Origin of the sequence: Pseudomonas sp. NBRC 100443 (assembly GCF_030268185.1) — a bacterium.
In the GTDB taxonomy this organism is placed as follows: Bacteria; Pseudomonadota; Gammaproteobacteria; order Pseudomonadales; family Pseudomonadaceae; genus Pseudomonas; species Pseudomonas citronellolis.
Genome location: NZ_BSQE01000022.1, coordinates 52,215 through 109,309, shown reverse-complemented (window position 1 = coordinate 109,309; position 57,095 = coordinate 52,215). Strand labels below are relative to the sequence as shown.

The window sequence follows — 57,095 nt, the reverse complement described above, 5'->3', positions numbered from 1 at the left end:
GCACCAGCGGCATGATGCAGCCCAAGCTCGCCGAGAAGATCGCCAAGCAGACCCGCGCCGAGTTCCCCGAAGGCATCGCCAGCTACGGCACCGACGCCCTGCGCTTCACCTTCTGCTCGCTGGCCTCCACCGGCCGCGACATCAAGTTCGACATGGGCCGCGTCGAGGGCTACCGCAACTTCTGCAACAAGCTGTGGAACGCCGCCAACTTCGTCATCGAGAACACCGATGGCCAGGACACCGGCGTGAACGGCGAGCCGGTCGAGCTGTCCGCGGTGGACCGCTGGATCATCTCCGCCCTGCAGCGCACCGAGCAGGAAGTCGCCCGCCAGCTCGACGCCTTCCGCTTCGACCTGGCCACCCAGGCCCTCTACGAGTTCGTCTGGGACGAGTACTGCGCCTGGTACCTGGAACTGGTCAAGCCGGTGCTGTGGGACGAGAATGCGCCCATCGAGCGCCAGCGCGGCACCCGCCGCACCCTGGTGCGCGTACTGGAAACCGCGCTGCGCCTGGCGCACCCGTTCATGCCCTTCATCACCGAGGAAATCTGGCAGCGCATCAAGGCCTCCGCCGGCAAGAGCGGCGAGACCCTGATGCTGCAACCCTGGCCGGTGGCCGACGAGGCGAAGATCGACGCCGCCGCCGAAGGCGACATCGAGTGGGTCAAGCAGCTGATGCTGGGCATCCGCCAGATCCGCGGCGAGATGAACATCTCCATGGCCAAGCGCATCGACCTGGTGCTGAACAACGCCTCCCCCGAAGACCACCGCCGCCTGGCCGACAACGAGCCGCTGCTGATGAAGCTGGCCAAGCTGGAGTCGGTGCGCGTGCTCGACGAAGGCGAGGAACCGCCGATGTCGGCCACCGCGCTGGTGGGCGAACTGCAAGTGCTGGTGCCCATGGCCGGGCTGATCGACAAGGCCGCCGAACTGGCGCGCCTGGACAAGGAAATCCAGCGTCTGGAAGGCGAGGTCAAGCGCGTGGGCGGCAAGCTGGCCAACGAAGGCTTCGTCGCCAAGGCCCCGGCCGAAGTGATCGAGAAGGAACGCGCCAAGCTCGCCGAAGCCGAGCAGGCGGTGACCAACCTGATCCAGCAGCGCGAGAAGATCGCCAGCCTGTAACAGGCGTCATCCACAAGGCCCGCGAATGCGGGCCTTGTGCTTTTCGCTTGTGCTACCTTCTGGCGTATCCCCGGAGCCCGGCCACCGCCATGAACCGCACCAACGCCCTGAACCTGCTGCAAAGCTGCAAGCCCGAGCTGGCCGAGCGCTTCGGCGTGGTCCGGCTCGCCCTGTTCGGCTCCACCGTGCGCGATGCCGCAGGCCCCGACAGCGACGTGGACATCCTGGTGGCCTTCGACGGCCCCGCCACCTCCGAGCGCTACTTCGGCGTGCAGTTCTACCTCGAGGACCTGCTGGGCAGCAGCGTCGACCTGGTCACCGAAAAGGCCCTGCGCCCCGAACTGCGGCCCTTCATCGAGGCGGAGGCGGTGAATGTCTGAGGCGTCCGGACGAGTCTGGCACTTCTATGTCGATGACATGATCACCTGCGCGGAGAAAGTCCTGAGCTATGTCCGCGATAGCCGGAGGCTCCGACGCGATTCGCGGATGAATCCGCTCCTACGCTGCCCCACCTGCGCCATTCCCCTGTAGGAGCGCGCCCTGCGCGCGAATCGCAGGCAGGGCCCGCTCCTACAGTTGTCGTGAGGCATGGAGTTTCCTCGTAGGAGCGGACCTTGTCCGCGATAGCCCAAGCTACTGGCGCAATTCGCGGATGAGATCTCCTACGCCGCCCCACCTGCGCCATTCCCCTGTAGGAGCGCGCCCTGCGCGCGATTCGCGGGCAGGGCCCGCTCCTACAGTTGTCGTGAGGCATGGAGTTTCCTCGTAGGAGCGGACCTTGTCCGCGATGAACCAAGCCACCGGCGCGATTCGCGGATGAGATCCTACGCTGCCCCACCTGCGCCATTCCCCTGTAGGAGCGCGCCCTGCGCGCGATTCGCGGGCAGGGCCCGCTCCTACAGGTACAGGAGAAATGCCGTCGTAGGATCTCATCCGCGATTGCGCCGGCAGGGCCGGCGTTCGGTCCATCGCGTGCGGAGCCCTACCATACCGGCGGGCCCGGCTTCTCGTACGAAGAGCCCCTGTCCCTCAGAACACCGTGCCAACCGGGTAGACGTAGGCATTCACGTCATAGAAGGGCGTGCGCTGGTAGAACCATTCCAGCCGCGCATGCGGGTCCTTGGCGAAGGCCTTGTCCTCCTTCAGCTTTTTCTCGAACTCGGCCTTCAGCTGCGGGTCCTCGGCGAGCATCTTGCGCGCCATCGGCTCCATCACGTACTCCTCCGGCTCTTCCGCGGACACCAGCGTCGAGTTGAAGAAGCCCCAGGACCAGAAGGAATCCGGGCTCTCGGCGGTCAGCAGGTTGATCGCCAGCACACCCAGCGGCTGGTCGGTGTCGATCACCACCGAGCCTGCCGGGAAGGTCTGCAGGCGCTGGAACGGCTTGCCGGTTCCGCTGACCAGCAGGTGCCCCTCGTAGCCGGGGATTTCGTTGGCCGCCGCGCGGTCCGGTTCGAAGCCGCCGGCCAGCTTGATGTCGTCCATGCGGTACAGGGTGACCTCGATGGCGGTCGGCTGCTCCAGGGTCTTCATGCGGATGCCGTGGGCCTTGAGCCGGGCGATGACCTCGCTCCACTGCACCGGCACCACGTACTGTTTCGGCCGCTTGACCACCAGGTCGGGCACCGAGTTGTCGCTGATCGGCACCTGCAAGGTCTTCGGCTTGTTGCTCCAGACGATGGTCTTGGCGCCAGTGATGGGCGATTGCTCGTAGCGGTAGTCGCCGACGACGAAGGGCGTGTGCTGCTCCTTGCCCGGCTTCCAGGTGAGGATCACCTCCTTCTGCGCCTCCAGGCGCTCGCGGTCCTTGGCGATGGCGGCCTTGAGCGAGTCGGCGTGGTCGCCGATCACCCGGAACATCGCCTTGAGCATCACGTAGTTGCCCAGCACCTGGGTTTCATACGGGTGCAGCGCGTGCTGCTCGATGAGGATCGAGGGCACGTTGCGGATGTCGCCGTACTGGTTGGAGAAGCGTGCCAGGTCCGTGCGATAGGGGTAGTAGCCCTTGGCCGGGTCCTGGTTGTCGTTGAGGCTGATGCACTCGTGCACCACGTGGCCGTCGCCCTCCAGCTCCTTGTACACCGGGCCGCGCATGACCTTGTCCATCCACTGGCTGGACGCCGGCGACCAGCCGTTGCCGTTGTGGCAGTAGGAGCTGTCGTAGGGGTACATGGCGCCGTCGGTGGAGTGGGTGTCGGCGAAGAAGCTCAGGTCGTACTGGTTGAACACCCAGGCGACGTTGCGGATTTCCGCGCTGTCGAGCTTGGTGAAGTCGCGGTTGAGGTTCAGGTTCAGGCCGTTGACGCGCCAGCCGGTGACCTCCGGGCCGTTCTGGTTGATGCGCCCGTAGGGGCTGCGGCGCAGGTCGCCGTCGACGTTCACGGTGGGGATGAAGAGGATGTTGACCTTCTCCAGCAGCCCGGCCAGTGGCTTGGCCCCGGCGGTCATGTCGCGCAGCAGCATGAACATGGCGTCCTTGCCGTTGGCCTCGCCGGGGTGGATCTCGGCCTCGACGAAGAGCGTCGGCTTGCCCGAGCCGTTCAGCCCGGCCGGCGATTTGTCGGCCTCGGTGGACGCGGTCACCAGCAGCATCGGCTCGCCGCTGGCGCTCTTTTCCGGCAGCTCGCTCAGCTGCAGCTTGCCGCCGGACGCATCGGCCAGCTTCTTCAGGTACTCGCGGGTCTGCTGGTAGTCGCTGGTCTGCCGGAAGCCGCTGGACTCGGCCAGGGTGATCAGCGGATCGTCGGGCTTGGCGAGGTAGCGGGTGCTGCTCAGCTTCTGCTCGAACATCGGCGGCAGGATGCGCTGCCTGGCCGCCGCCGGGTAGCTGCTATCGTCGACGTAGCCGGGTGCCTGGGGCAGCGCGGCCAGGGCCGGTAGGCTGCCGCTCAGCAGCAGTGCGGCGTACAGCGGGTGGAATCCTCGATGGCGCATGGTGGGCCTCCTTTCGCGGTGAGCCATGGCACCGGGAACCTTAGACCATGATCCGCGCGGCCGAAGGGGCCGGTTGTCGCAGGAGTCATTCCGGGGTGGAATGACTACCCGAAGAAAGCTCGCTTGGCGCGGCGCAGGCTTTGGGCCGAAGATCGACGCGCCAGCGCGGCCCGGAAAGCCGCCGTCCCGACTTCCACAGGAGCCCGCACCATGTCCGACCTCCCCGCCCGCAATGGCGGCCAGATCCTCGTCGACGCCCTGCTGCGCAACGCGGTGGACACCGTCTACTGCATCCCCGGCGAAAGCTACCTGCCGGTGCTCGACGCCCTGCACGACGCGCGTTCGATCCGCACCATCGTCACCCGCCACGAAGGCGCCGCCTCGAACATGGCCGACGCCTACGGCAAGCTCACCGGGCGCCCGGGCATCTGCTTCGTCACCCGCGGGCCGGGCGCCACCCACGCGGCCAACGGCGTGCACACGGCGAAACAGGACTCCACGCCGATGATCCTCTTCGTCGGCCAGGTGGAAAGCGCCTTCAAGGGCCGCGAGGCGTTCCAGGAGGTGGACTACCGGCAGATGTTCGGCGGCCTGGCCAAGTGGGCCACGGAGATCGACGACATCCAGCGTATTCCCGAGGTGGTCGCCCGGGCCTTCGCCGTGGCCCAGTCCGGCCGCCCCGGCCCGGTGGTGGTCGGCCTGCCGGAGGAAGTGCTGTTCGGCACCGCGCAGGTGGCGGACGCGCCCGCCCCGCGCATTGCGCAGGTCGCCCCGCCGCTGGCCGCGCTGGAGGAGCTGCGCAGCCTGCTCGCCCGCGCCCGCAAGCCGCTGCTGGTGATCGGCGGCACCGGCTGGGACGAGGCCGGGCGCCGCGCCCTGCAACGCTTCGCCCGGGCCAACGAACTGCCGGTGGCGGCCTCGTTCCGCCGCCAGGACCTGTACGACAACCGCGACGAGCAGTACGTCGGCCAGCTCGGCTTCGGCGCCTCGCCCAAGCTCGCTGCGCGGGTGCGGGAGGCCGACCTGCTGCTGGTGCTCGGCTCACGCCTGAGCGAGACGCCCAGCGCCGGCTACACCCTGGTGCGCAGCCCGAAACCCGAGCAGACGCTGATCCACGTCCACCCCGACGCCAGCGAGCTGGGCCGCGTCTACCAGGCCGACCTGCCGATCCAGGCCAGCCTGCCGGCCATGGCCGCCGCCCTCGACGCCCTGGCGCCCCTGGAAAACCGCCCCTGGGCCGAGTGGACCGCCGAGGCCCGCGCCGACTACCAGGCCTACTCCACCCCGCCGGCCAGCCCCGCCGAACTGCAGGGCGTGGACCTGGCCGCGGTGGTCGGCCACCTCGCCGAAACCCTTCCCGAAGACGCGGTGATCAGCAACGGCGCCGGCAACTACGCCGTTTGGGTGCACCGCTTCTACCGCTACCGCGCCGCCCGCAGCCAGCTGGCACCCACCAACGGCGCCATGGGCTACGGCTTCCCCGCCGCCATCGCCGCCAAGCTGCGCGAGCCGCAGCGCGAGGTGGTGTGCTTCGCCGGCGACGGCTGCTTCATGATGTACCCGCAGGAACTGGCCACCGCCGTGCAGTTCGGCGCCGCGCTGATCGTCATCGTGGTCAACAACGGCATGCTCGGCACCATCCGCATGCACCAGGAGCGCGAGTACCCCGGGCGCATCTCGGCCACCGGGCTGCACAACCCGGACTTCGTCGCCCTGGCCCGGGCCTTCGGCGCCCACGGCGAGTTGGTCGAGCGCACCGAGGACTTCGCCGCCGCCTTCCAGCGCGCCCAAGCCTGCGGCAAGCCGGCGCTGATCGAGCTGCGCACCGACCCACGGCAGATCACCCCGGTGGCGCGGCTTTCCTGAAAACTGCGGGAGGCTTCGCTAAGCTGCATCGGATCAAGGCATTGCGCCCGTCGCCCGGGCACAATGCCCGCCGATTCGCCGGCTAAGGAAGCGCATGAATCCGCAACTGCTCTGGGTCCTGTTCCTGCTCGCCACCGCGGTGGCGCTGTTCGTCGTCAACCGGCCGCGCATGGACGTGGTCGCCCTGCTGGCCATGGTCGCCCTGCCGCTGACCGGCGTGCTCAGCGTGCAGGAAGCCCTGGCCGGCTTCGCCGACCCCAGTGTGGTGCTGATCGCCGCGCTCTTCATCATCGGCGAGGGTCTGGTGCGCACCGGCGTGGCCTACCGCATCGGCGAATGGCTGACGCACAAGGCCGGCAGCGACGAGACGCGCCTGCTGGTGCTGCTGATGCTGGCGGTGGCCGGGCTGGGCTCGGTGATGAGTTCCACCGGCGTGGTGGCGATCTTCATCCCGGTGGTACTGAGCGTCGCCGGGCGCCTGAACGTCTCGCCGGCGCGGCTGATGATGCCGCTGAGCTTCGCCGGGCTGATCAGCGGCATGCTTACCCTGGTGGCCACGCCGCCGAACATGGTGGTGCACAGTGAACTGGTGCGCGAGGGCGAGCCGGGCTTCGGCTTCTTCAGCTTCACCCCCATCGGCCTGGTGATCCTGGTCCTGGGCGTGGCCTACATGCTGGTGGCCCGGCGCTGGCTCGGCGACAACCGCGACGGCCCCGGCAACGCCGCGCAGCGCCGCTCGCTGCGCGACCTGATCCGCGACTACCAGTTGGCCGGGCGCGAACGCCGGCTGCGCATCCGCCCCGACTCCACGCTGGCCGGCATGAGCCTCGGCGACGTCCAGCTGCGCACCGAGCGCGGCACCAACGTGATCGCCATCGAGCGCCTGGCGCGCTTCCGCCTGAAGATCCTCAGCCCCGGCGCCGACGTGGTGTTGCAGGTCGGCGACGTGCTGCTGGTGGACATCTACCAGCCGGGCATCGACCTGCTCGCCCTCTACCACGAATACGGCCTGGAGCCGCTGAGCCTGCACGGCGACTACTTCACCGAGCGCGCCCACGAGGTGGGCATGGCCGAGGTGACGCTGCCGCCGGAGTCCGCGCTGCTGGGCAAGAGCATCCTGCAGCTGGGCTTTCGCAGCCAGTACGGGCTCAACGTGGTGGGCCTGCGGCGCAACCGCGAAGCGGTGGTCGACGGCCTGCTGGACGCCAAGCTGAAGGTCGGCGATACCCTGCTGGTGGTGGGCGCCTGGAAGGACATCCGCCAGCTCCAGGGCCAGGGCCGCGACTTCCTGGTGCTGAGCCTGCCGGCGGAGGTGGACGAGGCCGCGCCGGCGGCCAGCCAGGCGCCCCACGCGCTGCTGAGCCTGGGGGTGATGGTGCTGCTGATGGTCAGCGGCCTGGTGCCCAACGTGCTGGCCGCGCTGATCGCCTGCCTGCTGATGGGCGCCTTCCGCTGCATCGACATGGACAGCGCCTACCGCGCCATCCACTGGCAGAGCCTGGTGCTGATCGTCGGCATGCTGCCCTTCGCCCTGGCCCTGCAGAAGACCGGCGGCATCGACCTGGCGGTGCAGGCCCTGGTGGCGGCCCTGGGCGGCGCCGGGCCCTACCTGATCCTCGCCAGCCTGTTCCTGCTCACCGCGCTGATCGGCCTGTTCATCTCCAACACCGCCACCGCCGTGCTCATGGCGCCGGTGGCCATCGCTACCGCCAGGGCCCTGGGCGCCCAGCCGGAACCCTTCGCCATGATAGTGGCGCTGGCCGCCTCGGCGGCCTTCATGACGCCCATCTCCTCGCCGGTGAACACCCTGGTGCTGGGCCCCGGGCACTACCGCTTCGGCGACTTCGTCAGGGTCGGCGTGCCCTTCACCCTGCTGGTGATGATCGTCAGCGTGTTGCTGGTACCCTGGCTGCTGCCGCTGTATTGACCGAACAAGGAAAGCCCATGGAAGTGAGCAAGACCAAGAGCAGTTTCTACCGCCGCCTGTACGTCGCCTGGCTGGTGCACAGCGGCCAGGCCAGCAGCGTGCCGGCGCTGATGGAAGCCACCGGCATGCCCCGGCGCACCGCCCAGGACACCCTGGCGGCGCTGGCCGACCTGGACATCGACTGCGTGTTCGAACAGCACGCCGGCGAGCGCAACAACGCCGGGCACTACCGCATCCGCGACTGGGGCGCCATCGATCCGCGCTGGATCGAGGCGAACCTGGGCAAGATCAAGGCGACTCTGGAATACCCCTGAATCCGCCTTGTAGCGGACCTTGTCCGCGATAACCGGACATATCGGCGCGGTTCGCGGATGAGATCTCCTACGCCGCCCCACCCACGCCATTCCCCTGTAGGAGCGCGCCCTGCGCGCGAATCGCGGGCAGGGCCCGCTCCTACAGGTTGCCGGGGAGCACGGCATTCCTCCCCCGTAGGAGCGGACCTTGTCCGCGATAGCCGGACGTCCCGGCGCGGTTCGCGGATGAGATCCGCTCCTACGAGAAGCAGAAGGCGCGCTTCTGTGGGAAAATCGCCCTCCGCTCCCCTGCCCTGCCGCCCGCCATGCCCAAGCCGCCGAAACGCCCCGCCAAGCCGCAACCGCTGCGCGATCCCGCCGCGAAGAAGCCCGACCTGCTGCACCCGCGCAACCGCCACCAGGGGCGCTACGACTTTCCCAGCCTGATCGCCGCCAGCCCCGAGTTGGGCGACTACGTGATCACCAACCCCTACGGCAAGCCCAGCATCGACTTCGCCGACCCGCAGGCGGTGCGGGTGTTCAACCGCGCGCTGCTCAAGGCGCAGTACGGCATCGGCCACTGGGAAATCCCCGCCGACTTCCTCTGCCCGCCGATCCCCGGCCGCGCCGACTATGTGCACTACCTGGCCGACCTGCTGGCCGAGGACAATAAAGGCTGCGTGCCGCGCGGGCCCGGCGTGCGGGTGCTGGACATCGGCGTCGGGGCCAACTGCATCTACCCGCTGATCGGCCACCGCGACTATGGCTGGCGCTTCCTCGGCGCCGACATCGAACCCGCCGCCCTGGCCTCGGCGCGCAACATAGTGCTGGGCAACCCGGGCCTGGCCGAGGCCATCGAGCTGCGCCAACAGAGCGAGCCGCAGCACATCTTCCACGACCTGCTGCACGCCGACGAACGCTTCCACGCCAGCCTGTGCAACCCGCCGTTCCACGCCTCCCCCGAAGAGGCCCGCGCCGGCAGCCGGCGCAAGTGGAAGAACCTCGGCAAGCTCGACCCCTCGCGCAAGCTGCCGCTGCTGAACTTCGGCGGGCAGAGCAACGAGCTGTGGTGCGAGGGCGGCGAGATCGCTTTCCTCAAGCGCATGGCCAGCGAAAGCCGCGAAGTGGCGCAGCAGGTGCAGTGGTTCAGCTCGCTGGTGTCCAAGGCCGGCAACCTCGACGACTTCCGCCGCGCCCTGAAGAAAGCCGGCGCGCTGCAGGTGCGCACCCTGGACATGGCCCAGGGGCAGAAGCAGAGCCGCTTCGTCGCCTGGACCTTCCACGACGCCGAGGCGCGCGCCGCCTGGTACCGCTGACTAGCGGATGAACTCGCGGCTGACGGCGCGGAAGGTCTCGCTGCCGGCGCGCTCCAGCCATTCGAAGGCGACCATCTCGCGGTTGACGATCACCGCGCCGGCCTGGCGCATGCGCTCCAGGGCCAGGACCTTGTCCTCCGGGCGCCGCGAGCCGACCGCCTCGGCCACCACATAGACCTCGCGGTCCTCGGCCAGCAGGCCGAGCACGCTCTGCAGCACGCAGACGTGGGCCTCGGTGCCGCACACCACGAACTGCCGGCGCTCGCCGCCGGGCAGTTGTAGCAGACCAGGGTCGGCCACCGCGGAGAAGGCGATCTTCTCCAGGATGGCCGCGGCCGGCAGGTGCTCGCGCAACTGCGCCAGGGTCGGGCCCAGGCCCTTGCTGTACTGCTCGGTGGCCAGCACCGGCACGCCCAGGCGCTGCGCCACGGCCAGCAGCCAGGCGCTGTGCTGCAGCAGCGCCTCGGCGTCGTGGATGGCGGGGAACAGGCGTTCCTGGATGTCGATGAGGAGGAGGGTCGAGGTGGGGGCGTGGAGCAGCATGGGGGAGTCTCCTGAGTGTGGTTCTTCTTTTTCGGCTTGCTGTGTGGGGGTGTCAACCGGGAAAGCAGGTCGACACAAATGCAGGGAAGAGAATGAGCAAAGGTGAAGCGCTGGAGCAACATCAAGTCCGCTCCCTCTCCCCAGCCCTCGGCTGCGCGCCCCGCCCTGAAGGGAGAGGGGGCTTGTCCGTGCCGAGAGAAGGCTTGGTTTCAGCCGGCAGCCTCTGTGCTAGCCGGCTGACTCCAAAACATCAGCGTCTGCCCAACGGTCCCCTCTCCCTTCAGGGAGAGGGTTAGGGAGAGGGCAAGCGGGGTCGCAGCACACACTGTCGCCCACCTCCACATCAAAGAAAAAGGCCCCTGCAAAAGGGGCCCTCCTCTCTTCAGCCATGCACCCTCAATGCCCCGTCACATCCCCGCGGCGGCTGGTCTCGAAGAGGAACCAGGTGCGCTGCTCGGTCTCGTCGATCCAGTTCTCGATGAGGCTGGCGGTGGCGATGTCGTGGTACTCGTCGCACAGATCGTGGACTTCGCGCATGTAGGCGGTCAGCGACTTGTTGTCTTCCTGCAGCTCGGCCAGCATGTCCAGCGGCTGGACGAACTCGGCGTCGTTGTCGGCGATGCGCTTCAGGCGGCCGATGTGGCCGATGGAGCGGATGGTGTTGCCGCCGATCTTGCGCACGCGCTCGGCGATCGGGTCGGTCATGGCGAAGATTTCGGTGGCCTGGTCGTCCAGCAGCAGGTGGTAGTCGCGGAAGTGCGGGCCGCTCACGTGCCAGTGGAAGTTCTTGGTCTTCAGGTACAGGGCGAAGACGTCGGCCAGCAGGCGGCTCAGGGCCGCGCTGAGGTCGCGGGTGGCGTCCCTGGACAGGTCCGACGGGGTGGCCAGGGCCGGGGCGCGGCGTGGCGCTGGCTTGGCCGCGGCGGCGGGCTTGGCGGCAGCTGCCGGTTTGGCGGCGGGTTTCTTCGCTGCCGGCTTCTTCGCCGCGGCAGGTTTCGCAGCAGCGGGTTTGGCAGCGGCCGGCTTGGCCGCAGCCGGCTTGCTGGCGACGGTCTTGGGTGCAGCGGGTTTCTTCGCAGTGGCTGCGGTTTTCTTCATCTCGATCACCTCAAGGGGTCTTGTGGATGCCGCCCCTGTGCGTGCCGAAACTGGCGGTCCGGGACGAGCCTGACGCACTCCCTGCGTTATTCCTCTCACAGCCAAGAGTGCGCTCTTGAGCCTACCTCGCCGCGCTTCGATTGCAAGTCGTCGCGCCGCCCAACGTGCGGCGCAATGACGCCGGGCAAGGCTCAGGATTGCACGGCGAAGCACGCATCGAGGCGGCTGTACCCCATACCGACACCTTTGTGCACCTTGAGTTGCACGGGAATGCGTTCCTTGAGCGCCTCGACGTGGCTGATCACGCCGATGCTCTTGCCGCTGGCGTTGAGGCTGTCGAGGGCGTCCAGCGCCACTTCCAGGGTCTCGCCGTCGAGGGTGCCGAAGCCTTCGTCGAGGAACAGCGAATCGATGCTGGTCTTGTGGCTGACCAGGTCGGACAGCGCCAGGGCCAGCGCCAGGCTGACCAGGAAGCTCTCGCCGCCGGAAAGGGTGCGGCAGTCGCGGGCGACGTCGCCCTGCCAGGTGTCCACCACCTCCAGTTCCAGCTCGCCGTCGCTGCGCCGCGCCAGTTGGTAGCGGCCGTGCAGGCGCTGCAGTTGCCGGTTGGCCAGGTGCACCAGGTGGTCGAGGGTCAGGCCCTGGGCAAAGCGCCGGTACTTGGCGCCATCGGCGGAACCGATCAGGCCGTTCAGGCGTTGCCAGAGATCGTGGTGCGCCTCCTGCGCGGCGATCTCGGCGAACAGCGCCTGCTGGCTGGCGCGGCGGGCGTCGTCGCCTTGCAGTTGCGCGCGCACTTCGCCCTGGCGCTGGCCCAGTTCGCGCAGCTGGGTGGCGAGGGCCTGCAACTGCCCGTCGAGGGCCGGTAGCTCCAGTTCGCCCAGCGGTTGCGCGCGCAGTTGGCGCTCGGCCTCCTCGGCGGCGACGCGCAACGCCACGGCTTCGGTCAGCGCGGTGTCCAGGCGCGTCTTGAGTTCGCCCAGGCGCTGGCGCTCGCCATCCTCCAGCAGCGCATCGAGGAAGGCCGCCAGGTCGGCGAACGGGCTTTCAGCTAACGCCTGCTGCCAGGCTCGCTCGCATTCAGCCAGAGTCGTGCGCGCCTGCTCCAGGTGCACGGCGAGGCTCTGCTCGCGACCGAGCAGCGCATCGGCCTGGCGCTGCGCCGCCTGCAGGGCCGCCTCCGCCGCTTGCAGGGCCTGTTGCGGCTGCGCCTCGGGCGCCGGCTCCGGCAATACCTGCTCGCCACTGGCGCTCCAGCGTTCGCGCCACTGCCCGGCCTGCGCTTCGGCTTCCTGCAACAGGCGCCCGGCTTCGCGCTCGGCCTCCTGCAGTTGCTGGTCCCGTTGCTGGGCCTGCTGCCAGGCGCGCCATTCGCCTTCGCGCTCGGCCAGCCAGGCTGCGCCTTGCTCAGGCAAGGCGGCGGCGAAACCGTCGAGGCTGGCCAGCAGCTCGGCGGCCTGGCGTTCGGCCTGGGTTTGCAGTTGCTCCAGGCGTTGCTGCTGTTCCGCCTGGCGCTGCTGTGCGTTGTCCAGGTCGCGACGCAGCAGGGCCTCCTGCTGCAGCGCGGCCGCATGGCTGCGCTCGGCGCTCTCGCGGGCGCTCGCGGCCTGCTGCAATTCGCCCTTGAACGCATCGAGCGCCGCCAGGCGCTCCTGCAGGTCGGCCAAGGCCTGCTCCTGGGCCTGGCGGATCGCGGCCAGGCCGGCGGCATCCTCGATGGCGAGGTGCTGTTCGGCCGACTGGCGCTGCCATTGGGCATCGAGCTGGTGCAGTTGTTCGCGCAGTTGCTCCAGCTGTTGCCGAGCCTGTGCCGCCTGGGCCGTCACGTCGGAGAGTTCGTCGCGCAGCGCCACGCCGTCGCTTTCCAGAGCGGCCAGGGCCGTGCGGCATTCGTCGAGGGCACGGCGCGTCTGCGATACGTCCAGCGCCTGGTAGCTGGCGATGGCCGGGTGCTCGTGGGAGCCGCACAAGGGGCAGGCTTCGCCGGGCTGCAGTTGTGCGCGGTAGGCCTCCAGGGCCTGGATGCGCTGCTCCTGCTCCAGCAGTTTTTCCTTGTCGGCGACCTGCTGCTTCAGCGCCTTGTAGCGCTCGCGCAGTTCGGCGATCGCGGTTTCCTTCTGCGCCTGGCGTTGCTGCAGCGAATCGAGCTGGGGTTGCAGGCGGGCAGCCTGCGCGCTGGCCTGCTCGCGGCTCTGCGCCAGCTGTTGCAGGCGGTCCAGTGCCCTGCCCTGCTGCTGCAGTTGCTGCCAGCGCTCACGCAGGGCGCTTTCGCCGGCGCCTTGCAGCAGGGCCTGCAAGCGCGCCTGCTGCTGCGCCTCGGCCTGGCGCGCCGCGTCCAGCGCCTGCCCGGCGTCGGCCAGGGCCTGGCCCTGGGCGGTGAGTTGGCAGTGCAAGGATTGGATGGCGGAGGCTTCCTGCTCTAGGCGCGCGCGGGCGCCCTGCAGTTCGCCGCCGAGCTGTTCGCGCTGGGCGAATTGCGCGCGCCAGCCACCCAGCAGTTCACCCAGGCGGGCACGTTGCGGGTGCGCGGCGAGCTGCGCCTGTACTTCGCGGCGCTGCGTTGCGAGTTCATCGATGGCGAGCTGGCGCTGCCCCGCCCACTGCGCGCTGTACTGGCTGGCCTGCCACAGGCTGCGCACGGCCTGCTCCGCGCAGTCCCGTTGCTGGCGTTGCAGGTCCGCCAGGCCGGTTTCGTCCCGTTCCAGCGCCTGGCGCGCCTGTTGCCAGGCTGCATGCAGGGGCTGCAGGCGCGCCGCCGGCTCGCTGGCGGCCAGGCGCTGCAGGTCGGGGGCCGCCTGGAGCAGGGCGTCGCGGGCCTGCTGCTCGCGCGCGACGGCCTGCTGGTGCTGTTGTTCGGCGCGAGAAAGGTCCTCGCGCCAGCGGCGCTGGGCCTGCAATTCGGCCTGACGCTGGAGCAGCGGGGCTTCCTCGGCCAGCAGGCGTTCGGCCTCGGCCCGCAGTTCGCCGCGCTGTTCCTCGCTGAGCAGCTCCATGCCTTCGGCACGGCTCTTCAGCAATTCCAGATCGTTCTGCGCCGCCTTGCTGCGCTCGTACACGCGCTGGGAAATCAGCCCGTAGATCTCGGTGCCGGTGAGTTCTTCCAGCAGGGCCGCGCGGTCGTTGGCGCTGGCTTCGAGGAAGGCGGCGAAACCACCCTGGGCCAGCAGCATGGACTTGGTGAAGCGGCCGAAGTCGAGGCCGGTGAGCTGCTCGATCCGGCTCAGCTTTTCGCTGACCTTCTCGGCAAGGATCTCGCCTTCGCCGCCCGCAACAGCAATGCGCGCCAGCTCGACCTTGGCATCCTGCAAGGCGCCGCTGACCTTGCCATGGGCCCGGCGCTGGCTCCAGAAAGCACGATAACGCTGGCCTTTCACTTCAAACTCGACCTCCGCCAGGCACTCGGCGGTATGCCGGGTCATGAGTTCGTTGCTGCCCTTGGACAGCGTTCCCATGCGCGGCGTGCGGTGGTACAGGGCCAGGCAGATGGCGTCCAGCAGGGTGGTCTTGCCGGCGCCGGTGGGCCCGGTGATGGCGAACAGGCCGTTGCCGGCGAAGGGCTCGGCGGCGAAGTCGATCTTCCACTCGCCCTTGAGCGAGTTGAGGTTCTTCAGGCGCAGGCTGAGGATGCGCATCAGGCTTGCTCCTCCTGCAGTTCGGCGACCACCTGGCGGTACAGCCCGGCCAGCTCCTGGCGCAGCGGCGGTTCCAACTGCTCGGCGTCCAGGCGTTGTTCGAAGACGTCCTCGGCGGAGAGCTCGTCGAGGGTCTCGCGCGCCTCGCCGAACAGCCCCACCTGCTGGCTACCACGTTCGCGGCGGGTGCGCAGCACTTCCACCGGCAACTCCTCGCAGAGCTTCTCCAGGCGCGCCTGCAGGTCGTTCAGGTAGTCGTCGCTGCGCACCAGCACTTCCACCCACACCGGGCGTTCCGGAGTGCCCAGGCTGGCGGCTTCGGCCAGCGCCGCGGGCAGGCTGTCGAGGTCGCCGGCCAGCGACTGCAAGGGTTGGAAGCAGGGCACGGCTAGCGGCGTCACCGCGCGCAGGCCGCTTTCGTCGAGGTCCACCAGCAAGACTTCCTTGGCCTGTCGCGCCTCGTCGAAGCTCAGGGCGATGGGCGAGCCGCAGTAGCGGATGTGCTCCAGGCCGCCGACCTTCTGCGGCCGGTGGATGTGCCCCAGGGCGATGTAGTCCGCCGCCGGGAAGGCGCTGGTGGGGAAGGCTTCCAGGCTGCCGACGTAGATTTCCCGCACCGACTCGCTGGCGCTGGCGCCGACCGTGGTCAGGTGCCCGGTGGCGACTATCGGCAGCTTGCCACCGAGTTCGGCACGCTTGGCCTCGGCCAGGGCGAACAGTGCCTGGTAATGCGCCTGGATGCCCTGCTGCAGGGCCAGCTGCTTGTCCTGGGCGCTCTGCCCGGCCTGGCTGGCCAGCAGGTCGCGCGGGCGCAGGAAGGGAATGGCGCAGAGCACCGCGCCCGGCGTGCCGTCGCGTTGCGGCAGCACCAGCAGTTGCCGGTCGAGGTCGGCGCCGGCGGCGGCGATCACCCGCGTGCCGAGCACCGCCAGCAACTCGCGGGACTCCTCCAACATCGCCACCGAGTCGTGGTTGCCGCCCAGCACCACCAGGCTGGCGCCGGTCTCGCGCAGTTCGACGATGAAGCGGTTGTACTGCTCGCGGGCGTAGCTGGGCGGCGCGCCGGTGTCGAACACGTCGCCGGCGATGATCACCGCGTCCACGTCGTGCTCGCGCACGCGCTCCACCAGCCAGCGGCAGAAGGCGCGGTGTTCGGCCTCGCGGCTCTTGCCCATGAAGTGCTGGCCGAGGTGCCAGTCGGAAGTGTGGAGGATGCGCATGCGCCTGCTGTCCCGCTGTCTGATCCAGCCGGCGATGATACCCGCTTCCGGGGTGCGCCCGCGCCAGGCTGGCTATCCTGAAGGAACGCCGGCCGGGAATCAGACCATGCAACGCCTGCTCAACATGCTCCGCGACCTCGCCATCCTGGTGCGCGCCAACCTGTGGATAGTGCCCGTGCTGGCTGCCCTGGTGGCCGCGGTCTTCTACTTCGTCGCGCCGCCGCCGCCGATGAGCGCGACCCTCGCCACCGGCGCCCCTGACGGCGGCTACGCGGCCTTCGGCGAAAAGCTGCGGGCCGAGCTGGCCGAACAGGGCTTCGAGCTGAAGCTGGTGCCCAGCGCCGGCTCGCGGCAGAACATGGACCTGCTGCTGGACGAGCACAGCGGCGTGGACATCGCCCTGGTGCAGAGCGGCCAGGAACGCCAGCTCGCCGCCGGGCAACGGCAGCGCCTGCAGACCCTCGGCGCCATGTTCCAGGAGCCGCTGTGGCTGTTTCAACGCCGCGACGTGCACATCGACCGCATCGCCGACCTGCTGCCCCTGCGCGTGGCCCTGGGCAGCCGCGGCAGCGGCACCGAGGCGATCACCGCGGCCATCCTCCAGGCCAACGGCATCGGCGACGAACAGCACCCCGCCGGCTGGCAGGCCAGCGGCGGCGACAGCGCCGCCGACGCGCTGCTGGCCGGCAGCCTGGACGCCGCCTTCTTCGTCGGCCCGGCGGACAACCCGCTGATCCAGCGCCTGGCCGCCAGCGAGCAACTGCTGCTGGCCGGCTTCCGCCGCGCCGACGCCTACGAGGCGCGCCTGCGCTTCCTCAAGCGCCTGGAGGTGGGCGAAGGCCTGCTGAACCTGGAACACAACGTGCCGCACCGCAACCTGACCACCCTGTCGCCGGTGGCCACCCTGGTGATCAACGAGCGTTTCCACCCGGCGCTGACGCCGCTGATCCTCCAGGCCGCGCGCCAGGCGATGCGCCAGGGCAGCCTGCTCGACGCCCCCGGCGCCTTCCCCGCCGCCGAGCCGCGCACCCTGCGCCTGAACGAGGACGCCGAGCGCTACTACAAGAGCGGCCTGCCGCTGCTGCAGCGCTTCCTGCCGTTCCGCATCGCCTCCCTGGCCGACCGCTACATCATCCTGCTGATCCCCTTCATCGCCATCCTCATCCCGCTGTTCAAGTCCATCGGCCCGCTGTACCGCTGGCGCATCCGCGCGCGCATCTACCGCTGGTACCGCTACCTGCGGGAAATCGACCGGCGCCTGGACGAGCACACCGGCAGCGCGGAACTCAGCCGCGAGGTCGAGCGCCTGGAGAGCCTGGAGGCCGAGCTGTCGCGGGTGGAGGTGCCGCTGTCGTACTACAACGAGCTGTACGAGCTGCACCTGCACCTGAACTACGTGATCCGCCGCCTGCGCCAGCTGCGCCGCAACCGCCGCGAACGCGACGGCGAGGCGCCGCTGGACAAGGCCGGGTGAGCGTGGCGCGTCGCGCTCGGGTAAACTGGCGGCTTTGCCACCATCGTCCAGAGCCGAGCCCGAGATGCCGATTCGTCACGCCATCGTCCACCTGATCGACAAGAAGCCCGACGGCAACCCCGCCACGCTGCACGCGCGCGACGCCGAACTGGGCGACTCCCAGGCCATCGAGAACCTCATGGCCGACCTCAACGAAAGCTACAACGCCAAGCCGAACAAGGCCTGGGGCCTGTTCCAGGAAGAGTCCGGCGCCTACCCGTTCAGCGGCTGGCTGGCCGAGTACCTGGACGGCGGCAAGGACTTCGTCGCCTTCAGCCGCCAGGCCGTGGAGCACCTGAAGAGCCTGATGGAGGAATCCAACCTCTCCACCGGCGGCCACGTGCTGTTCTGCCACTACCAGCAGGGCATGACCGACTACCTGAGCATCGCCCTGCTGCACCACAGCGAGGGCGTGGCGGTGACCGAGGCGCTGGAAGTGGCGCCCTCGCGCCACCTGGACCTGGGCCAGTTGCACATGGCGGCGCGGATCAACTGCTCGGAATGGCGCAACAACAAGACCTCCAAGCAGTACATCTCGTTCATCAAGGGCAAGGGCGGCAAGAAGGTCTCGGACTACTTCCGCGACTTCATCGGCTGCCAGGAAGGCGTCGACGCCCCCAGCGAGACGCGCACCCTGCTCAAGGCCTTCAGCGACTACGTGGAAAGCGAGGACCTGCCCGAAGAGCAGGCCCGCGAGAAGACCGACACCCTGGTCGACTACGCCACCAGCCAGGCGCGCCTGGGCGAGCCGATGGCCCTGGACGCGCTCTCCGAGCTGATGGACGACCAGGCGCCGCGGGCCTTCTACGACTATATCCGCAACAAGGACTACGGCCTGGCCCCGGAAATCCCCGCGGACAAGCGCACCCTCAACCAGTTCCGCCGCTTCACCGGCCGCGCCGAGGGCCTGTCGATCAGCTTCGAGGCGCACCTGCTGGGCAGCAAGGTGGAGTACGACGAGGAGCGCGACATGCTGATCATCCGTGGGCTGCCGACGCAGCTGCACGACCAGCTCAAGCGGCGCAAATAACCGCGAATCGCGGACGGAGTCCGCTCCTACGTGTCCAGGAAGCACGGTCGTAGGAGCAACTGTCTTGCGCCGAGGTGCTTTTCGTAGGATGGGTTGAGCTTGCGATACCCATGCTGCCGGAGTGATGGGTATCGCTCCGCTCAACGCCATCCTACGAAAAGCCGTGCTTCCTGGAACCGTAGGACCTTGTCCGCGATAGCCGGACATTCCGGCGCGATTCGCGGATGAGATCCGCTCCTACGTCCCCCACCCACGCCATTCCCCGTAGGGCGCATAACGCCTACGGCGTTATCCGCCGTTGTCCCGGCTGTAGCGGGCCCTGCCCGCGATTCGCGCGCAGAGCGCGCTCCTACAAGGGAATGGCGTGAAGGGAATTGCGTGGCTGGCGCTTTTCGGGCCAAAGGCCAAGGGCCGTGGCTCCTGCGTTTCAGCGTGCCTCGACGGCGAACCCCAGCCGCGGGAAATGCACATGCACCACCCCGGCGCGCGGGTCCTCGCGGCGCAGGATCAGTTCCTCGCTGCCCATGTGCAGCAGTTCCCCCTCCACCGGATCGACGCCGTAGTCGGTCGCCGCGATGGCCACCCGCTGGCCGGCCCGCAGGCCGTTGGCGTCGCTGAACGGTTCGTCCGGCAGCGCCGCCGGCTGGCTGTCGCGGGCCACGGCGATGGCTTCCTCGCTGCCCATCTCGCTGTGCGCGCCATGGCCGAAGCCGAGCACCCGGCCCAGCCAGGCCACGACGGACGGATAGGCGTCCACCAGCGGCGAAGTCACCGGGGTGGCCTTGACGAACCAGAGCACGTGGGCCACGGCGAAGTCCGCCACGGACGGCTCGCCGAACAGGAAGTCGCCCTCCTCCCGCGCCAGTTGCTGCTCCAGCCGCGCCATGAACACCGGCCACTGCTGGCGCGCCTGCTCGGCCGGCAGGCGCGCGGCGCTGCCGCCGCTGAACAGCTGACTGCGGTCGGCGACGAAGGCCTTGAGGAATTCCGGCGGCAGCTTGCCGAAGCGCACGGCGATGGACTCGGGCTGGAACACCAGGCTCACGCCGTGCTGGAACAGCACCGAATCGGCCCAGGCGGCGAAGGCGGCGACGCTGAACTCCTGGCCCTCGGGGAACAGCGCCGGGGTGGCCTTCTCCTGCTCCAGGCGGCGGGCGATCAGCGCGGTGTCGCAGTAGACATCGGCCCCCACCTGCAGCACCGGCGTCTTGCGGTAGCCGCCGGTGAGCGCCAGCAGGTCGGGCTTGGGCATGATCGGCGGGATCAGCACCGAGCGCCACGACAGCTGCTTGAAGCCCAGCAGCAGGCGGGCCTTCTCGGCGAAGGGGGAAGTCGGGTAGTGGTGAAGGATCAGCTCGGACATGCGGGGCTCCGTTGGCCGGCGTTGAGGGCCTTCCAGCTTACTCCGCCGCGGCGCGCGGTCCTACCCGGTCGAAGCTATGGACGGCCATCCGCCGCGCTGATGGCCAGGGCCGCGCCGGCCAGCGCCAGGCGCTCCTTGGCCGGCTTGCCCAGGGCCTTGATCGCCCGCTCGCGGCGCAGCGCCTCGCCCTTGCCGGCGCAGGCCTCGACGTATACCAGCGCCTGCGCCGGGCTGGAATGGAAGAAGCGCGCGCCACGCCCGCTGCAGTGCGCCTCGAAGCGCCGCTGCGGGTCGTCGCTGATGCCGCAGTAGAGCGCGCCGTTGGCGGCGCGCACCAGGTAGACGAACCAGGGCTTGGGCTCGGCCTGGGTCATGTCCAGACCCGCTGCTGCATGCGCTCGCAGTAGCCGACCAGGCGCTCGTATTCGCGCGCCATGTGGTTGAGGGGGGTTTCCAGGGTGCACAGCACCAGGTTGGCGAGTATCCCGTAGGCCGCGGCATCGGCGCTGCAGGGCTGGGCGCCGCCGAAATACGGCAGGTCGCCGAGCATGCCGTCGAGGGCGTCGAGGTCCTGGCGGGCGAAGCTCAGCAGTTCCTCGCGGCTGTGGGCGGTCAACCCGCGGCCACGCATCTCGCCGCGGATCTTGCGGCGCACCAGCGCGCCGACCACCGGCCGCAGCGGCGCCGGGATGCCGCGCAGCAGCACCGGGGCGACCTGGCGCCAGCCGTCCTCCTCCAGCCAGCGGAAGTACACCAGCAGCGGCGCCAGGTGCTCGTCGCACAGCCGCGTGATCGACACCGCCCAGCCACGCCCGCGGGCATCGAGGCCGGCGTCCAGGTCCAGGGCGAAGCGCTGCTGGAGGTCGTGGATGATGATCTCGGTGTCGGCGACGGTCTGCCCCTCGACCTTGATGAAGGGCAGCTTGCCCTTGGGCCCCTTGCGCGGATCCGTCACGTGCTGCACCTGGTATTCCAGCCCGGACAGGCGCAGGAAAGTCTCCAGCTTCAGGCAGAAGGGGCTGACGTTGGGCACATTGAAGGCCGGGGGGAACTGGAACAGGGTGATCATGGCGAGGCTTCCTGCGCGGGCTCGCCTGGTATTTAAGCGCATGCCAGGCGCCGCGGCGAGCCCTGTCGGAGTGCTATCAGACATGACCGGGTTCGCCGGGTGGCTCGGGTGCCGCCTCCGTAACGGTTCTGAAACCCGTCATTCCCGCGGACGGAGGGCGTATGAGCGTTCACGGTTATCCGCCCCTGGTCGTGCCACCGGGGCGTCCGGCGTGGCCGGGGAATCCAATCGCGGACAGAGTCCGCTCCTACGCCGCCCAACCCACGCCATTCCAATGTAGGAGCGCGCCCTGCGCGCGAAATCGCGGGCAGGGCCCGCTCCTACACCTTCCAGCAAATATGACACCCCGTAGGATGGGTTGAGCTTGCGAAACCCATGCGGTGACGCTGATGGGTATCGCTTCGCTCAACCCATCCTACGAAGAGCCATGCTCGCTCATGCCATAGGAGCGGCCGCCCTGCGATGAAACCGGAACACCCCGCTCTATCTCAGTTGAACCACTCCATGGCCGTGCGCCAGACACACACGCCGACGAAATACGCCGAAGCCACGAACCACAGCCACAACAGCCAGGTCTGGTCCACCGGCTGCTGCAGGATCAGCAACGCGCTACTGAACATCCAGACGAAGGTCACCGCAATATTCAGCGGCATGAACTGGCGCACCCGGAAGGGGTGCAGGAACTTCATCCGCGTCAGCGTCAGGCCCGCCAGCACCAGCACCGTGACCAGGCTTACCCACGGGCCGGGCCCGAGGACGAAGAAATACACCGCCACCACGTTCCAGGCCGCCGGGAAGCCGACGAAGTAGTTGTCCTTGCTCTTCATGTTCACGTTGCAGAAGCAGAACAGCGAGGACACCAGGATGACGCCGACGATCGCCAGCTCGCTGTGCACCGGCAGCGGCACGTAGCGGTAGATGAAGATCGCCGGGATGAACACGTAGGTGAGGTAGTCGATCACCAGGTCCAGGGTGGAGCCGTCGAAGTGCGGCAATACCGCCTTGACGTCGAACTTGCGCGCCAGGGTGCCGTCCAGGCCGTCCACCAGCAGGGCCGCGCCCAGCCACAGCAGGCAGGCCTGCGGGCGGTTGTCGACCAGCGCGAGCAGCGCCAGCAGGGCCAGGATGACGCCGCTGGCCGTCACCGCGTGGGCGCTCCAGGCCTTGGCTTTGCTCAGGTTCAACGGAGTGAGGGTCAGGTTCACGGCGCTTCTCTTCAGTCAGGCGGCAGTGCGAGCTATTTCAACGTATAGCCCATCCGTGGGTTTCCACAGGATGCTCCTGGGTATCGGAACACCGATCCGACGGCCGAGTTCAGCCGGCCGGCCTTGGTGGGCGTGGAAAAGGCCAGGATACGCCGAAGCGCACCCGCAGCGCCAAGGGCGCTGACGAGCGTAGGACGGCTTTCGGACGCCAGAGATGCGGCGCGGCCCGCGGGGGCCGCGCCGCGCAGGCTCAGTGGATGATCTGGCTGAGGAACAGCTTGGTGCGGTCGGATTGCGGGTTGTCGAAGAACTGGTCCGGCGGCGCCTGTTCGACGATCTCGCCCTTGTCCATGAAGATCACCCGGTTCGCCACGGTGCGGGCGAAGCCCATCTCGTGGGTCACGCAGAGCATGGTCATGCCGCTCTGGGCCAGGCCGATCATGGTGTCCAGCACCTCCTTGACCATTTCCGGGTCGAGCGCCGAGGTGGGTTCGTCGAACAGCATGATCTTCGGCTTCATGCACAGCGCCCGGGCGATGGCCACGCGCTGCTGCTGGCCGCCGGAGAGCTGCCCGGGGAACTTGCTCGCCTGCTCGGGGATGCGCACCCGCTCCAGGTAGTGCATGGCCACTTCCTCGGCCTCGCGCTTGGGCATCTTGCGCACCCACATCGGCGCCAGGATGCAGTTCTGCAGCACGGTCAGGTGCGGGAACAGGTTGAAGTGCTGGAACACCATGCCGACCTCGCTGCGGATCGCCTCGATCTGCTTGAGGTCGTTGGTCAGCTCGGTGCCGTCGACGATGATGCTGCCCTGCTGGTGCTCCTCCAGGCGGTTGATGCAGCGGATGGTGGTGGACTTGCCCGAACCGGACGGGCCGCAGAGGACGATGCGTTCGCCCTGGCGCACGGTGAGGTTGATGTCCTTGAGCACGTGGAACTGGCCGTACCACTTGTTCACACCCTTCATCTCGATCATCACGTGATCGCCGATGGCCGGGACGGTCTTGTTGCTGGCTTCAGACATGATGACGAACTCCTAACGCTTGTGGCCGGTGTCCAGCTTGCGCTCCAGGTGCATGGAGTAGCGGGACATGCCGAAACAGAAGACCCAGTAGACCAGCGCGGCGAACACGTAGCCCTCGGTGGACATGCCCAGCCAGGCCGGGTCCGCGGTGGCGCGCTTGATGCTATTCAGGAAGTCGAACAGACCGATGATGATCACCAGGCTGGTGTCCTTGAACAGCGCGATGAAGGTGTTGACGATGCCGGGGATCACCAGCTTCAGGGCCTGGGGCAGGATCACCAGGCCCATCATCCGCCAGTAGCCCAGGCCCATGGCCGCGGCCGCCTCGTACTGGCCCTTGGGGATGGCCTGCATGCCGCCGCGGACCACCTCGGCGATGTAGGCGGCCTCGAACAGCACCACCATCACCATGGCGCGCAGCAGCTTGTCGAGGTTCATGCCCTCGGGCAGGAACAGCGGCAGCATCACCGAGGACATGAACAGCACGGTGATCAGCGGCACGCCGCGCCAGAACTCGATGGTGGTGACGCACAGGACCTTGATCGCCGGCATCTTCGAGCGCCGCCCCAGGGCCAGCAGGATGCCCAGCGGCAGCGCCCCGGCGATGCCCACGGCGGCGATCACCACGGTCAGCATCAGGCCGCCCCACTGGCTGGTGGGCACGTTGTCCAGGCCGAGGAAGCCGCCGTGCAGCAGCCAGTAGGACACCAGCGGCAGCGCCAGCAGGTAGGCCAGGCCGTACTTGAGCTTGTGCTGGAACTGGCGCAGGAACAGCGGCGCAGCGCCGACCACCACCAGCAGCACGTTGAGGTCCACCCGCCAGCGCAGCGCCTCAGGGTAGAAGCCGTACATGTACTGGCCGATGCGGGTGCTGATGAACACCCAGCAGGCCCCCTCGCGGCTGCAGTCGGCGCGGCTCTCGCCGACCCAGTCGGCCTTGAACACGGCCCATTCCAGCAGCGGCGGGACGATCAGCCAGATGACGTAGAGCCCGACCAGGGTCAGCAGGGTGTTGATCCAGCTCGAGAACAGGTTGGCGCGCAGCCAGCCGATGACCCCGACGCTGAGCGCCGGCGGCGGCAGATCGGGCTTGAAGGTATGGTTTGCCATGGCGTCCCCCTAGCGTTCGATCAGCGCGATGCGCTTGTTGTACCAGTTCATCAGCAGCGAGATGCTCAGGCTGATGGCCAGGTACACGCTCATGGTGATGGCCATGGTCTCGATGGCCTGGCCGGTCTGGTTGAGCACGGTGCCGGCGAACAGCGAGACCATGTCCGGGTAGCCGATGCCGGCGGCCAGCGAGGAGTTCTTCGCCAGGTTCAGGTACTGGCTGGTCAGCGGCGGCACTATCACCCGCAGCGCCTGCGGGATGATGATCAGCCGCAGCGTCTGCCCCGGGCGCAGGCCCAGGGAGCCGGCGGCCTCGGTCTGGCCGTGGCTGACCGCCTGGATGCCGGCGCGCACCGTCTCGCCGATGAAGGCGGCGGTGTAGATCGACAGCGCCAGGACGATGGACACCAGCTCCGGGATCACCACCCAGCCGCCGCGGAAGTTGAAGCCCTGCAGCACCGGCACGTCCCAGTGCACCGGCACGCCGGCCACCAGGATGGTCAGCGCCGGCAGCACGATCAGCGTGGCCAGGCCCGTGAGGAACACCGGGAAGGTCTTGCCGGTGGCGTGGCGGCGCACCTTGGCCCAGCGCCAGAGCACGGCCCAGGCGACGATGGCCAGGAGGACTGCGATGAGGAACGCCGGCAGCGCCTCGGTGGCCACCGGCGCCGGCATCTGCATGCCGCGGTTGTTGAAGAACAGCAGGCCGCCGACGCTCAGGCTCTGCCGCGGCCCGGGCAGTTGCGCGAGCACGGCGAAGTACCAGAAGAAGATCTGCAGCAGCGGCGGGATGTTGCGGAAGGTCTCGATGTACACCGTGGCGATCTTGCGCACCAGCCAGTTCGGCGACAGCCGGGCCACGCCGAGGACGAAGCCGATGATGGTCGCCAGGACGATGCCGATCACGGTCACCAGCAGGGTGTTGAGCAGGCCGACGAAGAACACCCGCCCGTAGGTGTCGGACTCGCTGTAGTCGATCAGGTGCTGGGAGATGCCGAAGCCGGCGCTGTTGCCCAGGAAGCCGAAGCCGGACTGGATGCCGCGGTGGGCGAGGTTGGTCTGGGTGTTGTCGAAGAGGAACCAGCCGAACGCCACCACGGCGACGACGGCGATGATCTGGAAGGCCCAGGCGCGCACGGCCGGGTCGCTGAGCGACAGGCCGCGCGGGCGCCGGGCTTTGACGGAATTCTGCATGTAAGCCCTCTCGCAGGCCGCCCCGGCGGGCACGGGGCTACGCCCGTGACCGCGCGGGGGACCTCACGTCGTTCGAAACAGGGCCCGCGCCCAGGATCCGGGCGCGGGCTGTGGGAGGTCAGCGCACCGGCGGTGCGTACTGCAGACCACCCTTGTTCCACAGGGCATTGAGGCCGCGCTTGATCTTCAGCTCGCTGCCTTCGCCGACGTTGCGCTCGAAGATCTCGGCGTAGTTGCCGACCTGCTTGACGATCTGCACCGCCCAGTCCTTCGGCAGCTTCAGGTCCTTGCCGTAGTCGCCCTCGGCGCCCAGCAGGCGGTTGATGTCGGGGTTCTTCGAGGACTTGGCCATCTGCTCGACGTTCTTCGAGTCGATCCCCAGCTCCTCGGCGTTGAGCATGGCGAACAGCGTCCAGCGGACGATGTCGAACCATTCCTCGTCGCCCTGGCGCACGGCCGGGCCGAGGGGCTCCTTGGAGATCACTTCCGGCAGCACCACGTAGTCGTCCGGCTTGGCCAGCTTGATGCGCTGCGCGTAGAGCTGCGACTGGTCGGAGGTGAGCACGTCGCAACGCCCGGATTCCAGCGACTTGGCGCTTTCGTCGGAGGTGTCGTAGGTGATCGGGGTGTACTTGAGGTTGTTCGAGCGGAAGTAGTCGGACAGGTTCAGCTCGGTGGTGGTGCCGGCCTGGATGCACACGGTGGCGCCGTCCAGCTCCTTGGCGCTGCTCACGCCGAGCTTCTTGTTCACCAGGAAGCCCTGGCCGTCGTAGTAGGTCACGCCGGCGAAGTTCAGGCCCATGGCGCTGTCGCGGGAACTGGTCCAGGTGGTGTTGCGCGAAAGCACGTCGATCTCGCCGGACTGCAGCGCGGTGAAGCGCTCCTTGGCGGTCAGCGGAGTGAACTTGACCTTGCTGGCGTCACCGAAGACCGCGGCGGCGATGCCATGGCAGACATCGACGTCGATGCCCTTGTAGACCCCCTTGGAATCGGCATAGGAGAAGCCCGGCAGGCCGTCGCTGATGCCGCACTGCACGAAGCCCTTCTTCTTCACCGCGTCCAGGGTGGCGCCGGCCTGGGCCATGCCGCTGAGCCCGAGGACGCTCAGAGCGGTCAGCACCGCCAGTGTGGATTTCACCATCTTCATCGATCACCTCCAGTTTGCTTTTATTCGTGTTGGAGTCCCGGCCCACTCGCCCTTGTGAGGCGCCGCACGGTCTGCTCCGGACCTTGCATCGAAGTGGAAACCTTAGGTCAGTCTAGCCGGCTCTGCGGATACGTCCGCTTCGCCGCCCAGGCTGCCCCGCTCGCGGATGACGCGAGCCGGACGTATTGCGGGGGCCGCCCTCACCTTGGCGGCCTGTTCAATGGGCTGCCCGCCCCGCCGACGGCACTGGTTTCCGGATGGGGGTCGGATAGAGTGTTACGCCGGCGGGACGGATCGCAGCCTGGTGCCTGAGTTAGCAAGGGCCGTACCAGAATGCCTCCCGCCCCTCGTTTCGGCGAAGGTCAAGTCGATAAGTTATGGCAAAGCGACATCCTTTTCGCAGATTCGCCGATCCTTTTTCCGGTGTGCGCGCCTTTGCGGCGCACATGCCCCATCCTGGAGCCCCCAATGAGCCAACCCCTGCTACTCGAACCCACCCAGCCGGCCGACTCGTGCGTCATTTGGTTGCACGGCCTGGGCGCCGACCGTTACGACTTCGAGCCGGTGGCGCGCATGCTGCAGAAGGTTTTGCCGCGCACCCGCTTCATCCTGCCCCAGGCGCCCACCCGCCCGGTGACGGTGTTCAACGGCATGCCGGCGCCCAGCTGGTACGACATCAAGGCCATGGCGCCGGCCCGGGCCATCGACGAGGCGCAGCTGGACGCCTCGGCCGACGCGGTGATCGCGCTGATCGAGGGCCAACTGGCCCAGGGCATCGCGCAGCGGCGCATCGTCCTGGCCGGCTTCTCCCAGGGCGGCGCGGTGGTGCTGCACACCGGCTACCTGCGCTGGCCGGGCGAGCTGGGCGGGGTCATGGCGCTGTCCACCTATGGCCCGACCTTCGACGACGACCTGCAACTGCCCGAGGCCAAGAAGCAGCAGCCGGCGCTGTGCCTGCACGGCACCTACGACGACGTGGTGGCGCCCGCCATGGGCCGCGCCGCCTACGACTTTCTCCAGCGGCAGGGCGTGGCCGCGCAGTGGCGCGACTACCCCATGGCCCACGAAGTCAGCAACCAGGAGATCGCCGACATCGCCGCCTGGCTGCGCGAGCGCCTGTGACGGCGCATTGCGGGCCTCTCGCGGGATAGTCGTCAGGCTGGGCCGACCGCTGGTCGGTCCACCACGCCAGCGAATTGCCAGTACGCAAAAGTCATTAATACTGAAGTTCCCGAAGGACGAACCAGACTACGGAGAGTCGTCGTGCCCCTCAGCGGAACCTGTCGAAAGCCCCATCAGCCATGAAGCCGACACAGTGGCAGCAGGATATCCAGCAGTTGCGCCACCTGCGGCTGTTCCAGAACGTCGCCGGGACCGCCTTGCAGCGGCTGCTCAACGAATTCCGCGCGCTGGAGCTGGAGGCCGGCGAGGTCCTGCTTTCGCCCTTCAACCGCAACCACTTCCTCTACCTGGTGCTCGAAGGGCAGCTCAAGGTCTACCTCGGCTCCCTGGACAACTCCCCGGTGTCCACCCTGGGCAGCGGCGACTGCGCCGGGGAAATCAGCTTCATCGACCATGACCACCCGTCGGCCTACGTGGTGGCCACCGAGGCCACCCGCGTGCTGCGCCTGCACCGCGAGGCGCTGCTGAGCCTGTTCGAGCACTCCCCGCAATTGATGCAGAACCTGCTGGAGATGCTCTGCGCGCGGGTGCGCCAGGGCAACCGGATCATCCTCAACACCGAGCAGAACGCCAACATCGACACCCTCACCGGGCTGTTCAACCGGCGCTGGCTGGAGCACGTCTACGAGCGCGAGAGCACCCGCTGCGCGTTCAACGAGCAGCCGCTGGCGATGCTCATGCTGGATGTCGACCACTTCAAGGACTACAACGACCGCCATGGCCACCTGGCCGGCGACTACGCCCTCTGCCTGGTGGCCCACACCCTGCGCAGCCAGCTGCGGCCCAAGGACAGCATGGCGCGCTTCGGCGGCGAGGAATTCGTCATCCTGCTGCCGGAAGTGAGCCTGGACGAGGCCCGCGCCATCGGCGAGCGCCTGCGCATGAGCCTGGAGCAGATCGACTCCTTCTATTCCCCGCTGGGCGCCCTGCCCGGCGTCACCGTGTCCCTCGGCGTGGCCGAGATGCACCTGCAGGAAAGCCTGCAGGGCCTGCTGCGGCGCGCCGACGAGGCCCTGTACCGGGCCAAGCAGCACGGCCGCAACCGCCTCTGCGGCTGATCCACGGCAGGCTTTGGCCGACGCCCCCAACGCACGGATTTCGCCTGGCTGGCAACTTGCTTTACACTGACGGCCGTTCAATCCTTAACCACTACGAGATCACCGTGCTCAAGGCACTCAAGAAAATCTTCGGCAAGGGCGAGGGCGAGCAGCCCGCCGCAACGCCCACCCCAGCCCCCTCCTCCCCCGCAGCCGCCAGCCAGGACGGCGAACAGCGCCCGCGCAAACCGCGCGCTCCCCGCCCCGAAGGCGAACGCAACGACAAGCCGCCGCGCCCGCCCAAGGGCGACAAGCCGCGCGGCGAACGCCAGGACCGCGGCGGCGACCGCCCGGAGAAGGCCGAGCGCACCGACAAGCCGCCGCGCGAAAAAACCGAGAAGACCGAGCGCCCGCGCCGCGAGCGCAAGCCCAAGGCGCAGGTGGTGGACAACTGGAAGCTGGAAGACTTCGTGGTCGAGCCGGCCGAAGGCAAGACGCGCTTCCACGACTTCAACCTCGACCCGCGGCTGATGCACGCCATCCACGACCTCGGTTTCCCCTACTGCACGCCGATCCAGGCGCAGGTGCTGGGCTTCACCCTCAGGGGCCAGGACGCCATCGGCCGCGCCCAGACCGGCACCGGCAAGACCGCCGCCTTCCTCATCTCGATCATCACCCAGCTGCTGCAGACGCCGCCGCCCAAGGAACGCTACATGGGCGAGCCGCGCGCGCTGATCATCGCGCCGACCCGCGAGCTGGTGGTGCAGATCGCCAAGGACGCCGTGGGCCTGGCCAAGTACACCGGGCTGAACGTCATGAGCTTCGTCGGCGGCATGGACTTCGACAAGCAGCTCAAGACCCTCGAATCGCGCTACTGCGACATCCTCGTGGCCACCCCCGGCCGCCTGCTGGACTTCAACCAGCGCGGCGAGGTGCACCTGGACATGGTCGAGGTGATGGTGCTGGACGAAGCCGACCGCATGCTCGACATGGGCTTCATCCCCCAGGTCCGCCAGATCATCCGCCAGACCCCGTACAAGGGCGAGCGCCAGACCTTGCTGTTCTCCGCCACCTTCACCGACGACGTGATGAACCTGGCCAAGCAGTGGACCGTGGACCCGGCCATCGTCGAGATCGAGCCGGAGAACGTCGCCAGCGACACCGTCGAGCAGCACGTCTACGCCGTGGCCGGCAGCGACAAGTACAAGCTGCTGTACAACCTGATCGCGCAGAACGACTGGACCCGCGTGATGGTCTTCGCCAACCGCAAGGACGAGGTCCGCCGCATCGAGGAACGCCTGACCAAGGACGGCATCAGCGCCGCGCAGATGTCCGGCGACGTGCCGCAGCACAAGCGCATCAAGGTCCTGGAAGGCTTCCGCGAAGGCAAGATCCGCGTGCTGGTGGCCACCGACGTGGCCGGCCGCGGCATCCACGTCGAAGCCATCAGCCACGTGATCAACTTCACCCTGCCGGAAGACCCGGACGACTACGTGCACCGCATCGGCCGTACCGGCCGCGCCGGCAGCACCGGCACCTCGATCAGCTTCGCCGGCGAGGACGACGCCTTCGCCCTGCCGCCGATCGAAGAGCTGCTGGGCCGCAAGATCACCTGCGAGATGCCGCCCGCCGAGCTGCTCAAGCCGGTGCCGCGCAAGCACTGATCCCCGCGCGAAACGGAAAAAGGCGAAGCCACGGGCTTCGCCTTTTTCGTTTCCGCCGGCGTTACGCCCAGTGACGCCAGGCGAGCGCGGTGACGCACCGGCGCGGTGCGCAGCGCCCCATTCGTCCCGCCGGGTCCGCCGGGACGACGCCTCCCCTCTCCCCACCAAACAATGGCACCCGGCCATCGTCCTGCCTGGGCCCGGGGCTGACAGCTGAGCAGATAAACGAACGGCCTGATCGATTTTGTTTACGCTCGTAAATAAATTTGCACGCTTCTTGCAGAATTTTTTACGACATCCTTCAGAACAAGCCTTCGGAATCCCGCCCATGCCCTTGCGCGCCAAGCTCGCCCTCAGTTTCCTGCTCATCGGCCTCATCCCGGTGCTGGTCATGGCCATGGTGGTCTACCACCAGGCCAGCCGCGCCCTCGAAGAACAGAGCCTGAACGCCCTGGAGGCGGTGGCCAGCATCAAGCAGCGGCAGCTGATGGACGCCTGGCAGGCGCGCCACGACCAGCTCAGCAGCCTGGCCGGCAACCTCGGCGCCAACTACGCGGGGCTGGAGAGCGAGGCGCTGGTCACCACCGCCAACTACGACCGCCCGGTGTTCGAGAACTTCACCAAGACCTTCGGCTACCGCGAGCTGCGCCTGGTGGCCAGCGACGGCAGCGTGGTCTTCAGCCTGGGCCGCGGCGCCGACTACCAGCAGAACATGAACGCCGAGCAATGGCGCGATACGCCCTTCGGGCGCTTCGTCCGCGGCGCCCTGGGCAGCGGCAAGGCGAGCATCAGCGACCTGGAGCCGGCCCTGGACGACAAGCAGCCTGTGCAATGGCTGGCCGCGCCGATCAAGGACCACGACAAGCTGCAGCTGCTGCTGGTGCTGGAGCTGCCGCTGAAGGCGATCAACGACGTGATGCAGAGCCGCCAGGGCCTGGGCGAGGCCGGCGAGACCTACCTGGTGGGCGGCGACGGGCGCCTGCGTTCGGACTCGGCGCGTTTCGCCGACCATCGCGTGCGCCGCGCCGGCGACGCGCCCGCCGCCCTCCCCGGCCAGGCCAGCGAAAAGGCCCTGGCCGGCGAACAGGGACGCCTGACCGAGCCCGGCCTGAGCGGCGCGACGGCGCTGAAGTCCTTCGTGCCGCTGAACCTCGACGGCCTGCACTGGGCGCTGGTGGCGGAAATGGACCAGGACCAGGCCTTCGCCCCGGTGCGCAAGCTGATGTGGCAGATGCTGGTGCTGGGCCTGCTGACCCTCGCCGGCGTGGCCGCCGGCACCTGGCTGGTCAGCCGCAGCGTGATGCACCCGCTGGGCGGCGAACCGGCGAGCATGGCGGCCCTGGCCCAGCGCCTGGCCAACGGCGAGCTGAAGCTGGCCGGCGGCGCCGATGCCGGCAGCGGCCTGATGCAGGCCCTGCACGAGATGGCCGCGGCCTGGCGCCAGGTGGTCGAGCGCCTGCGCCAGGCCAGCGAAGCGGTGGGCGACGCCAGCGGCGACATCCTCGACGCCGCCGGGCGCACCAGCAGCCACCTGGACCAGCAGCAGGAAGCCCTGGAGATGGTGGTCAGCGCCGTCGACCAGATGGCCGCCACCGTGCAGGAAATCGCCGGCAGCGCCAGCCGCAGCGCCGACGGCAGCGCCGCCGCGCGCGAGGCCTTCGTCACCATGCAGGACACCCTGCAGCGCATGATCGGCCGCCAGGACCAGCTGCTCGCCGGCCTGCGCGACGCCGACCGGGTGGTGCAGGCCCTGGCCGGCGACAGCCAGCAGATCAACTCGGTGCTGGAGGTGATCCGCTCGATCGCCGAGCAGACCAACCTGCTGGCCCTGAACGCCGCCATCGAAGCCGCCCGCGCCGGCGATGCCGGCCGCGGCTTCGCCGTGGTGGCCGACGAAGTGCGCAGCCTGGCCCAGCGCACCCGCAGCGCCACCGACGAGATCGTCACCATAGTCGGCACCCTCGGCGACTCCTCCACCCAGGCCCAGGCCAGCATGGGCGGCGCCAGCGAACAGGCGCGCACTCTGGAGCACGACACCCAGGCGGTGCTGGACTCCCTCGGCGCCCTCGACGAATCCCTGCAGGGCGTGCACGCCATGGCCTTCCAGATCGCCGCGGCGGCCGAACAGCAGGCGGCCACCACCCAGGAAGTGAACCAGCACATGCACCGCCTGAGCGACATGACTGCGGAAAACCGCAAGACCGCCGCGCACACCCGCGACTGCGGAGAGCATCTGCGCAAGGTGGCTGGGAGCCAGGAGGCGTTGGTGGCGCAGTTTCAGCTCTAGCACTCACCGGAAACGTCGGCGGCTTAGTTCAACGCCTTTCCCTCTCCCTAACCCTCTCCCTGAAGGGAGAGGGGACCGTTGGGCAGACGCTGGTGCTCTGGAGTTAGCCGGCAACACCGAAGGTTTCCGGCTGAAACCATTCGTTCTCTCGGCACGGACAAGCCCCCTCTCCCTTCAGGGAGAGGGCTGGGGAGAGGGAGCGGACTCAACCCGAAACACAACCACCACCGTCAAGCACCATTCGCGAGCAAGCCCACTCCTACAGGCTGACGCCGAACCCCGCCAGAGCCCTCCATCCTTGCCGCCCCCACCCCCAAAATTCCAGAATGGAAAAATCATCCATCCCGGAGCCCCGGCATGCCCATCACCCTTCCCCCGCCCGCTGCTACCCGCCTGACGCGGAGACGTCCATGACCGAGGTCGACTTCCTGATCATCGGCGCCGGTATCGCCGGCGCTTCCACCGGCTACTTCCTCGCGCCCCACGGCAAGGTCGCCGTGCTCGAACGCGAATCCCACGCCGGCTACCACTCCACCGGCCGCTCGGCGGCGCTGTATACCGTGGCCTACGGCACGCCCCAGGTACGCGCCCTGACCGCCGCCAGCCGGGCCTTCTTCGACGCCCCGCCGGAGGGCTTCGCCGAGCACCCGATCCTCAGCCCGCGCGGCGAGTTGATCGTGGACTTCGCCGGCGACGCCGAGGAACTGCGCCGCCAGTTCGACAGCGCCCGCGCCAATGTGCCGGAGATGCGCCTGCTGGACGCCGACGAGGCCTGCGCCATGGTCCCGGTGCTGCGCCGCGACAAGGTCCACGGCGCGATGTACGACCCCAGCGCCGCCGACATCGACACCGACGCCCTGCTGCAGGGCTACCTGCGCGGCATCCGCCGCAACGGCGGCAGCGTGCAGTTCGACAGCGAGGTGCTCGCCGCGGCCTATATCGACGGCCAATGGGAAGTGCGCACGGCCCAGCAGAGTTACCGCGCCCCCGTGCTGGTCAACGCCGCCGGCGCCTGGTGCGACAAGCTGGCCGAACTCGCCGGCGTCGCCCCACTGGGCCTGCAGCCCAAGCGCCGCGCGGCCTTTCTCTTCGCTCCGGGCGAAGGCGTGGACAGCCACGCCTGGCCGGTGCTGGTGAGCCTGGACGAGTCCTTCTACTTCAAGCCTGACGCCGGCCTGCTGCTCGGCTCGCCGGCCAACGCCGACGCGGTGGAGCCCCACGACGTGCAGCCCGAGGAGCTGGACATCGCCCTGGGCATCCACCGCATCGAGGAGCACACCACGCTCAGCATTCGCCGCCCCAGCCACACCTGGGCCGGGCTGCGCTCGTTCTTCGCCGACGGCGAGCTGGTGTCCGGCTACGATCCGCAGGCGCCCGGTTTCTACTGGGTGGCCGGCCAGGGCGGCTACGGCATCCAGACCTCGGCGGCCATGGGCCAGGCCAGCGCAGCGCTGATCCGCGCCGACGAGTTGCCCGAGGTGCTGGTGCGCCATGGGCTGAGTGCGGACGGGTTGGCTCCGGCGCGGCTAAAGCCAAGGTCAAGCGGCGGATAACCGCGAACGGTTATCCGCCCTACGCCGCACCAGCCGTGGCATTCCCCCGCGCGCGATTCGCGGGCAGGGCCCGCTCCTACAAGTTGACGCCAGACTTCCCGCCGACGCCGAGCGGCTCCCTCTCCCTCTGGGAGAGGGTTGGGGTGAGGGAACGGAGGCAACCTGATACACAGCCACCGCCGGCAAGCACCGTTCGCGGGCAGGGCCCGCTCCTACAAGTTGACGCCAGACTTCCCGCCCACGCCGAACGGCCCCCTCTCCCTTCAGGGAGAGGGCTGGGGAGAGGGGACGGAGTCAACCTGACACACAGCCACCGCCGGCAAGCACTGTTCGCGAGCAAGCTCGCTCCTACAGGTTGACGCCGAACTTCTCGCCGACGCCGAGCGGCCCCCTCTCCCTTTGGGAGAGGGCTGGGGTGAGGGAGCGGAGCCAGCCTGGCACACACAGCCACCGGCAAGCACCGTACGCGAGCACGCGAAGACAGCCCCTTCCGCGTGACCATGTCCGCGCACACAGGACGTTTCCCACCGTCCGGCGCGCCCATCCCGAATGGCCCGCCTGCGCGGTGGCCGGGAGAATGCGGGTCGGCCCATCCCGGGCCGATCCCTTTCCTGCTTGCGAGAAACAGCCATGAACGATCTGAAAGTACTCAACGAAAACGAAATCGACCAGGTAGCCGGCGGCTTCCTCTTCGGCATGCTGGGCGACCTGTTCGGCACTTCCGGCTCGCAGTCCGGCGGCCTGCTGGGCGGTGTGTTCAACGTGCTGCAGAACCTACCGATCGTTGGTGGCCTGTTCGGCCTGGTCAACAGCATCTTCGGCGGCCTGTTCGGCGGCGGCTCCTCCAGCAACCCGCGCTGAACGCCAGGCGGCGGATAACGCCGCCGCACTCTCTTTCGCCCCGGACGGACTACCCCCTACGAGGGATGTCAGTGCCCCGGCGCTGGCCTAGTCTGACTTGCAACGACAGCCATATGGAGGGACCGCCAGACGAGATGATCTGCCTTTCCAACCACGGTTATCCGGCGCAGACATGCGCCCAGGCCCCAGCGAACCGCTCATTTCGCCGGGGCCTTTTCTTTGGGAACGGAAAAGCACGACCGCAGGATGGGTTGAGCTTGCGATACCCATCTGGCCGGGGTGATGGATCGCTTCGCTCAACCCATCCTACGAAGGGGCGTTCTTTAGATCAGCCGCCGCTGAGGTTCATGAAGCGCAGCACCTGCACTTCGCCACCGGTGCTGAATTCGTGGCGGGCGGGCTTGCGTTGCAGGGCGGCGTGCAGGGCGTCGAGGATCGGCGCGTCGTCCAGCGGGTAGCGGCGCAGCAGGCCGCGCAGGTCCACGGAGTGCTCGTGGCCCAGGCACAGCAGCAGGCGGCCTTCGGCGGTGAGGCGCAGGCGGTTGCAGGTGGCGCAGAAGTTGTGCGAGTGCGGCGAGATGAAGCCGATGCGCGTGCGCGGGTGTTGCGCCAGGCGCACGTAGCGCGCCGGGCCGCCGCTGTGTTCGGCGCTGTCCAGCAGTTCGAAGCGCTCGGCGATCAGCGCGCGTACCTCGTCGCTGGAGCAGAAGCTCTCCTCGCGGTCGCGGCCGACCTGGCCCAGGGGCATTTCCTCGATGAAGCTGATGTCCAGTTCGTTGGCGATGGCGTAGTCCACCAGCGCCGGCACCTCGTCGGCGTTGCGGCCCTTCATCACCACGCAGTTGAGCTTGATCCCGGAAAAGCCCACCTCCCGCGCCGCGTCTATGCCGCGCAGCACCTGGTCGAGGCGGCCGGTGCGGGTGATGGCCTGGAAGCGCTGCGGGTCCAGGGTGTCGAGGCTGATGTTCAGGCGCGTCAGGCCCGCTGCGCGCAGGTCGCCGGCCAGGCGGACGAGTTGCGAGCCGTTGCTGGTCATGCACAGTTCGCGCAGGCCGGGCAGCGCGGCCAGGCGTTCGCACAGGCCGACGATGCCGGGGCGCACCAGCGGCTCGCCGCCGGTGAGGCGCAGCTTGCGCACGCCGCGCTCGACGAACAGCCGGGCGACGCGCTCGATCTCTTCCAGGGTCAGCACCTGCTGGCGTGGCAGGAAGCGCATGTTCTCGGCCATGCAGTAGACGCAGCGGAAGTCGCAGCGGTCGGTCACCGACAGGCGCAGGTAGTCGATCTTGCGGCCCTGGCCGTCGATCCAGTCGGACATGTGGGTGCTCCGGTTGATGCGTTGGCGAAGGCGGACGATCCGGCCCTCTCCCCAACCCTCTCCCTGAAGGGAGAGGGGGCTGTCCAGTGCGGCGGCTGCCTCACTGCACCAGCGGCGAGTCCGCGGCGTCGAAGGCGAAGCCTTCGATGTGCGCCTCGCCGGCCAGCACGGCGATGTACTGGCTGACCGCGCGCTGCAGCACCTGGGCGCGCAGGTAGGCGGCGATGCGCGGGCGGGCTTCGGCGAAGGGCAACGGTTCGCCGCCTTCGCGCGCCAGCAGTTCGACCACGTGCAGGCCGTAGCGGCTTTCCAGGGGCTGGGCCAGCAGGCCGGGGGTTTCCCGCAGCAGGCGTTTCTCGAATTCGGGCACGGTCTGGCCCGGCTCGATCCAGCCCAGGTCGCCGCCTTCGTCCTTCGACGGGCAGGCGGAGAAGCGCATGGCCTTTTCGGTGAAGCGCTCGGGGTGTTCGCGCAGCTCTTCCAGCAGGACCAGGGCCTGTTCGCGGGCCTTGGCGCGGCCTTCCAGGTCGTCCGGGGCGCAGGCCAGCAGGATGTGCCGCAGGCTCATGCGCCAGGGGCTGGTCAGGCGGCCGGGGTTGGCTTCATACCATTGCCGGCAGCTGGCTTCGTCAGCCTCGGGTGTGCCGACGTCACGGTCGACCAGGGCACGGATGCGGGCTTCCTCGGGCGCCTCGCCCTCCTCCGCCTCGGCGCTGATGCCCAGCGCGTCGGCGCGCTGCAGCAGCAGCTGGCGCACCACCAGCGCGCGGCAGGCGGCGTGCAGCGCCTCGGCGTGGCTGGTGGCCGGGTGGTACTGGAGTTCGCGGGCCAGTTCGTCGGCGTCGATGGCGATGCCGTTGACCGCCAGCTTCGGCAGCTCGACGTGTTCGACGCGGTTTTCGTAGTGGGAGCAGCTCATGGGGTTCACCTTCGGGCGGCGGATAACCGCGAACGGTTATCCGCCCAGTGGGTTGGCGCGACTGTTCAGGCCGCGCGGCTCTTCTGGCGGACCACCTGGTAGCGGCGGCCCAGGTACCACACCGGGGCGCTGACGATGTGCACCAGGCGGGTGAAGGGGAAGAGCACGAACAGCGTCAGGCCGAGCATCACGTGCAGCTTGTAGACCAGCGACACCGGGGCGATGGCCTCGGCCGCGGCCAGCGGCTGCAGGGTGACCACCGACTGCGCCCAGTCGGCCAGCATGACCATCACCGAGCCATCCAGGTGGTGGGTGGAGGCGACGATGGTGGACAGGCCGAGAATCAGCTGGGCGTAGAGCACCAGCAGGATCATCAGGTCCGAGGCGTTGCCGGTGGCGCGCACCCGGGCGTCGGTCAGGCGGCGCAGGATCAGCCCGGTCAGGCCGATGAAGCAGAGCACGCCGAAGAAGCCGCCGGAGACCATGGCCAGCAGTTGCTTGTGCTCGGTGCTGATCAGGTGCTCGTAGACCGCGTGCGGCGTCAGCAGGCCGACGAAGTGGCCGGCGAGGATGAACAGCACGCCCACGTGGAACAGGTTGCTGTACACGCGCATGCCTTTCTTGCTCAGCATCTGGCTGGAGCCGGCCTTCCAGGTGTATTGCGACAGGTCGAAGCGCGCCCAGCTGCCCACCAGGCAGATGAACAGGGCGACGTAGGGGTAGACCCCGAACAGCAGGGTATTGAACGACATGATCAGGCTCCTTGGCTGGCCACCCGGCGCGGCGGCACCGGCTGGGCGACCCATTGCAGGGGTTGTTCGAGGGCGCTGGAGGGCTGCCGCGGGTTCGACGGGCAGCCGGCGGCGGGTTCGCCGAAGCTCACCTGGGTTTCCTCCCAGGCCTTGTCCAGCGCCTCCAGGCTGTCGTCGCGAGCCTCCTGCTCGCAGTCGCGGTGCAGCTCGGCCAGGTCCGGGCGCTCGCCGGAGAGTTCCAGCAGGCCGTGGAACACCGCCGCGTAGGCGCTGCCGCGCTCGTCCAGGCGCGTCGCCAGCAGGGCGAGGATGTGCGCCACCTCGGCCAGGCCGACGCGCGCGCCCTCGGCGTCCTGCAGGGCGAGGAACTCCAGGTACAGCGGCAGGTAGTCCGGCAGCTCGTTGACGTGGATGGCCAGGCCCGCGGCGTTGTAGCGGTGCAGCAGGTCGACCATGGCCTGGCCGCGGTCGCGGCTCTCGCCGTGGACGTGCTCGAAGAGCAGCAGCGAGACCGAGCGGCCGCGTTCGAACAGGCCGTCGTAGCGCGCCTGCACGTCCAGCAGGTCGCCCTGGCAGAGTTCGTTGAGCAGCGCGGCGAGGCCGTCGCGCTGCGCTTCGGGCAGGTCGCTGGTGCGGATCAGCGCGTGCAGCGCCAGGCTTTCCTCGCGCACTTCCGGGCGCGGGTAGTCCAGCAGCAGCGCGCAGAGCTTGAGCAGTTGGCTGTGGCTTTCCAGGGAGATAGTCATGGCCTTCACTCCTGGATCTGCACGGTCTGGATGACGTTGCGGCGGTCCACCGGCTTGCCGCCGAACAGGTTCACGCCGGAGTTGCCCGAGCAGCCGCTGCCGAAGCTGAAGCCGCAGCCCGAGCGCTCGGCGAAGGCGTCGGAAAGCGCCTCCTCGCGGTGCGCGGTGGGGATGACGAAGCGGTCCTCGTAGTTGGCGATGGCCAGGTAGCGGTACATCTCTTCCACCTGTTGCACCGACAGCCCGACCTTGGCCAGCACGTCCAGGTCCTGCTTGCCTTCCACCTGCTCGGCGCGCTTGTAGGCGCGCATCGCCAGCAGGCGCTTGAGGGCGCGCAGCACCGGCGCGGTATCGCCGGCGGTGAGCAGGTTGGCCAGGTACTGCACGGGGATGCGCAGCGATTCGACGTCCGGGATCACCCCGTCGCTGCCGATGTGGCCCTCGGCGGCGGCGTTCTGGATCGGCGACAGCGGCGGCACGTACCAGACCATCGGCAGCGTGCGGTATTCCGGGTGCAGCGGCAGGGCCAGCTGCCAGTCCATGGCCAGCTTGTACACCGGCGACTTCTGCGCCGACTCGATGACGCTGTCCGGCACGCCGTCCTTGCGCGCCTGCTCGATCACTTTCGGGTCGAACGGGTCGAGGAAGATTTCCAGCTGCTTCTGGTACAGCTCGCGCTCGTCGGCGCAACTGGCCACTTCATGGATGCGGTCGGCGTCGTAGAGCAGCACGCCCAAGTAGCGGATGCGCCCCACGCAGGTTTCCGAGCACACGGTGGGCTGGCCGGCCTCGATGCGCGGGTAGCAGAAGATGCACTTCTCGGACTTGCCGCTCTTCCAGTTGAAGTAGATCTTCTTGTACGGGCAGCCGCTGATGCACATGCGCCAGCCGCGGCACTTGTCCTGGTCGATGAGGACGATGCCGTCCTCCTCGCGCTTGTAGATCGCCCCGCTCGGGCAGGACGCCACGCACGCCGGGTTCAGGCAGTGCTCGCACAGGCGCGGCAGGTACATCATGAAGGTGTTTTCGTACTCGCCGTAGATGTCCGCCTGGACCTGGTCGAAGTTCTTGTCCTTGCGCCGCTTGGCGAACTCGGTGCCGAGGATTTCCTCCCAGTTCGGGCCCCATTCGATCTTCTGCATGCGCTGCCCGCTGATCAGCGAGCGCGGCCGCGCCACCGGCTGGTGCTGCGCCTTGGGCGCGGTGTGCAGGTGCTGGTAGTCGAAGTCGAAGGGTTCGTAGTAGTCGTCGATCTCCGGCAGGTCGGGGTTGGCGAAGATGTTCGCCAGCACCCGGAACTTGCCGCCGATGCGCGGGACGATGGAGCCGTCGGCGTTGCGCACCCAGCCGCCCTTCCACTTCTGCTGGTTCTCCCACTCCTTCGGGTAGCCGATGCCGGGCTTGGTCTCGACGTTGTTGAACCAGGCGTATTCCATGCCTTCGCGGCTGGTCCAGACGTTCTTGCAGGTGATGGAGCAGGTGTGGCAGCCGATGCATTTGTCGAGGTTCAGCACCATGCCGACTTGCGAACGAATTTTCATGGCGTCTCTCCTCAAATGTCCCGGGGCAGCGGCTGCGGCAGGGCGTCGCCGCCCAGGCCGCCATGTTCCGGCTCGTCGAGCCAGTCGACCTTGTTCATCTTGCGCACCACCACGAACTCGTCGCGGTTGCAGCCCACGGTGCCGTAGTAGTTGAAGCCCCAGGCCTGCTGGGCGTAGCCGCCGATCATGTGGGTGGGCTTGAGCACCACGCGGGTCACCGAGTTGTGGTGGCCGCCGCGGGTCTTGGTGGTCTCGCTGCCGGGCACGTTCACGATGCGTTCCTGGGCGTGGTACATCAGCACCATGCCGTCCTTCACCCGCTGGCTGACCACCGCGCGGCAGGTGGCGGCGCCGTTGGCGTTGAAGACTTCGACCCAGTCGTTGTCCTCGATGCCGGCGCGCTTGGCGTCATGCTCGCTGAGCCAGATGATCGGCCCGCCGCGCGACAGGGTGAGCATCAGCAGGTTGTCGCTGTAGGTGGAGTGGATGCCCCATTTCTGGTGCGGGGTGATCCAGTTCAGGGTGATCTCCGGGTTGCCGTTGGGCTTCTTGTTGAACAGCTTGTCGGTGCTGCGGGTGTTGACCGGCGGCCGGTAGCTGACGAAGCCTTCGCCGAAGGCCTGCATCCACGGGTGGTCCTGGTAGAACTGCTGGCGGCCGGTGATGGTGCGCCACGGGATCAGTTCGTGGACGTTGGTGTAGCAGGCGTTGTAGCTCACGTGCTCGTCTTCCAGGCCCGACCAGGTGGGGCTGGAGATGATCTTGCGCGGCTGCGCCTGGATGTCGCGGAAGCGGATCTTCTCCTCTTCCTTGGGCAGCGCCAGGTGCTCGTGCTCGCGCCCGGTGATCTTGGCCAGCGCGTTCCACGCCTTCACCGCCACCTGGCCGTTGGTTTCCGGGGCCAGGGCGAGGATCACCTCGGCGGCGTCGATGGCGCTCTCGATGCGCGGCCGGCCCTGGCTGACGCCCGGCTCCAGCACGCGGTGGTTGAGATCGCCCACCAGTTTCACTTCCTTCTCGGTGTTCCAGCCGATGCCCTTGCCGCCGTTGCCCAGCTTGTCCAGCAGCGGGCCGAGGGAGGTGAACTTCTTGTAGGTGTTCGGGTAGTCGCGCTCGACCACATGCAGGGTGGGCATGGTTTTACCCGGCAGCGCTTCGCACTCGCCTTTCTTCCAGTCACTGCCGCCGAAGGGCTGGGCCAGTTCGTTGGCGGTGTCGTGCAGCAGCGGCACGGTGACCAGGTCCTGCTCCACACCCAGGTGGCCGACGGCGACCTCGGAGAACTTCTTCGCGATGGCCTTGTAGATCTCCCAGTCGCTCTTGGCCTCCCAGGCCGGGTCGATGGCGGCCGACAGCGGGTGGATGAAGGGGTGCATGTCGGAGGTGTTGAGGTCGTCCTTCTCGTACCAGGTGGCCGTCGGCAGGACGATGTCCGAGTACATGCAGGTGGAGGACATGCGGAAGTCCAGGGTGGTGACCAGGTCGACCTTGCCTTCGGCGCCCTGCTCCACCCAGTCCACCTCGGTGGGACGCGGGCCGCCGGCCTTGCCGAGGTCTTCGTTCATCACGCCGTTCTTGGCGCCCAGCAGGTACTTGAGCATGTACTCGTGGCCCTTGCCCGAGCTGCCCAGCAGGTTGGAGCGCCAGATGAACATGTTGCGCGGGAAGTTCTGCGCGTCGTCCGGCTTCTCGCTGGCGAAGCGCAGGTTGCCGGCCTTGAGCTCGCGCACCACGTAGTCCTGCACCGGCAGCCCGGCGCGCTCGGCGTCGGCGGCGATGCGCAGCGGGTTGCGGTCCAGCTGCGGCGCGGAGGGCAGCCAGCCCATGCGCTCGGCGCGGATGTTGTAGTCCACCGCGTGCTCGGGGAACTGCTTGCTGTCGGCCAGGGGCGAGAGCACTTCGTGCATCGACAGCTTTTCATGGCGCCACTGCGAGCTGTGCAGGTAGAAGAAGCTGGTGCCGTTCATCTGCCGCGGCGGGCGGCTCCAGTCGGTGCCGAAGGCCAGCGGTACCCAGCCGGTCTGCGGACGCAGCTTCTCCTGGCCGACGTAGTGGGCCCAGCCGCCGCCGCTCTGGCCGATGCAGCCGCACATCATCAGCATGTTGATGACCGCGCGGTAGTTCATGTCCATGTGGTACCAGTGGTTCATCGCCGCGCCGATGATGACCATGGCCTTGCCGTGGGTCTTGTCGGCGCTGTCGGCGAACTCGCGGGCCACCTGGATGGCGCGGGCGGCCGGCACGCCGGTGATGCGTTCCTGCCAGGCCGGGGTGTAGGGGGTGTCGGCGTCGTCGAAACCGCGGGCCACGTTGGCGCCGCCCAGGCCGCGGTCGACGCTGTAGTTGGCCATCTGCAGGTCGTAGACGGTGGCCACGCGCAGGGTTTTGCCGTCGGCGCCCTGGATGTCGCGGAAGGGCACGCGGCGCAGCAGCACCTCGTCGTTGTCCACGCCCTTGAAGTGCGGGTGCAGCTGGCCGGCGAAGTACGGGAAGCCCACCTCGCAGGCGTGTTCCGGGCCGTCGATCAGGCTCAGGCTCAGGCGCGTCTCGCGGCCCTGGCCGCCTTCCTTCTCCTCGATGTTCCACTTGCCCGACTCGCCCCAGCGGTAGCCGATGGCGCCGGTGGGCGAGACCAGCTCGCCGCTGGTTTCATCGAAGGCGATGGTCTTCCACTCGGGGTTGTTGTCCTGGCCCAGCTGGCCGTCGAGGTCGGCGGCGCGCAGGTAGCGGGTCGGCTTGAAGGCGCCCTCGCCATGCGGCTCCAGCAGCACCAGCATGGGCATGTCGGTGTACTGCCGGCAGTAGTCGACGAAGTAGGCGCGCGGCTTGTCGAGGTGGAATTCCTTGAGGATGACGTGACCGAAGGCCATGCCCAGCGCGGCGTCGGTGCCCTGCTTGGGGTTGAGCCAGAGGTCGGTGAGCTTGGCCACCTCGGAGTAGTCCGGGGTCACGGACACGGTCTTGGTGCCCTTGTAGCGCACCTCGGTGAAGAAGTGCGCGTCGGGGGTCCGCGTCTGCGGCACGTTGGAGCCCCAGGCGATGATGTAGCTGGAGTTGTACCAGTCGGCCGACTCCGGCACGTCGGTCTGCTCGCCCCAGATCTGCGGGCTGGCCGGCGGCAGGTCGCAGTACCAGTCGTAGAAGCTCAGGCACACCCCGCCGATCAGCGACAGGTAGCGGGCGCCTGCGGCGTAGCTGACCATGGACATGGCCGGGATCGGCGAGAAGCCGATGACGCGGTCGGGGCCGTAGGTCTTCACGGTGTAGACGTTGGCCGCGGCGATGATCTCGGTGACCTCGTCCCAGCTGGAGCGCACAAAGCCGCCCAGGCCGCGCTCGCTCTTGTAGCTTTTCGCCTTGGCGGCGTCCTCGACGATGCTCGCCCAGGCGTCCACCGCGTCCTTGTGCGCGGCGCGCGCCTCGCGCCACAGCTTGAGCAGCGGCTTGCGCACCTTGGGGTACTTCAGGCGGTTGGCGCTGTAGATGTACCAGGAGTAGCTGGCCCCGCGCGGGCAGCCGCGCGGCTCGTGGTTGGGCAGGTCCGGGCGGGTGCGCGGGTAGTCGGTCTGCTGGGTTTCCCAGGTGATCAGGCCGTTCTTCACGTAGATCTTCCAGGAGCAGGAACCGGTGCAGTTCACCCCGTGGGTGGAGCGCACGATCTTGTCGTGCTGCCAGCGCTGGCGGTAGCCGTTCTCCCAGGCGCGGCTCTCGTTGGAGACCTCGCCATGGCCGTCGGCGAATTCGCCCTGTTTCTTCTTGAAGAACTGCAGGCGGTCGAGCAGGTAACTCATCTGTATCTCCTAACCCGGTCTACGCCGGGCGTTCAAACGCTAATCAGGCTCGCGAAACGGGGCTCAGCAGGGGCTTTCCGCACCCTTGCGCGCATACCACCACCAGGTCGCGACGATGCAGCTGAGGTAGTAGGCGACGAACACGTAGAGGGCGCCCTCGGCGCTGCCGGTCATGTGCAGCGAGGTGCCGAAGGCCTTGGGGATGAAGAAGCCGCCGAAGGCGCCGATGGCGGCGGAGAAGCCGATCACCGCGGCCGACTCCATACTGGCGTTCCGGGCCGCCTCGGCCTCGCTGTAGCCGCCGCGCTTGAAGCGCGCGGCCCACTCGTTGCGGAAGATCACCGGGATCATGCGGAAGGTGGAGCCGTTGCCGATGCCGGCGAAGAAGAACAGGCCGATGAAGGCGCCGAGGAAGCCGAAGAAGCTGCCCGCGCCACCGTCGCCGGGGAGGAAGGCGATCACCGCGAACACCCCGGCGATCATCGCCGCGTAGTTCCACAGGGTGATGCGCGCGCCGCCGAACTTGTCCGCCAGCCAGCCGCCCAGGGGCCGGCTCAGAGCGCCCACCAGCGGGCCGAGGAAGGCGTACTGCAGCGGGTTGATGTCCGGGAACTGCGTCTTGCTGAGCATGGCGAAGCCGGCCGAGAAGCCGATGAAGCTGCCGAAGGTGGCCACGTACAGCCAGCACATCAGCCAATTGTGCTTGCGCTTGAAGATCACCGATTGCTCGCTGAACGAGGCCTTGGCGTCGGCGATGTCGTTCATGCCGAACCAGGCGGCGACGGCCACCACGGCGATGAACGGCACCCAGATCCAGCCGGCGTTCTGCAGCCACAGGCGGCCGCCATCGGAAAGCTGCTGCGGCTCGCCGCCGAAGCTGCCGAACAGGCCGCCGGCCACCGCCAGGGGCACGGCGAACTGCATCACCGAGACGCCCAGGTTGCCCAGCCCGGCGTTCAGGCCCAGGGCCGTGCCCTGCTGGCTCTTGGGATAGAAGAAGCTGATGTTGGACATGCTGGAGGCGAAGTTGCCGCCGCCGAAGCCGCACAGCAGGGCGATGGTGGCGAACACCCAGTAGGGCGTCTGCGGATCCTGCACGGCGAAGCCCAGCCAGATGCACGGGATCAGCAGCGAGGCGGTGGACAGCGCGGTCCAGCGGCGGCCGCCGAACACCGGCACCATGAAGGAGTAGAACACCCGCAGGGTGGCGCCGGAGATCGACGGCAGCGCGGCCAGCAGGAACAGCTGGTCGTTGCTGAAGGCGAAGCCCACGGCGTTCAGGCGCACGGTGACGGTGCTCCAGATCATCCACACGGAGAAGGCCAGCAGCAGCGCCGGGATGGAAATCCACAGGTTGCGCGTGGCAATGCGCTTGCCGGACTGCGCCCAGAACTGCGAGTCCTCGGGGCGCCAGTCGACCAGCAGGGGCCCCCGCGCGGCTTTGAGTTGGGAATTGGCGATCATGCCCATGTCGGCACTCCGTCAGGATTGGCTGGAAGTCAGAGGGGAAAGGTCGACGTCGGCCGTCTGGGCCCGGCCGTCGAGGCGGCGCTGCTGCTTGATCGCGTAGTGCATCCAGACCATGCAGACGATGGTCAGGCCGAACAGCAGCATGAAGCAGGAGGAACGCACGCCGATGTGGTCGGCGGCATAGCCGAACAGGATGGGCAGGCAGAAGCCACCGAGGCCGCCGATGACGCCGACCATGCCGCCGACGGTGCCCATGTTCTGCGGGTAGTAGTCGTGGATGATGCGGTACACGCTGGCCTTGCCGAAGCCCTGGGCGATGCCGACCACGAACACCAGGAAGGTGAACAGCCAGACGTTCAGGCCCACGCCCAGGCTGAGGTCGCCCTGGATGCCGTGGATGGTCATGGTGGTCTGCGGGTAGGACAGGAAGAACAGGCACACCAGGCACACCCAGAACACGCCCCAGTTCACCGCGCGGGCGCCGTAGCTGTCGCTGAACCAGCCGCCCAGGGCGCGGATCAGGCCCGACGGCAGGGTGAACAGCATGGTGATGAAGGAGGCGGTCTTCAGGTCCAGGCCGTACTCGGCGATGTAGTACTTGGGCAGCCACAGGGCCAGGGCGACGAAGCCGCCGAAGACGAAGAAGTAGTACAGGCCGAAGCGCCACACCCGCAGCTCGGCCAGCGGCGCCAGCTGCTTGGCCAGGGTCGGCCGGGCGCGGCTGGCGTCGGCCTCGCCGCCCTTGGCGTGGGCCGGGTCGTTCCAGGTGCAGAACCAGAACAGCGCCGCGGTCACCAGCATGGCCACCGAGTACACCTGCGGCACCATGCGCCAGCCGAAGGCGACCACGATCAGCGGCGCCACCAGGTTGGTGATGGCTGCGCCCGCGTTACCGGCGCCGAAGATGCCCATGGCGGTGCCCTGGCGCTCCTTCTCGAACCAGGCCGAGGTGTAGGCGATGCCCACCGCGAAGGAGCCGCCGGCCAGGCCGACGAACAGGCCCAGCACCAGGTACTGCCAGTACTGCGTGGCGAAGGCCAGGCCGTAGATGGGGATGGCCACCAGCAGCATGTGGATGAAGAACACGATGCGCCCGCCGAAGCGGTCGGTGATCAACCCCAGGGGCAGACGCACCAGCGAACCGGTGAGGATCGGCAGCGCCACCAGCAGGCCGAACTGCGCCTCGGACAGGCCCAGTTCCGCCTTGATGCGGATACCGATGATCGAGAACATCGTCCAGACCGCGAAATTCACGGCGAACGCCAGTGTGCTCATGCCGAGCACGGAGTACTGTTTCTGTCGATGCGATGCCATGGCCAACACTCATTCGTCGATGCCGTTGGCCGCACGTTAGGCAGAGCCCATTTCGCGTCCGTTGACCGCGATCAATGAGCCCGGGGCCGTTTCATGGGCAGATGTGCGCCGCTACCTACAAATGGGTATCGTCGAAATGCATGCACAACACTTTGATTTAAAAGGTTTTTTCAATGAATACAGGCACTCGTTCGGAGCCTGATGCGGCCGACCGGTTCTTTGGAGGTATGGCCCCCGCCAGCCGCCAGACCCTGCGCCGCTCCATCGTCCTGCGCTTCGGCTGCTACCTCACCCTGCTGGTGTCCCTGGCCCTGGCCGGCATGTTCAGCGCCCTGCTGTTCGCCGACTACTCGCACCAGGACGCGGCGGTGATCAACCAGGCCGGCTCGCTGCGCATGCTCAGCTATCGCCTGGCCCTGGAGCCCTCGGCGGAAGGCCGCCAGGCGCTGCGCCGGACCCTCGGCGAACGCCTGGAAAGCAGCGAGATCGCGCGCCTGCTGCAACGCGCCGACACCGACGACCCGCTGCGCCACCAGCACCAGCTGCTGCGCCTGGAACTGGCCAGCCTGGACGTCGCCCAGACCCCGGCCCTGGCCACCCTCGACACCCTGGTCGGGCACATCGACGCCTTCGTCGGCACCCTGCAGCGCAACGCCGAGCAGCGCTCGCAGATGCTCAGCACGGTGCAGGGCCTGTGCCTGTTCCTCAGCCTGCTGGTGGTGTTCGTCAGCCTCTACGACCTCAGCTACCACGTGGTCGGCCCGCTGCGCGAGCTGACGCAGACCGCCCGCCGCCTGGGCCGCGGCCAGCTGGAGGCGCGCGTCAGCTACAGCGGCGAGGACGAGCTGAGCCAGCTGGGCGAGCGCTTCAACCAGATGGCCGAGGAGCTGCAGGGCATCTACGGCGAGCTGGAAGCGCGGGTGGCGGACAAGACCCGTGCCCTCTCCCACAGCCACCAGCGCCTGGAACTGCTCTACGCCAGCGCCCGCCGCCTCGGCCAAAACCCCTACGACGAACGCAGCCTGCGGCCGCTGCTGGGCCAGCTGGAGCAGGTGCTGCAGGCCGGCAAGGTGACCCTCTGCCTGAACAAGGACGGCGTCGAGCGCGCCTACAACTCGCTGACCCCCAGCGGCGCCATCGCCGACTTCTGCCTGCAGGGCGACTGCGGCACCTGCCGCACCCGGGCCGACAGCTGTGGCGAGGGCGGTGGCCTGCAACCACTGCTGATGTTCCCCCTGGCCAGCGGCGAACACCGTTTCGGCGAGCTGTTCGTGGAAGCCAGCGGGCGCCTGGAAGACTGGCAGGCGCAATGCATCGCGGCCTTCTGCGACAACATCGCCCGCACCTTCGCCCTGACCCTGCAGCAGGAGCAGGAAAGCCGCCTGGCGCTGTTCGCCGAGCGCAGCACCATCGCCCGCGAGCTGCACGACTCGCTGGCGCAGTCGCTGTCGTACCTGAAGATCCAGGTCAGCCGCCTGGGCACCCTGCTCAAGCGCGAGGCGCCGGCGCAGAAGATCGACGAGACACTGGACGAGCTGCGCGAGGGCCTCAACAGCGCCTACCGCCAGCTGCGCGAGCTGCTCACCACCTTCCGCCTGAGCCTGGAGCGCTCCAGCCTGGCGGTGGCGCTGGAGGACACGGTGCGCGAGTTCGCCGAGCGCGGCGAGCTGACCATCGAGCTGGACAACCGCCTGGCGCACATCCCACTCAACCCCAACGACGAAATCCACCTGCTGCAGATCGTCCGCGAGGCGCTGTCCAACGTGGTCCGCCATGCCCACGCCGACTGCGCGCGGGTGGTGCTGGCCGAGGGCGAGGACGGCCAGGTGCTGGTCAGCATCGAGGACGATGGCGTGGGCCTTGACCCAACGCAGAACCGCAACGGCCACTATGGGCTTAGTATCATGCGCGAACGCAGCCAGACCCTCGGCGCCGACTTCCACATCGCCCCGCGCGAGCCGCGCGGCACCCGCGTCAGCCTGAGCTTCCAGCCACACCCCCTGTCCCAACGTCAGCGCGAGGAGTCCACCCCATGACCGCCAGCCCCACCGACGATCGAGCCCGCATCCTGCTGGTGGACGACCACCCGATGATGCGCCGCGGGGTGATCCAGCTGCTGGAGTTCGAGGACGACCTCAGCGTGGTCGGCGAGGCCGGCAGCGGCGAGGAAGCCCTGCGCCTGGCCGCCGAGCTGGACCCGGACATGATCCTGCTGGACCTCAACATGAAGGGCATGAACGGCCTGGAAACCCTGCGCGCGCTGCGCGAGAACGGGGTGGACGCGCGCATCGTGGTGTTCACCGTGTCCGACGACCGCGGCGACGTGATCAGCGTGCTGCGCGCCGGCGCCGACGGCTACCTGCTCAAGGACATGGAGCCCGAGCGCCTGCTGGAGCACATCCGCCAGGCCGCCACCGGCCAGCTCAGCGTCAGCCCGCAACTGACCCAGGTGCTGGCCCAGGCCCTGCGCGGCGACGAACACCCCAAGCGCCTGGAAGACCTGACCGACCGCGAACGGCAGATCCTCCGCCAACTCGCCCAGGGCTTCAGCAACAAGATGATCGCCCGCAAGCTGGACATCACCGAAGGCACGGTGAAAGTCCACGTCAAGCGCGTGCTGCACAAGCTGGGCATGCGCTCGCGGGTGGAAGCGGCGGTATGGGCGGTGGAGAACCGGTTGGGTTGAAACCAGGACCGGACCGGCGCGATTCGCGGATAAGATCCGCTACGCAACCCCCGTCTACGCCATTCCCCTGTAGGAGCGCGCCCTGCGCGCGATTCGCGGGCAGGGCCCGCTCCTACAATTGGCGTATAACCGCGAACGGTTATACGCCCTACGCTCCCGGGAAGCACGGTCGTAGGAGCAACTGTCTTGCGCCGAGGTGCTCTTCGTAGGATGGGTTGAGCTTGCGATACCCATGCTGCCGTGGTGATGGGCATCGCTTCGCTCAACGCCATCCTACGAAAAGCCGTGCTTCCTGGCACCGTAGGACCTTGTCCGCGATGGCCGGACGTCCCGGCGCGATTCGCGGATAAGATCCGCTCCTACGCAACCCCACCCACTCCATTCCCTTGTAGGAGCGCGCCCTGCGCGCGATTCGCGGGCAGGGCCCGCTCCTACAGGTTACCGGGAGGTACGGTATTCCTCCTCCGTAGGAGCGGACCTTGTCCGCGATAGCCGGATGCCCCGGCGCGATTCGCGGATAAGATCCGCTCCTACGCCGCCCCACCCACGCCATTCCCATGTAGGAGCGCGCCCTGCGCGCGATTCGCGGGCGGGGCCCGCCCCTACAGGTTGCCGGGAGGTACGGTATTCCTCCTCCGTAGGAGCGGACCTTGTCCGCGATAACCGGACATACCGGCGCGATCCAGGGCCCCATGTAAAACCCTCATACCTCCACAGGAGTAGCCGTCAGCACGAATTGACGCAGGTCATGTCGCCGCGCCTGGCCGCCGCCGGACACTGCGCACTCACTGCGCGGAGGTCGCCATGCACCCGAAGTCCCAGTTGCCCCTCGTGTATTCCTGTTCCGGCTGTTCCAACCTGGCCCAGTTGGCCAACGACCTGGCCCTGCGCCTGGACCGCGACGGCCTGGCGGAGATGTCCTGCATCGCCGGCGTCGGCGGCGACGTGCCGCCGCTGGTGAAGAAGGCCTGCTCCGGCCGGCCGATCCTCGCCCTGGACGGCTGCCACCTGCACTGCGTGCGCGGCTGCCTGGCGCGCCATGGGGTGATCCCGGCGCACGCGCTCACCCTCACCGACTACGGGCTGCGCAAACGCTACGGCGAAAGCAGTTCGCTCGACGATTTCGAGATGCTCTACGAGGAACTGCAGTTCCTCCTGCTCAGCAGCGCCTGAGCATCGCCTCAGGCCTGCTGCGCCTGCACGCTGCGGGCGGCGCGCTGCAGGCCGCTCCACAGCCAGGGCGGCAGGCTGTCGGGGTCGAGGCTGTCGATCAGGTTCTTCAGCGCCAGACCCAGTTCGGTGTCGCCCTCGATCACCAGGCGGCGACGGAAGAACAGGGTGTCGGGGTCCTCCTGGCGCCCGGCCAGCAGCAGGAAGTCGCGCCAGCCGCCGCGGATGGTCACGCTGGGCACCGGGCCTTCCGCCAGGTGCAGGCCGTTGCGGCCGCGGGTGAGGTTCCAGCCCAGGCCCAGGTCGCTCACCTCCAGGCGCAGCCAGTGGCCCTCCAGCAGGTCGAAGTCCCCAGCCGCCAGGGGCGCGGCGAACAGGCGGTTGGCGGCGCGTTGCAGCACCGCCCGCTGCAGCGGCGCGGGCACCCGCGCGGCCAGCGGCAACAGGCGTTCGGCGGCGCGCAGGGCGCCGGATTCGAGATTCAGCACAGGTTCACCTCATCGCTGCGCAACATGCCGGGGCGGCCATGCCAGTAACCGTTGCAACCTTCCACCGCCAGCGGCGGCGCGGCGCCGCGGCGCACCCGGTCGAAGGCCTGGACCACTTCCACCATGCCCTGCGCCCGCGGACTCAGGCGCAGCATGTCGGCGCCGCAGTCGCGCAGCGAGGCGTAGTCGGCCAGCAGGTTGCCCGGCTCGCCGGACATCGTCTGGATGCCGTTGAGGGTGAACAGCGGCGCGCCTTCCTGGCTGAGCATCGACATCCCCTCCGGGTAGTTCTGGCAGCAGAACTGGCAGTCGTCCTTGGGCCGGTTCTCCGCGCGGGCGGTGAAGCAGCGCGCGGAGTACGCCAGGGGCAGGTGGCCGTAGGCGAACACCTCGGTTTCCAGGTCCTCCAGGCCCAGCTCCCGGGCCTGCTCCAGCACCGCCAGCACCTGCTCGCCGGAGCATTCCACCGGCGGCACCCAGCGGCGCAGGCCGCAGCCGTGCAGTTCGGCCAGGGCATGGCCGTTGTACAGGTTCAGCGCCGGGCCGCCGACGAATTCCACGCCCAGGCCATGCAGTATCTGCACCGCGCCCATGTCGTTGGCCTCCACCCGCAGTTCGCCGTTGCCGCACAGCCGGCGCAGCGCCGACAGCTCGGAGGCCGCCTCGATCAGCGCCAGCCCCGAGAGGAGGATTTCCGCCCCGCTCTGCTGCGCCAGCTCGCGGCCCAGGCCCAGCCAGTCGTCCAGCGACAGGGCGCGGCGCTTGGAGCACACGGTCTCGCCGAGGTAGATGGCGTCCAGCGGCTGTTCGGCCATCTGCGCGTAGAAGTCCAGGAGTGTCCGGCGGTCCCAGTAGAACAGCACCGGCCCCAGGCTGAGTTTCATCAGGCTTTACCTCACTGCCAGGAACGATGGTAGGCGCCCAGGGTGGTCTGGTGGCCTTCGGAAAGTTTCTCCAGCGCGGCCTGCCACTGCGCCTGCGGCTGGTAGCGCTCCGGCGCGCGGCGCCAGCTGTCCAGCGCCTGGCGCCAGACGCGGGTGACCTGCTCGACGTAGGCCGGGCTGCGCTGGCGGCCCTCGATCTTCACCGCCGCCACGCCGATCTGCGCCAGCTGTGGGATGAGGTCGATGGTATTGAGGCTGGTGGGCTCCTCCAGGGCGTGGAAGCGCTGGCCGTCGACCACGAAGCGGCCCTTGCAGAGAGTCGGGTAGCCGGCCGGCTCGCCCGGCGCGTAGCGGTCGATCAGCACTTCGTTCAGGCGCGAGGTCAGCCCCTCGGGCTCCTCGCTCCAGCGCACCGCCTTGGCCGGCGAGCAGACGCCGCAAAGGTTCGGCGACTCGCCGGTGACGTACGAGGACAGGTGGCAGCGCCCCTCGGCCATGATGCACAGGCTGCCGAAGGCGAAGACTTCCACCGGCACCGGGCTGTTCGCCGCCACCTGGCGCACCTGGGCCAGCGACAGCACCCGCGGCAGCACCGCGCGGCGGATGCCGTAGCGCTCGTGGTAGAAGGCCAGCGCCGCGACGTTGGTCGCCGAGCCCTGCACCGACAGATGCAACGCCAGCTTCGGATGGCGCCGCGCGGCATAGCCGAGCACCGCGCAGTCGGCGGCGATCAGCGCGTCCACGCCCAGTTCGGCGGCGTGGTCCACCGCCCGCTGCCAGCGCGGCCAGCCGGCGGCGCCGGGGTAGGTGTTGACCGCCAGGTAGAGTTGCCGGCCGGCCGCACGGATCAGCCCCAGGCCCTCCTGCAGCTGGCGGTCGTCGAGATTCAGCCCGGCGAAGTGGCGGGCGTTGGTGTCGTCGCGGAAACCCACGTAGATGGCGTCGGCGCCTTCGCGCAGCGCCGACTTGAGGGCGGGCAGGCTGCCCGCCGGACATACCAGTTGCATGCTTCCCCCTTGCATGGAACGGCCGCCGCGCCTCGGCGAGGCCGGCGGCCAGGCTGACGTCAGCCGTACAGTTCGCTGAACGGCAGGTAGGCCACGGGCTCGCCGGCGGCGAGGGTGCGCCCCGCCTCCACCACCGCCAGGCCGTCGGCCCAGCTGGCGGCCAGCAGCATGGCCGAGCCCTGCTGCGGGTGGATTTCCACCCGGCTGGCGCCGCTGGCGTCGGTCGCCAGGCGCGCCCGCAGGTACTGGCGGCGCTTGTTCGGCTGCGGCCAGGCGAAGGCCGCCGGCAGGTTCAGCGGCGCCAGCGCGGTCTCGGCCAGCCCCTGGGCGCGGCGCAGGAAGGGCCGCGCCGCCACCAGGGCGGTGACCAGCGCCGCCGCCGGGTTGCCCGGCAGGCCCAGCCAGGGCTTGCCGGCCACGCTGCCGAAGGCCAGCGGCTTGCCCGGCTGCATCGCCAGGCGCCACAGGTGCAGTTCGCCGAGGGCGCCGACCGCCTGCTTGAGATGGTCGCGCTCGCCCACCGAGACGCCGCCGCTGCTGATCAGCACGTCGCATTCGGCGGCGGCTAGTTCCAGGGCGTCGCGGCTGGCGGCCAGGGTGTCGACCAGCACTTCGTATTCCTGTACGTCCAGGCCCCATTGGCGCAACAGGGCGCCGAGGCTGAAGCGGTTGGCGTTGTAGATCTGCCCCGGCGCCAGCGTTTGGCCGGGCTCGCGCAGCTCGTCGCCGCTGCTCAGCAGGCACACGCGCAGGCGCCGGTACACCGGCACCCGGGCCTGGCCCACGGCGGCCAGCAGGCCCAGCTCCTGGGGCCGCAGGCGGAGTCCGGCACGCAACAGCGGCGCGCCCTGGCGCAGCTCCTCGCCGCGGCGGCGCACATGGCTGCCCAGCGCGACCGCCGGCAACCACACGCGGTCGCCCTCGGCCCGGCAATCCTCCTGGGCCACCACGCTGTCGGCCCCCGGCGGCAAGGGCGCGCCGGTGAAAATGCGTACAGCGCAACCCGCCGGCAACGCCTGGTCGCCCGACTCGCCGGCAGCGATGCAGCCGGCCAGCGCCAGGCTGCCGCCGCCCGCCGGCACGTCGGCCGCGCGCAGGGCGTAGCCGTCCATCGCGCTGTTGTCCCAGTGCGGCAGGTCGCAGGGGGCTGCCAGGTCGCTGGCCAGCACCCGGCCGAGGGCATCGGCCAGGGCCACGGATTCCACCGCCGGCGGCGCCGGGGCGCGCGCCAGCAGCTCGGCCAGGGCCTCGTCCACCGGTTTCAGGCCGTGGCCGTCACAGCCGCAGCCGCTCATGACCGGCTGCCGCAGGCACAGGCGCCGCCGCCGCAGCCACCCTCGGGCCTGGGCGGGGTCTTCAGGTGCGGCACGAAGCTGCACGGCCGGGTGCGGCTGTCCAGCTGCGCGGCGAGGATTTCCCGCCAGGCGGTGCGGCAGGCGCCGGGCGAGCCGGGCAGGCAGCAGACCAGGGTGCCGTTGGTGACGCCGGCCAGGGCCCGCGACTGGATGCTGGAGGTGCCGATCTCGCCCAGGGAGACCTGGCGGAAGAGTTCGCCGAAGCCCTCGACGCGCCGCTCCAGCAGCGGCTCGACGGCCTGCGGGGTGTTGTCGCGGGCGGTGAAGCCGGTGCCGCCGGTGATCAGCCCGACCTGGATGCGTGGGTCGGCGATCCAGGCGCAGACCACCGCGCGAATCTGGTGGATGTCGTCCACCACCAGGCGCCGCTCGGCCAGCACGTGGCCGGCCTCGCGCAGGGCGTCGGCCAGGGTCTGGCCGGAATCGTCGGTTTGCAGGGTGCGGGTGTCGCTGACGGTCAGCACGGCGATCTGCAGGCTCTGGAAGTCCTGCGTGGCCAGGTGGCTCATGGCTGCCTCCGGGGAAGGATGAGACTGCGGCCAGCCTGCGCCTCGGCGGCTGGCCTGCCCATTCCTCGGAAGAGGTAGCGCGACTATTTGTCCCAGCGCTGCGCCGCGGCCTGGTCGCTGCAGCGGCCTTCCACCCAGCGCGGGCCTTCGGCGGTGTCTTCCTTCTTCCAGAAGGGCGCGCGGGTCTTGAGGTAGTCCATGACGAAGTTGCAGGCGTCGAACGCCGCCTGGCGGTGGGCGCTGGCGGTGCCGACGAAGACGATGGGCTCGCCCGGCTCCAGGCGGCCGATGCGGTGGAGGATCTCCAGGCGCAGCAGCGGCCAGCGCTCCCGGGCCTGCCCGGCGATCTTCTCCAGGGCCCTCTCGGTCATGCCCGGGTAGTGTTCGAGGAACATGCCGCCGACCTCGCGGCCGTCGTTGAAGTCACGCACGTAGCCGACGAAGCCGACCACCGCGCCGATGCCGACGTTGGCGGCATGCAGCGCGTTGACCTCGGCGCCGGGGTCGAAGGGGCTTTCCTGGACGCGCACGGCCATGGCCTCAGCCTCCGGTGACGGTGGGGAAGAAGGCCACCTCGTCGCCATCGGCGAGGGGCTCGTCGAGGGCGCACAACTCCTGGTTGCGCGCACACATCAGGTTCTGCTCGGCCAGCACCTGCCAGGCGCCGCCGCGTTGCAGCAGGTGTTCGCGCAGGCCGTCGACGCTGGCGAAGGCCTCGCTCCAGCCCAGCTGCTCGCCGTCCAGGCCGAGGGCCTCGCGGTAACGGGCGAAGTATTGCACGCGGATCATCGGCCCTCCTCCGCACGGTAGTGGCCGCTCTTGCCGCCGAGCTTCTCCAGCAGGCGCACGCCCTCGATGGTCATGCCCTTGTCCACGGCCTTGCACATGTCGTAGATGGTCAGCGCGGCGACGCTGGCGGCGGTCAGCGCCTCCATCTCCACGCCGGTCTGCCCGGCCAGCTTGCAGCGCGCCTCGATGCGCACGGCGTCCTCGCCGTCGGCCTGCAGCTCGACCTTGACGCTGGTGAGCAGCAGCGGATGGCACAGCGGGATGAGTTCATGGGTGCGCTTGGCCGCCTGGATGCCGGCGATGCGCGCCACGGCGAAGACGTCGCCCTTGGGATGGCCGCCGTCCTGGATCAGGCGCAGGGTTTCCGGGCGCATGCGCACCCGCGCTTCGGCCACGGCTTCACGGGAGGTCACCGCCTTGTCGGTGACGTCGACCATGTTGGCGCGGCCCTGGGAATCGAGATGGGTGAGCAAGGAAAGTCTCCGGGTAGAACGAGCGATGGCAACCAGTGTACGCCCTGGATGGGCCGTGGGGGGCCTGGCGAGAGGTGAAAAAGGAGGGGGGATTGTATACAAAAAGAGGTAGGGCGGGTCCAGGTCGGACGCTGGAATGGTGGCGGAGTCCGTCACCCTCACCCCAACCCTCTCCCAGAGGGAGAGGGGGCTGTCCGGAGCGCACGGAAAGCCCGTGGCTCCCTGCACCTGTAGGAGCGAGCTTGCTCGCGAACAGGAGCTGCCGGCTGACTGCATGGCCTCTCGTTCTGCCCAACGGTCCCCTCTCCCGCTTGCGGGGGAGGGTTAGGGAGGGGGTGCGGAGTCCAGGCCAAACGCTGGAGTGGCGGCGAAGTCCGTAACCCTCTCCCCAGCCCTCTCCCTGAAGGGAGAGGGGGCCGTCCGTGCCGGCTGGGAGAGCGGCTTTAGCCGGAAATTACGGTGGGGCCGGCTGACTGCGTGGCCCCTCGTTCTGCCCAACGGTCCCCTCTCCCGCTTGCGGGGGAGGGTTAGGGTGGGGGTGCGGAGTCCAGGCCAAACGCTGGAGTGGCGGCGAAGTCCGTAACCCTCTCCCCAGCCCTCTCCCTGAAGGGAGAGGGGGCCGTCCGTGCCGGCTGGGAGAGCGGCTTTAGCCGGAAATTACGGTGGGGCCGGCTGACTGCATGGCCCCTCGTTC

The 57,095-nt window shown here is 68.6% G+C and carries 45 protein-coding genes and 2 pseudogenes (1 of these 47 only partly in view); 18 read left to right on the top strand and 29 right to left on the bottom strand.

All coding sequences use genetic code 11. The features are described 5' to 3' along the window. Together QSJ95_RS25300 and QSJ95_RS25295 are read left to right on the top strand one after the other, a co-directional pair. Positions 1-1,121, top strand: the final stretch of a protein-coding gene (locus tag QSJ95_RS25300) for a valine--tRNA ligase (protein ID WP_285646128.1). It extends 1,729 nt beyond the left edge of the window; the window shows 1,121 of its 2,850 coding nt (coding positions 1,730-2,850); its start codon lies beyond the left edge, outside the window; the stop codon is at positions 1,119-1,121. A gap of 89 nt (positions 1,122-1,210) precedes the next feature. Continuing rightward, positions 1,211-1,501: a nucleotidyltransferase family protein gene (locus QSJ95_RS25295; RefSeq protein ID WP_058072554.1), complete on the top strand. Its 291-nt coding sequence runs from the start codon at positions 1,211-1,213 to the stop codon at positions 1,499-1,501. Between the two features lie 649 nt (positions 1,502-2,150). On the opposite strand, the gene QSJ95_RS25290 is transcribed toward QSJ95_RS25295, so the two are convergent. Then, a complete protein-coding gene (locus tag QSJ95_RS25290; RefSeq protein WP_285646123.1) occupies positions 2,151-4,055 on the bottom strand; it encodes a M14 family metallopeptidase in 1,905 nt (634 codons plus the stop codon). A 210-nt stretch (positions 4,056-4,265) separates the two neighbouring features. On the opposite strand from QSJ95_RS25290, the gene QSJ95_RS25285 reads away from it, so the two are divergent. From QSJ95_RS25285 to rlmF, 4 genes are all read left to right on the top strand, one after another. Further along, a complete protein-coding gene (locus QSJ95_RS25285; protein ID WP_285646121.1) occupies positions 4,266-5,921 on the top strand; it encodes a thiamine pyrophosphate-binding protein in 1,656 nt (551 codons plus the stop codon). A gap of 94 nt (positions 5,922-6,015) precedes the next feature. Continuing rightward, positions 6,016-7,848, top strand: coding sequence for an SLC13 family permease (locus QSJ95_RS25280; protein WP_285646118.1), 1,833 nt, complete (start codon positions 6,016-6,018; stop codon positions 7,846-7,848). 17 nt (positions 7,849-7,865) lie between these two features. Further along, on the top strand, positions 7,866-8,162 hold the full coding sequence (locus QSJ95_RS25275) for a winged helix-turn-helix domain-containing protein (protein WP_009616132.1): 297 nt from the start codon (positions 7,866-7,868) through the stop codon (positions 8,160-8,162). Positions 8,163-8,467: 305 nt separating this feature from the next. After that, entirely contained in the window at positions 8,468-9,457 is a 990-nt protein-coding gene (gene rlmF, locus QSJ95_RS25270; protein ID WP_058487348.1) for a 23S rRNA (adenine(1618)-N(6))-methyltransferase RlmF, read from the top strand. Here rlmF and QSJ95_RS25265 read toward each other — a convergent pair whose 3' ends face one another. From QSJ95_RS25265 to sbcD, 4 genes are all read right to left on the bottom strand, one after another. Continuing rightward, positions 9,458-10,000 carry a hydrolase gene (locus QSJ95_RS25265; protein WP_058487349.1) on the bottom strand — a complete coding sequence of 181 codons (543 nt, stop codon included), beginning with the start codon at positions 9,998-10,000 and terminating at the stop codon, positions 9,458-9,460. It lies immediately after the preceding gene. A 396-nt stretch (positions 10,001-10,396) separates the two neighbouring features. Then, complete coding sequence (locus QSJ95_RS25260; protein WP_009616129.1) at positions 10,397-11,098, bottom strand: Dps family protein; 702 nt, start codon at positions 11,096-11,098, stop codon at positions 10,397-10,399. Positions 11,099-11,289: 191 nt separating this feature from the next. Then, positions 11,290-14,730 carry an exonuclease subunit SbcC gene (gene sbcC / locus QSJ95_RS25255; protein WP_285646109.1) on the bottom strand — a complete coding sequence of 1,147 codons (3,441 nt, stop codon included), beginning with the start codon at positions 14,728-14,730 and terminating at the stop codon, positions 11,290-11,292. After that, positions 14,730-15,950 (bottom strand): exonuclease subunit SbcD, encoded by a 1,221-nt coding sequence (gene sbcD, locus QSJ95_RS25250; protein WP_285646106.1) that lies wholly within the window; start codon positions 15,948-15,950, stop codon positions 14,730-14,732. Before sbcD ends, sbcC begins: the two co-directional genes overlap by 1 nt. Positions 15,951-16,056: 106 nt before the next feature. On the opposite strand from sbcD, the gene QSJ95_RS25245 reads away from it, so the two are divergent. Further along, on the top strand, positions 16,057-17,424 hold the full coding sequence (locus QSJ95_RS25245) for a TAXI family TRAP transporter solute-binding subunit (protein WP_285646103.1): 1,368 nt from the start codon (positions 16,057-16,059) through the stop codon (positions 17,422-17,424). A gap of 64 nt (positions 17,425-17,488) precedes the next feature. Continuing rightward, on the top strand, positions 17,489-18,493 hold the full coding sequence (yejK, locus tag QSJ95_RS25240) for a nucleoid-associated protein YejK (protein WP_043273068.1): 1,005 nt from the start codon (positions 17,489-17,491) through the stop codon (positions 18,491-18,493). Positions 18,494-18,920: 427 nt separating this feature from the next. Here the strand turns inward: yejK and QSJ95_RS25235 are convergent, their stop codons facing one another. The 8 genes from QSJ95_RS25235 to QSJ95_RS25200 all read right to left on the bottom strand — a co-directional run bounded on the left by QSJ95_RS25235 (position 18,921) and on the right by QSJ95_RS25200 (position 26,605). After that, positions 18,921-19,856, bottom strand: coding sequence for a glutathione S-transferase family protein (locus QSJ95_RS25235; protein ID WP_285646098.1), 936 nt, complete (start codon positions 19,854-19,856; stop codon positions 18,921-18,923). A 74-nt stretch (positions 19,857-19,930) separates the two neighbouring features. After that, positions 19,931-20,230: a GIY-YIG nuclease family protein gene (locus QSJ95_RS25230; RefSeq protein ID WP_043313457.1), complete on the bottom strand. Its 300-nt coding sequence runs from the start codon at positions 20,228-20,230 to the stop codon at positions 19,931-19,933. After that, complete coding sequence (locus tag QSJ95_RS25225; protein WP_061562635.1) at positions 20,227-20,925, bottom strand: glutathione S-transferase C-terminal domain-containing protein; 699 nt, start codon at positions 20,923-20,925, stop codon at positions 20,227-20,229. The genes QSJ95_RS25230 and QSJ95_RS25225 overlap by 4 nt, the downstream gene beginning before the upstream one ends. A gap of 488 nt (positions 20,926-21,413) precedes the next feature. Next, entirely contained in the window at positions 21,414-22,130 is a 717-nt protein-coding gene (gene pcsA / locus QSJ95_RS25220) for a phosphatidylcholine synthase (protein WP_009616121.1), read from the bottom strand. A 250-nt stretch (positions 22,131-22,380) separates the two neighbouring features. After that, the gene (locus QSJ95_RS25215; RefSeq protein ID WP_009616120.1) at positions 22,381-23,154 is read right to left on the bottom strand and encodes an amino acid ABC transporter ATP-binding protein; all 774 of its coding nucleotides are present in this window, start codon (positions 23,152-23,154) and stop codon (positions 22,381-22,383) included. Positions 23,155-23,166: 12 nt separating this feature from the next. Then, entirely contained in the window at positions 23,167-24,264 is a 1,098-nt protein-coding gene (locus QSJ95_RS25210; RefSeq protein ID WP_043313461.1) for an amino acid ABC transporter permease, read from the bottom strand. A 9-nt stretch (positions 24,265-24,273) separates the two neighbouring features. Further along, positions 24,274-25,458 carry an amino acid ABC transporter permease gene (locus QSJ95_RS25205; protein WP_043273080.1) on the bottom strand — a complete coding sequence of 395 codons (1,185 nt, stop codon included), beginning with the start codon at positions 25,456-25,458 and terminating at the stop codon, positions 24,274-24,276. 118 nt (positions 25,459-25,576) lie between these two features. After that, on the bottom strand, positions 25,577-26,605 hold the full coding sequence (locus tag QSJ95_RS25200; protein WP_043273082.1) for an amino acid ABC transporter substrate-binding protein: 1,029 nt from the start codon (positions 26,603-26,605) through the stop codon (positions 25,577-25,579). A 468-nt stretch (positions 26,606-27,073) separates the two neighbouring features. Here QSJ95_RS25200 and QSJ95_RS25195 point away from each other — a divergent pair, with 468 nt between their 5' ends. The 7 genes and pseudogenes from QSJ95_RS25195 to QSJ95_RS25170 all read left to right on the top strand — a co-directional run bounded on the left by QSJ95_RS25195 (position 27,074) and on the right by QSJ95_RS25170 (position 35,189). Further along, positions 27,074-27,727 carry an alpha/beta hydrolase gene (locus QSJ95_RS25195; protein ID WP_285646082.1) on the top strand — a complete coding sequence of 218 codons (654 nt, stop codon included), beginning with the start codon at positions 27,074-27,076 and terminating at the stop codon, positions 27,725-27,727. A 179-nt stretch (positions 27,728-27,906) separates the two neighbouring features. Next, positions 27,907-28,845 (top strand): GGDEF domain-containing protein, encoded by a 939-nt coding sequence (locus QSJ95_RS25190; protein WP_009616115.1) that lies wholly within the window; start codon positions 27,907-27,909, stop codon positions 28,843-28,845. 104 nt (positions 28,846-28,949) lie between these two features. Further along, positions 28,950-30,488, top strand: a complete 1,539-nt coding sequence (gene rhlB / locus QSJ95_RS25185; protein ID WP_009616114.1) for an ATP-dependent RNA helicase RhlB — start codon at positions 28,950-28,952, stop codon at positions 30,486-30,488. A gap of 328 nt (positions 30,489-30,816) precedes the next feature. Next, a pseudogene (locus QSJ95_RS33060) lies at positions 30,817-31,689 on the top strand (cache domain-containing protein); the annotation flags it as partial. 576 nt (positions 31,690-32,265) lie between these two features. Beyond that, positions 32,266-32,775: pseudogene (locus QSJ95_RS33055) on the top strand (methyl-accepting chemotaxis protein); the annotation flags it as partial. Positions 32,776-33,185: 410 nt separating this feature from the next. After that, on the top strand, positions 33,186-34,328 hold the full coding sequence (locus QSJ95_RS25175; RefSeq protein ID WP_285646073.1) for an NAD(P)/FAD-dependent oxidoreductase: 1,143 nt from the start codon (positions 33,186-33,188) through the stop codon (positions 34,326-34,328). Positions 34,329-34,958: 630 nt separating this feature from the next. Next, positions 34,959-35,189 (top strand): hypothetical protein, encoded by a 231-nt coding sequence (locus QSJ95_RS25170; protein WP_009616111.1) that lies wholly within the window; start codon positions 34,959-34,961, stop codon positions 35,187-35,189. A 328-nt stretch (positions 35,190-35,517) separates the two neighbouring features. On the opposite strand, the gene moaA is transcribed toward QSJ95_RS25170, so the two are convergent. The 8 genes from moaA to QSJ95_RS25130 form a co-directional block, all read right to left on the bottom strand. Then, the gene (gene moaA / locus QSJ95_RS25165) at positions 35,518-36,507 is read right to left on the bottom strand and encodes a GTP 3',8-cyclase MoaA (RefSeq protein WP_285646072.1); all 990 of its coding nucleotides are present in this window, start codon (positions 36,505-36,507) and stop codon (positions 35,518-35,520) included. A 100-nt stretch (positions 36,508-36,607) separates the two neighbouring features. Then, positions 36,608-37,426 carry a peptidylprolyl isomerase gene (locus QSJ95_RS25160; RefSeq protein ID WP_285646070.1) on the bottom strand — a complete coding sequence of 273 codons (819 nt, stop codon included), beginning with the start codon at positions 37,424-37,426 and terminating at the stop codon, positions 36,608-36,610. A gap of 65 nt (positions 37,427-37,491) precedes the next feature. Continuing rightward, positions 37,492-38,178, bottom strand: coding sequence for a respiratory nitrate reductase subunit gamma (narI, locus tag QSJ95_RS25155; protein WP_009616108.1), 687 nt, complete (start codon positions 38,176-38,178; stop codon positions 37,492-37,494). Positions 38,179-38,180: 2 nt separating this feature from the next. Next, positions 38,181-38,912 carry a nitrate reductase molybdenum cofactor assembly chaperone gene (gene narJ, locus QSJ95_RS25150; RefSeq protein WP_285646147.1) on the bottom strand — a complete coding sequence of 244 codons (732 nt, stop codon included), beginning with the start codon at positions 38,910-38,912 and terminating at the stop codon, positions 38,181-38,183. A gap of 17 nt (positions 38,913-38,929) precedes the next feature. After that, on the bottom strand, positions 38,930-40,465 hold the full coding sequence (narH, locus tag QSJ95_RS25145; RefSeq protein WP_043273090.1) for a nitrate reductase subunit beta: 1,536 nt from the start codon (positions 40,463-40,465) through the stop codon (positions 38,930-38,932). Between the two features lie 11 nt (positions 40,466-40,476). Beyond that, positions 40,477-44,256: a nitrate reductase subunit alpha gene (locus QSJ95_RS25140; RefSeq protein WP_009616105.1), complete on the bottom strand. Its 3,780-nt coding sequence runs from the start codon at positions 44,254-44,256 to the stop codon at positions 40,477-40,479. A 63-nt stretch (positions 44,257-44,319) separates the two neighbouring features. Continuing rightward, on the bottom strand, positions 44,320-45,726 hold the full coding sequence (locus tag QSJ95_RS25135; RefSeq protein WP_058072771.1) for a NarK family nitrate/nitrite MFS transporter: 1,407 nt from the start codon (positions 45,724-45,726) through the stop codon (positions 44,320-44,322). Between the two features lie 12 nt (positions 45,727-45,738). Next, positions 45,739-47,040, bottom strand: coding sequence for a nitrate/nitrite transporter (locus QSJ95_RS25130; RefSeq protein WP_009616103.1), 1,302 nt, complete (start codon positions 47,038-47,040; stop codon positions 45,739-45,741). 173 nt (positions 47,041-47,213) lie between these two features. Between QSJ95_RS25130 and QSJ95_RS25125 the strand changes: the two genes are divergently transcribed. From QSJ95_RS25125 to QSJ95_RS25115, 3 genes are all read left to right on the top strand, one after another. Further along, complete coding sequence (locus QSJ95_RS25125) at positions 47,214-49,076, top strand: histidine kinase (RefSeq protein WP_285646063.1); 1,863 nt, start codon at positions 47,214-47,216, stop codon at positions 49,074-49,076. Then, positions 49,073-49,726 carry a two-component system response regulator NarL gene (gene narL / locus QSJ95_RS25120; protein ID WP_009616101.1) on the top strand — a complete coding sequence of 218 codons (654 nt, stop codon included), beginning with the start codon at positions 49,073-49,075 and terminating at the stop codon, positions 49,724-49,726. The genes QSJ95_RS25125 and narL overlap by 4 nt, the downstream gene beginning before the upstream one ends. Positions 49,727-50,530: 804 nt before the next feature. Beyond that, positions 50,531-50,899, top strand: coding sequence for a putative zinc-binding protein (locus QSJ95_RS25115; protein ID WP_009616100.1), 369 nt, complete (start codon positions 50,531-50,533; stop codon positions 50,897-50,899). Between the two features lie 8 nt (positions 50,900-50,907). Here QSJ95_RS25115 and ubiT read toward each other — a convergent pair whose 3' ends face one another. The 8 genes from ubiT to moaC form a co-directional block, all read right to left on the bottom strand. Next, positions 50,908-51,384, bottom strand: coding sequence for a ubiquinone anaerobic biosynthesis accessory factor UbiT (ubiT, locus tag QSJ95_RS25110; protein ID WP_285646057.1), 477 nt, complete (start codon positions 51,382-51,384; stop codon positions 50,908-50,910). Next, positions 51,378-52,268, bottom strand: a complete 891-nt coding sequence (locus QSJ95_RS25105) for a U32 family peptidase (protein ID WP_043315940.1) — start codon at positions 52,266-52,268, stop codon at positions 51,378-51,380. Before QSJ95_RS25105 ends, ubiT begins: the two co-directional genes overlap by 7 nt. Before the next feature lie 11 nt (positions 52,269-52,279). Then, positions 52,280-53,275, bottom strand: a complete 996-nt coding sequence (gene ubiU / locus QSJ95_RS25100) for a ubiquinone anaerobic biosynthesis protein UbiU (protein WP_116422864.1) — start codon at positions 53,273-53,275, stop codon at positions 52,280-52,282. A gap of 59 nt (positions 53,276-53,334) precedes the next feature. Further along, positions 53,335-54,570: a molybdopterin molybdotransferase MoeA gene (locus tag QSJ95_RS25095; RefSeq protein WP_285646049.1), complete on the bottom strand. Its 1,236-nt coding sequence runs from the start codon at positions 54,568-54,570 to the stop codon at positions 53,335-53,337. Continuing rightward, a complete protein-coding gene (moaB, locus tag QSJ95_RS25090; protein WP_285646046.1) occupies positions 54,567-55,139 on the bottom strand; it encodes a molybdenum cofactor biosynthesis protein B in 573 nt (190 codons plus the stop codon). The genes QSJ95_RS25095 and moaB overlap by 4 nt, the downstream gene beginning before the upstream one ends. Before the next feature lie 83 nt (positions 55,140-55,222). Then, positions 55,223-55,675, bottom strand: coding sequence for a molybdopterin synthase catalytic subunit MoaE (gene moaE / locus QSJ95_RS25085; RefSeq protein ID WP_009616094.1), 453 nt, complete (start codon positions 55,673-55,675; stop codon positions 55,223-55,225). Between the two features lie 4 nt (positions 55,676-55,679). After that, positions 55,680-55,928, bottom strand: a complete 249-nt coding sequence (locus tag QSJ95_RS25080) for a MoaD/ThiS family protein (protein ID WP_009616093.1) — start codon at positions 55,926-55,928, stop codon at positions 55,680-55,682. Beyond that, the gene (gene moaC / locus QSJ95_RS25075) at positions 55,925-56,401 is read right to left on the bottom strand and encodes a cyclic pyranopterin monophosphate synthase MoaC (protein WP_009616092.1); all 477 of its coding nucleotides are present in this window, start codon (positions 56,399-56,401) and stop codon (positions 55,925-55,927) included. The genes QSJ95_RS25080 and moaC overlap by 4 nt, the downstream gene beginning before the upstream one ends. Positions 56,402-57,095: the final 694 nt, after the last annotated feature.

What these genes read in the sequence shown, in the direction of transcription:
- QSJ95_RS25295 (WP_058072554.1), top strand. Translation starts at nt 1,211, where the DNA reads ATGAACCGCACCAACGCCCTGAACCTGCTGCAAAGCTGCAAGCCCGAG.
- QSJ95_RS25290 (WP_285646123.1), bottom strand. Translation starts at nt 4,055, where the DNA reads ATGCGCCATCGAGGATTCCACCCGCTGTACGCCGCACTGCTGCTGAGC.
- QSJ95_RS25285 (WP_285646121.1), top strand. Translation starts at nt 4,266, where the DNA reads ATGTCCGACCTCCCCGCCCGCAATGGCGGCCAGATCCTCGTCGACGCC.
- QSJ95_RS25280 (WP_285646118.1), top strand. Translation starts at nt 6,016, where the DNA reads ATGAATCCGCAACTGCTCTGGGTCCTGTTCCTGCTCGCCACCGCGGTG.
- QSJ95_RS25275 (WP_009616132.1), top strand. Translation starts at nt 7,866, where the DNA reads ATGGAAGTGAGCAAGACCAAGAGCAGTTTCTACCGCCGCCTGTACGTC.
- rlmF (WP_058487348.1), top strand. Translation starts at nt 8,468, where the DNA reads ATGCCCAAGCCGCCGAAACGCCCCGCCAAGCCGCAACCGCTGCGCGAT.
- QSJ95_RS25265 (WP_058487349.1), bottom strand. Translation starts at nt 10,000, where the DNA reads ATGCTGCTCCACGCCCCCACCTCGACCCTCCTCCTCATCGACATCCAG.
- QSJ95_RS25260 (WP_009616129.1), bottom strand. Translation starts at nt 11,098, where the DNA reads ATGAAGAAAACCGCAGCCACTGCGAAGAAACCCGCTGCACCCAAGACC.
- sbcC (WP_285646109.1), bottom strand. Translation starts at nt 14,730, where the DNA reads ATGCGCATCCTCAGCCTGCGCCTGAAGAACCTCAACTCGCTCAAGGGC.
- sbcD (WP_285646106.1), bottom strand. Translation starts at nt 15,950, where the DNA reads ATGCGCATCCTCCACACTTCCGACTGGCACCTCGGCCAGCACTTCATG.
- QSJ95_RS25245 (WP_285646103.1), top strand. Translation starts at nt 16,057, where the DNA reads ATGCAACGCCTGCTCAACATGCTCCGCGACCTCGCCATCCTGGTGCGC.
- yejK (WP_043273068.1), top strand. Translation starts at nt 17,489, where the DNA reads ATGCCGATTCGTCACGCCATCGTCCACCTGATCGACAAGAAGCCCGAC.
- QSJ95_RS25235 (WP_285646098.1), bottom strand. Translation starts at nt 19,856, where the DNA reads ATGTCCGAGCTGATCCTTCACCACTACCCGACTTCCCCCTTCGCCGAG.
- QSJ95_RS25230 (WP_043313457.1), bottom strand. Translation starts at nt 20,230, where the DNA reads ATGACCCAGGCCGAGCCCAAGCCCTGGTTCGTCTACCTGGTGCGCGCC.
- QSJ95_RS25225 (WP_061562635.1), bottom strand. Translation starts at nt 20,925, where the DNA reads ATGATCACCCTGTTCCAGTTCCCCCCGGCCTTCAATGTGCCCAACGTC.
- QSJ95_RS25215 (WP_009616120.1), bottom strand. Translation starts at nt 23,154, where the DNA reads ATGTCTGAAGCCAGCAACAAGACCGTCCCGGCCATCGGCGATCACGTG.
- QSJ95_RS25210 (WP_043313461.1), bottom strand. Translation starts at nt 24,264, where the DNA reads ATGGCAAACCATACCTTCAAGCCCGATCTGCCGCCGCCGGCGCTCAGC.
- QSJ95_RS25205 (WP_043273080.1), bottom strand. Translation starts at nt 25,458, where the DNA reads ATGCAGAATTCCGTCAAAGCCCGGCGCCCGCGCGGCCTGTCGCTCAGC.
- QSJ95_RS25200 (WP_043273082.1), bottom strand. Translation starts at nt 26,605, where the DNA reads ATGAAGATGGTGAAATCCACACTGGCGGTGCTGACCGCTCTGAGCGTC.
- QSJ95_RS25195 (WP_285646082.1), top strand. Translation starts at nt 27,074, where the DNA reads ATGAGCCAACCCCTGCTACTCGAACCCACCCAGCCGGCCGACTCGTGC.
- QSJ95_RS25190 (WP_009616115.1), top strand. Translation starts at nt 27,907, where the DNA reads ATGAAGCCGACACAGTGGCAGCAGGATATCCAGCAGTTGCGCCACCTG.
- QSJ95_RS25175 (WP_285646073.1), top strand. Translation starts at nt 33,186, where the DNA reads ATGACCGAGGTCGACTTCCTGATCATCGGCGCCGGTATCGCCGGCGCT.
- QSJ95_RS25170 (WP_009616111.1), top strand. Translation starts at nt 34,959, where the DNA reads ATGAACGATCTGAAAGTACTCAACGAAAACGAAATCGACCAGGTAGCC.
- moaA (WP_285646072.1), bottom strand. Translation starts at nt 36,507, where the DNA reads ATGTCCGACTGGATCGACGGCCAGGGCCGCAAGATCGACTACCTGCGC.
- QSJ95_RS25160 (WP_285646070.1), bottom strand. Translation starts at nt 37,426, where the DNA reads ATGAGCTGCTCCCACTACGAAAACCGCGTCGAACACGTCGAGCTGCCG.
- narI (WP_009616108.1), bottom strand. Translation starts at nt 38,178, where the DNA reads ATGTCGTTCAATACCCTGCTGTTCGGGGTCTACCCCTACGTCGCCCTG.
- narH (WP_043273090.1), bottom strand. Translation starts at nt 40,465, where the DNA reads ATGAAAATTCGTTCGCAAGTCGGCATGGTGCTGAACCTCGACAAATGC.
- QSJ95_RS25140 (WP_009616105.1), bottom strand. Translation starts at nt 44,256, where the DNA reads ATGAGTTACCTGCTCGACCGCCTGCAGTTCTTCAAGAAGAAACAGGGC.
- QSJ95_RS25135 (WP_058072771.1), bottom strand. Translation starts at nt 45,726, where the DNA reads ATGGGCATGATCGCCAATTCCCAACTCAAAGCCGCGCGGGGGCCCCTG.
- QSJ95_RS25130 (WP_009616103.1), bottom strand. Translation starts at nt 47,040, where the DNA reads ATGGCATCGCATCGACAGAAACAGTACTCCGTGCTCGGCATGAGCACA.
- QSJ95_RS25125 (WP_285646063.1), top strand. Translation starts at nt 47,214, where the DNA reads ATGAATACAGGCACTCGTTCGGAGCCTGATGCGGCCGACCGGTTCTTT.
- narL (WP_009616101.1), top strand. Translation starts at nt 49,073, where the DNA reads ATGACCGCCAGCCCCACCGACGATCGAGCCCGCATCCTGCTGGTGGAC.
- QSJ95_RS25115 (WP_009616100.1), top strand. Translation starts at nt 50,531, where the DNA reads ATGCACCCGAAGTCCCAGTTGCCCCTCGTGTATTCCTGTTCCGGCTGT.
- QSJ95_RS25105 (WP_043315940.1), bottom strand. Translation starts at nt 52,268, where the DNA reads ATGAAACTCAGCCTGGGGCCGGTGCTGTTCTACTGGGACCGCCGGACA.
- ubiU (WP_116422864.1), bottom strand. Translation starts at nt 53,275, where the DNA reads ATGCAACTGGTATGTCCGGCGGGCAGCCTGCCCGCCCTCAAGTCGGCG.
- QSJ95_RS25095 (WP_285646049.1), bottom strand. Translation starts at nt 54,570, where the DNA reads ATGAGCGGCTGCGGCTGTGACGGCCACGGCCTGAAACCGGTGGACGAG.
- moaB (WP_285646046.1), bottom strand. Translation starts at nt 55,139, where the DNA reads ATGAGCCACCTGGCCACGCAGGACTTCCAGAGCCTGCAGATCGCCGTG.
- moaE (WP_009616094.1), bottom strand. Translation starts at nt 55,675, where the DNA reads ATGGCCGTGCGCGTCCAGGAAAGCCCCTTCGACCCCGGCGCCGAGGTC.
- QSJ95_RS25080 (WP_009616093.1), bottom strand. Translation starts at nt 55,928, where the DNA reads ATGATCCGCGTGCAATACTTCGCCCGTTACCGCGAGGCCCTCGGCCTG.